Below are 57,671 nucleotides of genomic sequence, written 5' to 3'. Positions count from 1 at the left end.
ATTAATGGCTTGCGCGATATTGCCATTTTCCATGTCATCGCATGCTATGAAAGACTCGGCGGTCGGGTCTCGCATGGATGAGCGTGACTTTACTGACGTCTGGTCGCAGCCCGTCATACCGAAATTTAAGCGGCCGATGATCGGACCGTGGCGAATGCCCTCGTTTCCCGAGGTGCACCATTACATCCGCGACACTCCCGCCCGCGCCGAGGACCTCAAGCGCGAGCAGGTCATCCGCGAAGCCTTTGTAAAGGCCGGCGCATTCTTTAGACCAGCCAAGCATGTCTGCATCAGCTGTCGGGCCAAAGCTTGCGAATACGTTCTGCTCTATCCGGACACGCTATCGGACGCGGACCGCATACGCGCTTCGCAGGCCGTCGATCGCATCACCCTTTCCCTATGCCCTAAGCCACTGTGCGAAAGCGGTATTGTGATGTCGGGTGGCCGGACAAGAGGCACCGGATTGGCTGAGTTGGGCTATTTCATTCAAACCGACAGCGGCTTCCTGTGAGGAGAATTTCCATGAAAGGCGTTGCGACAACGGCTCTTCTTTGTCTGCTATCGACGCAAGCGTTCGCCGAATCCGCATCCGACTGTAAATATTGCGTCAAACAGCGCAACCGAGAGGGGAATTATTATTCCTGAGAGCAGGCCAGTAATGACGGATACCATTCCGAAACGCCGTACCATTATTGCAGTGATGGCGAGGAATACCGTGACCAGGAGGGCAATTTGTCGCGCGAATGTGCGACATTTTCAGCATGCGCGACGCCGTTAACACTGCGCAGCGGCCGAAAGATGTTTTATGTGTCGGCACGCTGGTCATGCCCTCAGGGTATGACTTATGCGGATCACCAACTGTTTGCTTGATAGAGCGCTACAAGGAGGTGACGGCAGATGAACGTCGGACGCGCCACCGCCACCGTATGCGTCATCATGTTGGCTGCCGCACTGTTCGTTTCGACGCGGCTTGGATGGGTGGGCACGTCTGCCAGCGAGGCGACGATCGATCGATCGACCGTGCCCGTGGTGTCATCAGGCGGGGCATCGCCACGCGGCGCCCCTTTGGTCTCCATCCGCCGACGCGACGTACCGACTCCACAGGATCGGCGCGACCTCGCGGCGGATCTCCGCGCTGCCGAACTCGCCCGTATCTCGGACGAGGTAGCGCCGTTCTTCGGCTATAATCCCGCGCTCAAGTCGCTGCACGATCACCTCCGCGCGGAAGGGCGCGATGAGGCCTGGGCGAGCCGGTCCAAAACGATGCTGGCACGCGAATATGCCGGAATGCCCGGGATCAAGGACACCGACCATGCGCCACAGATTCATTGCGGTGTGACATTGTGCGAGGTCAGCGGCAGCCTGGACTTTCCCGAACGCGGCACCGTCATGAGGAGCGTGCAGGCGCCGGATGTCTCAGAACGAATGTGGGCGAGAGGCTATCATCCGATGAACCAGATGTTCGGCCCGGGCAGAGACGGACGGCAGGTCTTCATTGGCTATTACCGCCGTGAGGCTCCGATTACAGTACCCGCAGGCGGGCGGCGATAGCTATTCCACAGTCCATCGGCGTGATGAAGGCGGTGCTCGCGCTTAGTCGCCGGCTCAATAGGCGGCTTGCTTGCCCCGTCACGCTCGACCACCTTGCCGTCATGCCCCCTCGCCGTCCCACCGCTGAACGCCGCGCCGCGGAAGCCGCCGGCCGGCGTGGCGAGCGGCTGGCAGCGTGGTGGCTGCGGCTGAAGGGCTGGCGCATCCTCGACCGGCGCGTCCGGACGCCGGCGGGCGAGGTCGACCTCGTCGCCCGTCGCGGCGCGCTGATCGCCTTCGTCGAGGTGAAGATGCGTCGCACCCCGACGGAACTGGATATGGCGATCGACGAGCGCCGGCTTGCCCGTGTCGCCGCGGCGGCGGAGCTGCTGATACCGCGCTACGCCACCGCGGGTGAGGACATTCGCATCGACGTCATCCTGCTCGCCCCCGGCACCCGCCCGCGCCACATCGAGAACGCCTGGATCGGCTATTGAGCGCATAGGGCGCGATTGGCCGGGCGGGATCTTGAGGCTGCGCGCCGAGCCGTGCCGTCGGGAAGATGAAACGCCAGCCTGATCAAGATCTTGTCAATATTCGCGCCGCTAATTTGCAGATCATGCGAATGGGTAGGACCGGCGCCGCAACGGCGCTTTTGATGGCACTCGCCGGATGCGGCGGCAGCGGCAGCAGCGGCGACAGCAGCGCCACCGGTGCAGGCAGCGCCGTGCCGATCGTCACCACGCCGACCCCAAGCCCGACACCTGCGCCCACCGCGTCGCCGACGCCATCGCCCACCCCCGCACCGACACCGACGCCGACCGCGACGCCGACGACCTGGGCGGCGGCGGCCGCCGCGCTCTATGACGTGCAGCCTGATGCCACGACCTGCCGCGCCGGTACGCTCAAGGCCACGGTCAAGGCCGACTTCCTCGCCCGGCTCAACGCGATCCGCGCGCTGCATCAACTGCCCGCGGTGACCTATTCCGAGGCCGAGGATGCAGCGGAAGCCGACTCCTCGCTGATGATGGCGGTCAACAAACAGCTCAGCCATACCCCGCCGACCAGCTGGACCTGCTATTCGGCAAGCGGCGCCACCGCGGCGGGGTCGAGCAATCTGATCGGCGGCTGGGGCACCGGCCTCGGCTTCGACAGCGAGGACAGCTATCTCGGCCTATGGCTCACCGAAGGCGGCAGCGCGTCGATCGGCCACCGCCGCTGGATCCTCGACCCGTTCCTGGGCAAGACCTCCTACGGCCGCGTGGCTTTGGTCCTACCCGATGGCAGCCGGGCGAGCGCGGCGTCGATGCGCGTCTTCAACTTCACCACTGGCGTCGCCGTGCCGACCGGTCTGCCCGCCTATGTCGCTTACCCGTCGGGTGACTATCCGGCACGCTATTTCAGCCTGTCGAGCTATCTGTCGTTCAGCGTCGTCGCCGGTACGTCGAGCGCGTTCGGCGCCAACGCCAACGTCCGCTTCACCAATGCGACGATCACCGTCACCGGCCCGTCGGGCGCGCTGCCGGTCACCGACGTGACCAGCGACAATGACGGCTATGGCGTCGCCAACAACGTCCAATGGCGGGTCACCGGTTTGCAGACCGGCGTCAGCTATACCGTGCGGATCACCGGCGTCACCGGCGCGCCGCAGAGTGAATACAGCTATTCCTTCCGCGTGGTGAGTTGATCGGCGCGACGCGGCGGCGGCGAAGTCCCATCGCCTGCTGACAAGCGGCGGCCGCGCCCCTACCTGACGGGTCGCGCAGCCACCGGAGGAACCATGCCGCTTTCCGTCGCCGTCCAGATGGACCCGCTCGAGACGATCAACGTCGCGGGGGATTCGACCTTCGCGCTGATGCTGTCCGCCCAGGCGCGCGGCCACCGATTGTTCCATTACACCGCCGATGCGTTGAACTATCGAGACGGCCGCGTCTGGGCGAAGGCGCATCCGGTCACCGTGCAGCGGCCTGAGGCCGGCCGCGCGGGCGACCACTTCCGCTTCGACGCGCCGGTCAACCTCGACCTTGGCGACCAGGCGGACGTGGTGCTGATGCGGCAGGATCCGCCCTTCGACCTCGGCTATATCACCGCGACGCATCTGCTCGAGCGGATCGCCGACCGCACCCTCGTCGTCAACGATCCGGCCAGCGTCCGCAACGCGCCGGAAAAGGTGTTCGTGCTCGACTATGCGCGCTTCATGCCGCCGACTTTGGTCACCCGCAGCCTGGAGGAGGCGCGTGCCTTTCTCGCCGAACATGGCGAGATCGTCGTCAAGCCGCTGCACGGCAACGGCGGCAAGGCGATCTTCCGTGTCGGATCGGATGGCGCCAACCTGTCCGCGCTGATCGAGGTGTTCAACCAGACCTGGCGCGAGCCGCATATGATCCAGGCCTTTCTGCCGGCGGTGGCGAAGGGCGACAAGCGCATCGTCCTGGTCGACGGCGAGGTGGTCGGCGCAATCAACCGCCTGCCCGGCGAGGGCGAGATCCGCTCCAATCTGGCGGTCGGCGGTTCGGCGGAGAAGACCGAACTGACCGCGCGCGAGCGGGAGATCTGCGCGGCGCTGGCGCCGGAGCTGAAGCGGCGCGGTTTGCTGTTCGTCGGCATCGACGTGATCGGCGGCGAATGGCTGACCGAGATCAACGTCACCTCGCCGACCGGGATCGTCGCGATCGAGCGGTTCGACGGCACCGACGTCGCCGGCCTGATCTGGGACGCGATCGAGCGACAGGTCGCGGCGCGCGGCTGACCGGCCGGCGGCAGGATTTCCGCGGATGACCGCCTTGATCCTCGATGCCATCGCCTGGGGCGGCTACCTCGGCATCTTCCTGCTGATGGCGCTGGAGAACATCGTGCCGCCGATCCCGTCGGAGGTGATCATGGGCCTCGGCGGCATGGCGGCGGCACGCGGCGACATGGCGTTGGTGCCGCTGATTGCCTGGGGCACGGCGGGCACGACGGCGGGTAATTACGTCTGGTATTTCGTCGGCCGCCACATCGGCTACCGGCGCTTCCGCCCGCTGGTCGACCGCTACGGCCGCTGGCTGACGGCGGAATGGGAGGATGTCGAGCGGCTGCACCGCTTCTTCCTCCATCACGGCGGCTGGGTGGTATTCGTGTTCCGCTTCATGCCGACCTTCCGCACGCTCGTCTCGCTGCCCGCGGGGATGACGGGCATGCCGCTGTGGCGGTTCCTGCTGGGGACCTTCGCCGGCAGCGCGATCTGGAACACGATCCTCGCCGCCGCCGGCTATTATCTCGGCAGCAACTATGCCGAGCTGGACCGCTATGTCGGCCCCGCCGCGATCGTGCTGACGGTGGTGATCGTGCTCGGCTATCTATGGCGGGTCATGACCTGGAAGCCGCGCGCCGGGCGCGACTGAGTCTCACCCGCCCGTCACGCCCGCGGATGGGCGTGGCGGTAGACGTCGAGCAGATGGGCCGCATCGACCGCGGTATAGACCTGGGTCGAGCTCAGGCTGGCATGGCCGAGCAATTCCTGCAGCTGGCGCAGGTCCGCGCCCCGGCCCAGCAGATGCGTCGCGAAACTGTGGCGCAGCGCGTGCGGCGTCGTTCGCTCCGACAGGCCGAGCCGGCCACGCGCGCCCTGCACCGCCCGCCGCACGACGCCGGGCGCCAGCGGCCCACCCTTGGCGCCGCGGAACAGCGGCGCGGTGCGCTCCAGTTCGTAGGGGACGGCCGCGACATAGGCCTCGATCGCCGCGCGGACCTGCGGCAGAAGCGGCACGATCCGCGTCTTCGCGCGCTTGCCGGTGACCACCAAAGTCTCGCTCAACGGCAGCGCCGCGCCGGTCAGCGCCATCGCCTCCCCGATGCGCAGCCCGGCGCCGTAGAGCAGCAGCAGCACCGCCCAGTCGCGCCGCCCGATCCAGTCCTCGCGGGCATCGTCCGCCACCTCGCCGGCGAGTGCCAGCACTTCGTGCGGCGCGACCGGCCGCGGCACGCCCTTCTTGACGCGCGGTCCCGTCAGCTTCGGCATCGTGCCCCCGACGAAGGTCAGAAAGCCGCGCACCGCCGACAGTTCGCGCGCCGCCGACGCCTGCCCGAGCCCCTCGCCGCGCCGATGCGCCAGAAAGGCGCGCACCTCAGCGGCCTCGACGCGCATCAGCGCCGCGTCGTCGACCCGTTCGCCGCGATGTGCCTGCAGGAAGGCGACCAGCCGCTCGGCCGTGGCTTGATAGGCACGGACGGTATGCGCCGAGCGGCGGCGACCATGGGCCAGATGCTCGGCCCAGCGCATGGAGGCGGGGCGATCGTCGTTCATTCCGTCGCATCTTGGGCGGCGCGACGGCCATCGCAAAGACTTTTTAAACCACTTTTCCCGCAAATCTGATGGGTGACCGAACAGCCGCTCATTGCCCGCCCGTTCGACGAAAACGCGCGTCTCGCCGCCCTTCATGACCTGGCGCTGATCGACAGCGCGCCGATGCGTGAATTCGACGCCCTGGTGGCGCTGGCCGCCGAGATGCTGGGCTGTCCGACCGCATTGCTCAACCTGGTCGACCGCGATCAGGTCTGGATCAAGGCATCCAACGCTCCTGCCCCGCGCCAGGTCGATCGCGACGTCGCCTTCTGCGACCATACGATCCGCTATGACGTGCCGCTGGTCGTGCCCGATCTCGCCGCCGATGCGCGCTTTGCCCACTTCCCGCTCGTCACCGATGCGGGCAGCCGCTTCTATGCCGGCGCCGCCATCCACACGATCGACGGCAAGGGCGCGCGCCTGCCGATCGGCACGCTCTGCGTCATCGATACGCATCCGCGCTCGCTGAACAGCGCCGGCCATGCCGCGCTGCGCCACCTTGCAACTTTGGCCGAGGCGCTGATCGCCGCCCGCCGCACCGCGCTGGAGGCGATCCGCATCGCCACGGTCGGCGAGGAACTGGTCGCGCAGCTTGCCGCCAAGGACCGCATCTTCCGCCAGGCGGAACGGATCGCCGCGATCGGATCGTGGCGGCTGTCGCTGGCGGACCAGGCGCTGGAATGGTCTGACAACGTCTATCGCATCCACGGCCTGCCTTTCGAGACCAAGCCCGATCTGGACAGTGCGCTGGCCTTCTATCCGCCGCATGCCCGCGGCGGTGTCGCCGAGACGGTCCAGAACACCATTTCCACCGGCCAGCCCTTCGACATCGAAACCGATCTCGTCACCGCCGACGGTCGCGCGATCCGGGTCCGCGCGATGGGCGAGCCCGAACAGATCGACGGCACCGTCACCGCCATCGTCGGTGTCTTCCAGGACATCACCTCCCGACATCGGCTCGAGGTGCAGCTCCGCCGTTCCGCCGATACCGACGCGCTGACCGGCATCGCCAACCGCGCCGCCTTCGATCGCGAGCTGGAGGCGGCGATGGCGCGGGCCCGCCGCGACGGAACACCGCTGCTGCTCGCGCTCATCGACCTCGATGGGTTCAAGGCGATCAACGATTCGCTCGGCCACCAGGCGGGCGACGACGTCCTGCGCCTGACCGGCCAAGCCCTGTCGCAGCCGTGGCTGCGCGGCTGCAAGGCGGCGCGGATCGGCGGCGACGAGTTCGCCTTGATCGTCGAGGACCCCCGTTTCGTCGCCGAGCCCGACGAATTGCGGCTGCGGATCGAGGCCGCATTGCGTATCCCGGTCGAGGCGAACGGCGTCACGATGACCAGCGCCGGTTCGGTCGGCATCGCCACCTTCGACGATCAATGCCACTCGCTGCGCGATTTCGCGCGGCGCGCCGACATCGTACTGTACGCCGCCAAGCGCGCGCGCGTCGGCCAACGGCGGCTCGCGGCGGTCCATCGCGCGGCCTGAGGTCCGCCACCCGACCGGGCTGAGCCCGAGCCCGGCGGCGCCGGTCCCGCGCCGGACGGCATTGCGCCTGTCATTGGCTGCTTCCCCCCGAGTCGCCGGCGCCCCATATGGGGCACAGCCATGTCGACCCGTGCCCGCGTCCTCGTTCTCAACTCCGCCCTCGGTCCGCTCGACTATCGCGTGCCGGCCGGCATGCATGTCGAGCCCGGCTCGATCGTCGTCGCGCCGCTCGGCCCCCGCCAGCTGATCGGCGTCGTCTGGGAACCGGAGCGGCTGCCCTCGGAGGCAGAGGTCGGCGACAACCGCCTGCGCAACCTGCTTGCCGTCGCCGACGCGCCGCCGCTGGGGGCGCCGCTGCGCCGGCTGGTCGAATGGACCGCGGACTATTATCTCGCCCCGCCCGCCGCGGTGGTGCGCATGGCCCTGTCGTCGACCTCGGCGCTGGAGGGCGCGCGCACCGCGACCGAATATCGCGCCACCGGCACCGTCCCGCCGCGCCTGACGCCGCAGCGTGAACAGGCGCTGGAGCGGATCGGCGATCGCCAGGGCCTGATCCGCGAACTCGCCGCCATCGCCGACGTCTCCGACGCGGTGGTCCGCGGCCTCGTCAAGGCGGGTGCGATCGAGGCGGTCGAGGTCGACATCGACAGCCCCTATCCCCTGCCTGACCCGGCGTACGGGGCCCCGATACTGTCGGACGATCAGCATGCCGCCGCCGACACGCTGAGCGGCGCGGTCGACGCGCACGACTTCCGCCCGATCCTGCTCGACGGTGTCACCGGTTCGGGCAAGACCGAGGTCTATTTCGAGGCGGTGGCAGAGGCGATCCGCCAGGGCCGCCAGACCCTCGTGCTGCTGCCCGAGATCGCGCTCACCGAACCCTTCCTCAAGCGCTTCCACGACCGTTTCGGCTGCGAGCCGGTCGCCTGGCATTCGGGCCTGCGTTCGACCCAGCGCCGTCGTGCCTGGCGCGCGATCGCCAGCGGCCAGGCGCTGGTCACCGTCGGCGCGCGCTCCGCGCTGTTCCTGCCCTATCGCAACCTCGGCCTGATCGTCGTCGACGAGGCGCACGAAACTAGCTTCAAGCAGGAAGAGGGCGTCCATTACCACGCCCGCGACGTCGCGGTGATGCGCGGCAAGTTCGAAGGCTGCCCGGTGATCCTCGCCAGCGCGACGCCGGCGATCGAGACGCGCCAGCAGGTGACGCTCGGCCGCTATGAGGAGCTGAAGCTGCCCGGCCGCTATGGCCCGGCCGAAATGCCGAGCATCGAGGCGATCGACCTGATCGCCGAGCCGCCGGAGCGCGGTCGCTGGCTGGCGCCGCGCCTCGTCAAGGCGATGGGCGAGACGCTGGCCAAGGGCGAACAGTCGCTGCTCTTCCTCAACCGCCGCGGCTATGCCCCGCTGACCCTGTGCCGCAATTGCGGCCACCGCTTCCAATGCCCCAATTGCACCGCCTGGATGGTCGAGCACCGGCTGACCCGCCGCCTCGCCTGCCACCATTGCGGCCACGTCATGCCGACCCCGCGCGCCTGCCCCGAATGCAGTGCGGAGGACAGTCTGGTCGCCTGCGGCCCCGGCGTCGAACGCATCGCCGATGAGGTCGCCGCGCTGTTCCCGGACGCGAAGGTCGCCGTCGTCACCTCGGACACGATCTGGTCCCCGGCCAAGGCGGCGGAGTTCGTCGGCCGGATGGAAGCCGGCGACATCGACATCGTCGTCGGCACGCAATTGGTGACCAAGGGCTATCACTTCCCCAATCTGACGCTGGTTGGCGTCGTCGATGCCGATCTCGGCCTGGAGGGCGGCGACCTGCGCGCCGCGGAGCGCACCTTCCAGCAGATCCGCCAGGTGTCGGGGCGTGCCGGCCGCGGGAGCAAGCCGGGCCATGTCTTCATCCAGACGCACAGTCCCTCGGCACAGGTGATGCAGGCGCTGGTCACCGGCGATTCCGATGCCTTCTACGCCGCGGAGACGGAGGCACGCGCCGACGCCGGTGCGCCGCCGTTCGGCCGCTACGCCGCGATCATCGTCAGTTCCGAGGATCAGGGCTGCGCGCACGACATCGCGCGCACCGTTGCTGCCGCCGCCCCCCGCGTCGACGGCATGGCGGTCTATGGCCCCGCCCCCGCGCCATTGGCGATGCTGCGCGGCCGTCACCGCTACCGCCTGCTCGTCCACGCCCGCCGCGCCCTCGATGTGCAGGACGTCATCCGCGGCTGGCTCGGTGCGCTCGACTGGCCGGCGAAGGTACGCGTGACGGTCGACGTCGATCCCTATAATTTTTTGTGAGCCACTGGCCAAGATCAACCGACTCGTCACCCCGGACTTGTTCCGGGGTTCACCGTGCCGCAACATCGACGCCAGTGACGCTTGCGGCACGGTGGATGCCGGAACGAGTCCGGCATGACGGTTGAAGGGTGAAGAGATGACGACACGGCGCACGTTCCTTGGCGGCATGGCCGTGACCGGCATAGCCGCGGGAACAGCGGCTCAAGCCGCCGCGCCGCGCGCGACGATCGTCTCCACCTGGGATTTCGGGGCCGCCGCCAACGCCGCCGGTTATGCGAAGATGCGTGCCGGCGGTTCGCTGCTCGACGTGGTCGAGGCCGCGGCGATGGTGCCGGAGGCGGATCCGGAGAACCATTCGGTCGGCTACGGCGGCTACCCGGACCGCGACGGCCACGTCACCCTGGACGCGGTGATCATGGACGATGCCGGCGGCGTCGGCGCGGTTGCCGCGCTCGAAGATACGGTCCACGCCATCTCCGTCGCCCGTCGCGTGATGGACAAGACGCCGCACACGCTGCTGGTCGGCGAAGGCGCGACCCGCTTCGCGCGCGATCAGGGCTTTCCGAAAGTCGATCTGCTCACCCCGCCCGCCGAACAGGCGTGGCGCGAATGGCTGAAGACCTCGCAGTACAAGCCTGAGGCCAATGTCGAGAACAAGCGTGGGCCACATGCCGGCCCACGCGGCGGCGCGCTCGACCACGATACCATCGGCCTGCTCGCCTGCGACGTCTTGGGCCGGATGGCGGGTGCCTGCACCACCTCGGGCATGGCGTTCAAGATGCGCGGGCGCGTCGGCGACTCGCCGCAGGTCGGTGCTGGCCTCTACGTCGAGCGCGGCGTCGGCGGCGCCACCTCGACCGGCCTCGGCGAAGAAGTGACGCGCGTCTCGGGCAGCGCCCGCGTCGTCGCATCGCTGCGGGCCGGCCTGTCGCCGCAACGCGCATGCGAAGAGGTCGTCCGCCACATCGCGCAACTGCGCGGCGACGCGATCAAGGGCGTGCAGGTCGGCTTCCTAGCGCTGTCGCCGCGGGGCGAGGTGGGCGCCTTCTGCCTGCTGCCCGGCTTCACCTATGCGGTGACCGACGCCTCGGGTGCGACGGTGGTATTGAAGGCTCCGTCGCTGTTCGCGGCATAGGCGTTACGGGAGCGGATCGCGCCGGTCCGGCGCTGGCGCGTCCTCCCGGTGCCTCGGCATCATCGCGCGATGGCAGAGACGCCTGCAACTGTCTCGTCGTCATTCCCGCGAAGGCGGGACTCCAGAGACGCTGACGCTGGCGCTCGACACGTTGACCTGCGCGTCTGGATCCCCCGACTTTGCGGGGATGGCAGTGGGGGTGGAAGCCACGCTCGCCCCCGACGTCTTGGCCTGACGTGGGCCGCCCCGCCTAACGCAGCCTGAAGTCGATACCGAAAAGCCCCGGCCTGCGCCGGAGGCCCCCGCCGCTTAGCCCGCCTGTTCGGCGAGGACGGTCAACCCCTTGGCGTTGACCTCGGCGAAGCCGCCTTGGATCGGCACCAGCTCCGGCTGGCCGCCGGCGGTGCGGTAGATCGACAGCGCGCCGTCGCGGATCGTCGACATGAAGGGCGCATGCCCCTCCAGCACGCCGAAATCGCCCTCGGTGCCGGGGACCACCACCATGTGGACCTCCTCGGAGCGGATCAGCTTTTCGGGCGTGACGAGTTCGAAGTGCAGCATTGTCTCGGTCCTGACACCCCTCTCCCCTTGTGGGAGAGGGAGGGGCCCATCGCGACAGCGATGGGAGGGTGAGGGGGCGAGCCCAACGCTAGCGCTTCGCATCGCGCCGCTTCCCCCTCATCCAACCTCCGCTAGGCGGCACGGCCGCCAAGCTTCGGTATCCTTCTCCCACAAGGGGAGAAGGTGATATGGCTTACGCCTCCTTGGCCAGCTTCTCGGCCTTGGCGACGGCTTCGTCGATGCCGCCGACCATGTAGAAGGCCGCTTCCGGCAGATGGTCGTATTCGCCCTCGACCACCGCCTTGAAGCTGCGGATCGTGTCTTCGATCTGCACGAACTTGCCGGGGATGCCGGTGAACACCTCGGCGACGTGGAACGGCTGCGACAGGAAGCGCTGGATCTTGCGCGCACGGGTCACGGTCAGCTTATCCTCCTCGGACAGCTCGTCCATGCCCAGGATCGCGATGATGTCCTGCAGCGACTTATAGCGCTGGAGCAGCGACTGGACGGCGCGCGCCGTCTCGTAATGCTCCTGGCCGACGACGCGCGGCTCGAGCACGCGGCTGGTCGAATCGAGCGGATCGACCGCCGGATAGATGCCGAGTTCCGAGATCGCGCGGTTGAGCACGGTCGTCGCGTCCAAGTGGGCGAACGAGGTCGCCGGCGCCGGGTCGGTGAGATCGTCCGCGGGCACATAGACGGCCTGCACCGAGGTGATCGACCCCTTGTTTGTCGAGGTGATCCGCTCCTGCAGCGCGCCCATGTCGGTCGACAGCGTCGGCTGATAGCCCACCGCCGACGGGATGCGGCCGAGCAGCGCCGACACTTCTGCGCCCGCCTGGGTGAAGCGGAAGATGTTGTCGACGAAGAACAGCACGTCCTGGCCTTCCTGGTCGCGGAAATATTCCGCGATGGTCAGGCCCGACAGCGCGACGCGGGCGCGGGCGCCCGGCGGCTCGTTCATCTGGCCATAGACCAAAGCGACCTTGGAGCCTTCGCTGATCGCATTGCCCTCGGCATCCTTGGCGATGACGCCGGCGTCGAGGAATTCGTGATACAGGTCGTTGCCCTCGCGGGTCCGCTCGCCGACGCCCGCGAACACGCTGGTGCCGCCATGGCCCTTGGCGATGTTGTTGATCAGCTCCTGGATCAGCACGGTCTTGCCGACGCCGGCGCCGCCGAACAGGCCGATCTTGCCGCCCTTGGCGTAGGGCGCGAGCAGGTCGATGACCTTGATGCCGGTGACCAGGATCGCGCTCTCGGTCGACTGTTCGATGAACTCGGGCGCCTTGGCGTGGATCGGCGCGCGCAGGTCGGTGGTCACCGGGCCGCGCTCGTCGATCGGCTCGCCGACGACGTTCATGATGCGGCCCAGCGTCGCCGGGCCGACCGGCACGGAGATCTGCGCGCCGGTGTCGGTGACGTTCTGGCCGCGGGTCAGGCCCTCGGTCGAATCCATCGCGATCGTGCGGACGGTGTTCTCGCCCAGATGCTGCGCGACCTCGAGCACCAGCTTGGTGCCGTTGTTGTTCGTCTCCAGTGCGGACAGGATCGCCGGCAGCTGGTCGGGGAAGTGCACGTCGACGACCGCGCCGATGACCTGGGCGATCGTGCCGGTGTTGTTGGTGCTGCCCGTGCTCTGCGTCGGGCGGATGTCGTCTGCGGCGGTTGCCATCGGATGCTTCCTTGCCTTCATCGTCATTCCCGCGAAGGCGGGAATCCATAAACTCTGCCGTCTCGATCCATAACGCAACCTGCGTCTCTGGATCCCCGCCTTCGCGGGGATGACGGTTATGCGAAACTAGAGCGCTTCGGCGCCCGAGATGATTTCGACCAGTTCCGTCGTGATCGCGGCCTGGCGGGTGCGGTTGTACTGGATCGACAGGCGATTGATCATGTCGCCCGCGTTGCGCGTGGCATTGTCCATCGCGTTCATGCGGCTGCCTTGTTCCGACGCGGCATTTTCCTGCAGCGCGCGGAAGATCTGCACCGCGACGTTGCGCGGCAGCAGGTCGGCGAGGATGTCCTCCTCGCTCGGCTCATACTCGACCACGGCGTCGGCACCCGCCTTGGGCGCGGCGTTGACGGGCAACGGCACCGGGATCAGCTGGCGGCCGGTCGGTTCCTGCACCAGCGCCGAGACGAACTTGGCGAAGAACAGGTGCGCGACATCATATTCGCCCTTCAGGAAGCGCGCGATCAGATCGTCGGCGACGATCCGCGCATCCTCGAACGACACCGTCTTGACGTGCGACATGTCGTGATCGGCGAGGATCGCATCGGCGTAGAAGCGGCGCAGCACCCGGCCCTTCTTGCCGAGGATGTAGAATTTGACCGTCTTGCCCTGGGCGATCAGCTCCTCCGCCTTGCGCCGGGCGGCGCGGACGATGTTGCTGTTGAACGCGCCGGCGAGGCCGCGTTCGCTGGTCGCGACGACCAGGACGTGGACCTGGTCCTTGCCAGTGCCGGCGAGCAGCGGCGACGCGCCGACGCCGCCGACACGGGCAGCGAGGCTCGCCATCACCGCTTCCAGCCGCTCGGCATAGGGGCGGCCGTTCTGCGCCGCCTCCTGCGCCCGGCGCAGCTTCGCGGCGGCGACCATCTTCATCGCCTTGGTGATCTTCTGCGTCGACTTCACCGAGCCGATGCGAAGCTTGAGGGCCTTGAGGCTTGCCATTCTAGTTCGTCACCATTCCCTCAACCGTCATGCCGGACTTGTTCCGGCATCCACCCGACCACTGGCGCCATCAGCGATTGTGGATCGGTGGACCCCGGAACCAGTCCGGGGTGACGGCGTGTGTGTGTGTGTCACCCGCTATGCGCAGACCTTACGCGAACGTCTTCGCGAACTGGTCGAGCGCGGCCTTCAGCCCCGCCTTCGCCTCGTCGCCCAGATCGCGAGTCTCGCGGATCTTGGTCAGCACGTCGGCATGGTTGGCGCGCAGGTCGGCAAGCATCGCCGCCTCGTAGCGCACCACGTCCTGCACCGCGACGCCGTCCAGATAGCCGTTGGTGCCGGCGAAGATCGACGCGGTCTGTTCCTCGAACGGCATCGGGTTGAACTGCGCCTGCTTGAGCAGCTCGGTCAGACGCGCGCCGCGGTTGAGCAAACGCTGCGTCGACGCATCGAGGTCCGAACCGAACTGCGCGAACGCCGCCATCTCGCGATACTGGGCGAGTTCGAGCTTGATCGAGCCCGACACCTTCTTCATCGCCTTGGTCTGCGCGGCCGAACCGACGCGGCTGACCGACAGGCCGACGTTGATCGCCGGGCGGATGCCGGCGAAGAACAGATCGGTCTCCAGGAAGATCTGGCCGTCTGTGATCGAGATGACGTTGGTCGGGATGTAGGCCGACACGTCGCCCGCCTGCGTCTCGATGATCGGCAGCGCGGTCAGCGAGCCGCCGCCGTTCGCGTCCGACATCTTCGCCGCACGCTCGAGCAGGCGGCTGTGCAGGTAGAAGACGTCGCCCGGATAGGCCTCGCGGCCCGGCGGGCGGCGCAGCAGCAGCGACATCTGGCGATAGGCGACCGCCTGCTTCGACAGATCGTCGAACACGATCAGCGCATGCATGCCGTTGTCGCGGAAATACTCACCCATCGCGGTGCCGGTGTACGGCGCGAGGAACTGCAGCGGCGCGGGGTCCGACGCGGTCGCGGCGACGACGATCGAATAGTCCATCGCGCCATTCTCTTCCAGCGTGCGGACCAGCTGGGCGACGGTCGAGCGCTTCTGGCCGACCGCGACATAGACGCAGTAGAGCTTCTTCGACTCGTCCGTGCCGGCGTTGACCGTCTTCTGGTTGATGAAGGTGTCGATCGCGACCGCCGACTTGCCGGTCTGGCGGTCGCCGATGATCAGCTCGCGCTGGCCGCGGCCGACGGGCACCAGCGCGTCGATCGCCTTCAGGCCGGTCTGCATCGGCTCGGACACGCCCTGGCGCGGGATGATGCCGGGCGCCTTGACCTCGACGCGGCTGCGCTGGTCGCTGTCGATCGGGCCCTTGCCGTCGATCGGGTTGCCGAGGCCATCGACGACGCGGCCGAGCAGGCCCTTGCCGACGGGGACGTCGACGATCGTGCCGGTGCGCTTGACGGTGTCGCCCTCGCGGATCTCGGCGTCCGAGCCGAAGATCACGACGCCGACGTTGTCGGCTTCGAGGTTGAGCGCCATGCCCTGCACGCCATTGGCGAATTCGACCATCTCGCCGGCCTGGACGTTGTCGAGGCCGTAGATGCGTGCGATGCCGTCACCGACGCTGAGCACCTGGCCGGTCTCGCTGACCTGGGCCTCGGTGCCGAAATTGGCGATCTGGTCCTTGATGACCTTCGAGATTTCTGCGGCGCGGATATCCATGACGTCAGCCTTTCATCGCGCTGGCGAGCGCATTCAAACGGGTACGGATCGACGAATCGATCATCTGGGAACCGATGCGGACGACGAGCCCGCCGAGCAGCGCGGGATCGACCGACAGGTCGACCGCGACCTCACGGCCGACGCGGGTGCGCAGCTGCTGCTTCAGCTCGCCGACCTGATCCTCGGTCAGCGGATGCGCGCTGGTCACCTCCGCCGCCACTTCGCCGCGGTGGCGCGCGGCCAGCTGGCGGAAGGCGCGGATGATCTGGGGCAGCGCGCCCAGACGGCGGTTCTCGGCGAGCACGCCGAGGAAATTCTTGGTCACGCCATCGACGCCCAACTGGTCGCCCGCGGCGAGCACCGCCTTCACCGCGGCGCCACGCGCGACCACCGGGCTGGCGATCAGCGCCTTGAACTCGGCCGACTGGTCGATCGCGTCGCGGACCCGCGACAGGCTGTTCTCCACCGCATCGATGGACTTCGCGTCGCGCGCCAGCTCGAACAGCGCGAGCGCATAGCGTCCGCCTAAGCTTGCTTGAATACCGCCGGATGTCTCCACGCGATCGAGGCCCCTCGTAACTGGTGGTCGAAACTGCTGTTGGCCCATGGGGAAGTGGGCGCGAAAGCTCGCACCTGCTATGGGTTGCGGGCGGCTAGCATGGGGGTCGCGATGATGCAAGCGATGCAGGATAACGCCGGCTGAACAGGGCCGCCACGGACCGTTCAGCTAGTTCGCGCCAGCATCATCGCAAAGGGAGACACCGGATGCGCGAGCCAGACCGCCAATCGTCATGCCAGACCCTCGAGCGCGAGGCGGTGGCGCAGCCGGCGGGCACGCCTTTGCCCCGGCACGATCCCACCGGCACGACGAAGTCCGGCGCCCTCCCCGTTGCCGCCGCGGTGCTGGCCGCCCTCTTCCCCGTCTCCGCCTCGGCGGAGGTGCTGCGCGTCGAGGGCGTGTTCGCCGCCACCGCGCGCGAGGCGAGCCTGCTGCCCACGCTCGGCGTCGGTGCCATCGGCGGTACGGAGGGGGCGGCGCTCGGCGACGCGATCGAGCGGCGGCTGGCGACCCTCGGCCGCGACGGCGTCCGCCATGCGCGCATCGTCCCCGCCGCGTTGCGCCCCGATGGCCTGCTCGTCGGCGACGTCGGCACGCGCGTCGACCATGAGGATTACAGCGAGACGCGCGAACGCTGCACCGAGAAGAAGGACGGCAAGTGCGTCGCCCGCCAGCGTTATCGCGTCGCCTGCGTCCGCCGCACCATCGCGTTGCGCGCCGACCTGCGGGTGCTGCGCTGGAACGACCGCCGCGTGCTGTTCGCCGCCCCCAAGACGCGCGACGACACCAGCAGCTGGTGCGAGGATTCCGGGGTGGAGACCAGCGTCGATGCGGCGATCGGCTCGATGATCGAATCGATCGCGCAGGACGTGCGCCTCGACCTCGCGCCGCATCGCGAAAGCTACAAGATCCGCGTCAACGAAAGCCGCGACGGCCTGCCGCGCGCGGCCGCCGACCGTTTCAAACAGGCGGTGCGGCTGACCAAGCACGATCCGCAGGCGGCCTGCCGCGCCTTCGCCGAGGTCGACACCATGGTCCCCGACCACGGTCCGACGATGTTCAACCTGGCGCTCTGCGCCGAGGCGGCAGGCCTCTATCCCGAAGCGCTCGACCGCTACACCCGCGCCCGCCTGTTCGCGCCCAAAGCCGGCGGCGACGTCAGCCGCGGCCTCGCCCGAGTCGGCGCGCTCGCCGCCGGCGACGAGGACGTGCGCCACATGGCGGCGCTGTAAACCCGCATTCCGCCCCGCCTGCGGGGAGGGGGACCGGCGCAGCCGGTGGAGGGGGCTCTCCACGACCGTCAGGCTGCGTGGAGCCCCCTTCCCCGTCAGCGCTAATGCTGCCCCCTTCCTTGCGGGCGAGCGGGCAGAAAAAGTTCGAGCGCAACTGCCGGGATGAGGGTCGGGCAGCGCCGCGCTATACATGCCGCATGACCGAGCCCATCGATCCCGACGCCGCCTGGGCCGCCTTCCTGGCCCGCGATCGCCGTGCCGACGGCCGCTTCGTCGTCGCGGTGCACAGCACCGGCATCTATTGCCGCGCCAGCTGCCCGGCGCGGCGGCCGGCGCGTGACCGGGTCAGCATCTTCGCCGATCCGGCCGGGGCGCGCGCCGCCGGCTATCGCGCCTGCCGCCGCTGCACGCCAGACAGCGTCGCACGCGACACCGCGGCGGTGGCCGAGGCCGCGCGCCGCATCGAGGAAAGCGCCGACGCCATCCCGCTCGCCGACCTGGCCGCCGGGGTCGGTTATTCCCCGCATCATTTCCAGCGCCTCTTCACCCGCGCCACCGGCGTCAGCCCGGCCGCTTACGCCCGTGCCCTGCGCGCCGCGCGCGCCGCCGACCATCTCCAGCAGGAGCCCAGCGTGACCCATGCCCTGTACGAGGCCGGCTATGCCGCGCCGAGCCGCTTCTATGCCGATGCCGCACCGCGGCTGGGCATGACGCCGTCCGCCTGGGCGCGCGGCGGCGCCAGGGTGACGATCCGCTGGACGGTCGCCGCCACCAGCCTCGGCCCGCTGTTGATCGCCGCGACCGACACTGGCCTGTGCCGCATCGCCTTCGACGAGGATGCCGCGACCTTGGCGACGCGTTTCCCGCAGGCGACGATCGCCCCTGCCGACGCGCGCCTCGCCGCGCTCGCGGCGGCGGTGGTGGCTGAGGTCGAGGGCGCCGCGCCCGATCCCGCCCTGCCGCTCGACGTGCGCGGCACCGCCTTCCAGGAGGCGGTGTGGCAGGCGCTGCGCACGATACCGGCTGGCGAGACGCGCTCCTATGCGCAGCTCGCCGCCGCCGCGGGCCGGCCGGAGGCGAGCCGCGCCGCCGGCTCCGCCTGCGGCGCCAATCCGCTCGCCGTGATCGTTCCCTGCCACCGCGTCACCCGCGCCGACGGTTCACCCGGCGGCTATGCCTGGGGCACCGACCGCAAGCGCGCGCTGCTCGACCGCGAGCGGGGCTGAGCGGCAGCCTGCACCCCGCACCGGCACCCGTGCCCTCAACCACCCTTGCGGCAGCTGTACACCAGTTTCTCGTTGGGCAGCGGCGGCAGCGCCGCGCGGATCGCCGCATCCGCCTGCGACAGGGCCTCGATCTTGGCCGGATCGGTGGTGCAGCTTTTCAGCGCGCTGTCGCCGCGCAGCGACCGTACCGATTGCATCGCCCCCGCCCCCAGCAGGTAGCGGGTGTTGCTGTAGGTCCGCGTCGCGGGATCGAAATGCGCCACCGACACCGTCTGCTCGCCCTCCGGCACCAGCACCCGCTGCCATTGGTCGCCGGCGCTGAGATATTGCGTCCTGCCGTTGACGCAGCCGCTGCGTCCCCAGTTCAGCGTCACGTCCTCGGTCGACGACACGGTGACGCGGCTGCGCTCCGGCACGAAGCGACAGGTCAGCTTGCCGAGCGCCGCATTCGCGCCGGATGCCACCACCGGCACCGCCGCCGCGGTCGCGGGCAGCGTCACCTCGGCGGATGGGCGCAGCAGGAACACCGCGACCGCCGCGGCCATGACGACACCGCCGGCGATCGCGCTGCGCTGCGCCCCGCGCCGCTGCTCGCGCAGTAGCAGGAAGCCGCCGCCGCCGATTCCCATCGCGCCCAGCACCAGCATCAATCCGGCCAGCGCCATCACATTCTCGCGCCGGGTCAGCGCCGCGGTGCGCGCCTCGGCCAGCGCCTCCTCGCGGGACATCGCCGCCTGCGCCGCCGTGTCGCGGGCGCTGGTCACCGCATCGGCGCGTGCGCGCGCCTCCGCCTCGCTGTCCTGGCGCAGCCGCTCCTCGATCGAGGTGCAGGGCGTACCGACCTGCTGGAACGGCTGCTTCGCCTCGCGCAGGAAGGCGGCGAGTTCGGTGTCGGCGATGGCGAAGCCGAACGAGCTGTCGCCCTCCTCGCCGCGCGTGATCGCCGAATTGATGCCGATCACCCGGCCGCAGCGGTCGAGCAGCGGCCCGCCCGAATTGCCGCGCGCGATATTGGCGGTGTGGAGCAGCACCTCGACCCCGGTCAGGCTGCGCAGGCCCGAGGCGACGCCCTCCGACCGGACCGGCGAGGTCGGCCGGATATAGTCCGCCGCCGATCGCGCGGTGGCGAGATCGACGTTGCCGGGATAACCCAGCGCGATCACCGGATCGCCCTCGTTGACCGGTCCCGTGTACAGCGACGCCGGGGGCAGCTTGGTCCCGGCGAATTCGATCATCGCCAGGTCGCGCTGCGCGTCATAGGCGACCACCCGCCCCTGGAAGCTCTTGTCGCCCTCGCTCGGCACCACGCCGACGACGACATTGTCGGGATAGCGTTCGGCGAGTTCGGTGACGTGCGCGTTGGTGACGATGCGGTTGGGCGCGATCGCGACGCCGCTACCGTGGCCGAAGCCGACGACCTGGCCGTCGACCACCGCGATCGTCACGACCCGCACCACGCCGCGGGCGGTGGCGCCGATATCGTCGGCCGCCGCCGGCGCTGCACCCAGCGCGGCAACGATCACGACGGCGAGCAGGCGGAGGAAGCGCATGACGGCCGCCGTGTCGGCGAACCTGCGACCCGAATCAAGGGGCGTGCGCGATCTTCCGGCCAGGACTGTCCGGTCGGATCGCCCCCGCAGCGATCCCCGGACATGCGGGGATCGGCATCCGATCGGGCAGACCGGCGGCGCCGGTGGAGCAGGCGACGAACACGAGCGTCGGAAGCCGTGGAGAACTCACGGAAAACGAAACGTCCCGCTCCTGGCCGGCAGGCGCGCGACAGTATCCCGACTTCGCCGGATGGTTAACTCTTCGCCAACCATCCCCCGCCATGGTCATCGCGCATGGATCGCTCCGTTTCCCGCCTGCCCGTCGTGGCCGTGCTGCTGCTCATTGTGGCGGTGACGATGCGCCTGCCGTTGCTCGGCGATCCGATCGCGGGGGTGGACGAGCAATTCTACCTGCTGGTCGGCGGTCGCATCTGGTCGGGCGCCTGGCCCTATGTCGACATCTGGGACCGCAAGCCGCCCGGCCTGTTCCTGCTCTATGCCGCGATCCGCGCGCTGCCCGGCGACGGCATCCTCGCCTATCAGCTCGTCGCGACGCTGGCGCTCGCGCTGACCGGCCTCGTCGTCACGCGGATCGCGCGGCGTGGGGCGAACGACGCCGCGGCGCTCGCCGCCGGCCTCGCCACCATCGTCTTCTCGACGCTGCTCGGCGTCGGCCTCGGCGAAGCGCCCGTCTTCTATGACCTGCTGACCGCGCTCGCCGCCTGGCTGGTTCTGCGCATGCCCGTGCCGCACGCGTTGCCCGCGGCTGTCGCGATGCTGCTCTGCGGCCTGGCGATCAGCATCAAGACCACGGCCGTCTTCGAAGGCGCCGCCTTCGGCTTGATCCTCGCCGTCCGCCAGTATCGCGCCAGCGGCATCGGCGCCCGGCTGATCCGACGCGTCATCCTGTGGATGGCGCTCGGCCTGCTGCCGATGGCGGCGGCGGCGACGCTCTATGCCGCGACCGGCCGCTTCGGCGCCTTCCGCTTCGCGATCGTCGATTCGGTGCTGCGCCGCACCGGCGGGCTGACCGCCGATACCGGCGTGCAGTTGATCGCGACGCTGCTGCTACTGCTGCCGGTGGCGATCCCCGCCGTCATCGGCCTGCGCCGCCACGACAAGACGCGCGCCAACCAAGCCGACGATCGCGCGCTGCTCGCCGCCTGGGTGGCGGCGACCGCGATCGGCTTCGTCGCGATCGGCTATTTCGCCTTTCACTATGCGATGCCGCTGATCCCCCCGCTCGCCATCCTGGCGGCGCGCGCCCTGCGCCAGCGGGTCGCCACGGCCGGCGCCGCCCTGCTCGCACTCGCCGCCGCGGCCGGCCTGTTGCTGCCGTCGCCCCGCACGGGCGATCGCCGCGCGCTGGCTGCGCTCGCCGCGGCGCTGCCGCCGCAGGTGCGTGACCAATGCCTGCTGGTGCTCGAGGGGCCGGCGATCCTCTATCACGTCAGCCACGCCTGCCTTGCCTCGCCCTTCGCCTTTCCCGGCCATTTCGCCGCGGCGGACGAGGCCGACGCGCTGCCCCAGCCGCGCCCCGCGATCCTTGCCGCTGCGCTCGCCCGCCGCCCCGCCGCGGTCGTCGACCTGGCGCTCGGCCGCGATCTCGCCGGCGCCGGCTATGTCGCCACCGCCGCCCGTCCGATCCGCCTCTACGGCGGCCGGCGGGTGGTGCTGACCGTCTGGTGGCGGCGTGATTTGGTTAGGAAAATGTCAAGCCTTGCCGGCTACCCCGGCCGGTGAACATGGGGATTTGGTAAATGAGCGCGTTCGGGCGTCGCAACGGAATGGGCAGCGGACAGCCGGTACGGCCGGCCTTCGGTGTCGCCAAGCCGATGCAGGGCGGCGGTACTGCCCGCCCCGACGGCGAGGCGCCGCTGCCCGGCAGCCAATTCCCCCCGCTGGAGGCGATGGCACCGCTCGGCGGGCCCGATCCGCTCGGCGGTGACGGCCACGGTCCGGGCACGATGCCGGGCACCGCGATGGATGCGATGGCGCGGCTGACCGAGCGCCAGAATGCCAGCGGTGACGCCGGCAACAGCCGCTCCGAAGGCTTCGAGGCCTCGGTCCACAAGATCAAGGAACAGGTGCTGCCGCGCCTGCTCGAACGCGTCGATCCGGAAGCCGCGGCGACGCTCGGCAAGGACGAACTGGCCGAGGAATTCCGCCCGATCATCGGCGAGGTGCTCGCCGAGCTCAAGCTGACGCTCAACCGGCGCGAACAGTTCGCGCTGGAAAAGGTGCTGGTCGACGAGCTGCTCGGCCTCGGCCCGCTCGAGGAACTGCTCGCCGATCCGGCGATCAGCGACATCATGGTCAACGGTCCCGAACAGACCTATGTCGAGCGCAAGGGCCGGCTCGAACTCGCGCAGATCCAGTTCCGCGACGAGGAGCATCTGTTCCAGATCGCGCAGCGCATCTGCAACTCGGTCGGCCGCCGCGTCGACCAGACCACCCCGCTCGCCGACGCCCGCCTGAAGGACGGCAGCCGCGTCAACGTGATCGTGCCGCCGCTCAGCTTGCGCGGCACCGCCATCTCGATCCGTAAATTCTCCGCCAAGCCGATCACGCTCGACATGATGGCCGGCGGCGGCTCGATGAGCCCGAAGATGGCGACCGCGCTCAAGATCGCTGGCGCCAGCCGCTTCAACGTCGTCATCTCGGGCGGTACCGGTTCGGGCAAGACGACGATGCTCAACGCCCTGTCGAAGATGATCGACCCGGGCGAGCGCGTGCTGACCATCGAGGACGCGGCCGAACTCCGCCTGCAGCAGCCGCACTGGCTGCCGCTCGAGACGCGGCCTGCGAACCTCGAGGGCCAGGGCGAGATCAGCATCCGCGACCTCGTCAAGAACGCGCTGCGTATGCGCCCGGATCGCATCATCCTCGGCGAAATCCGCGGCGCCGAATGTTTCGACATGCTCGCCGCGATGAACACCGGCCACGACGGCTCGATGTGTACGCTCCACTCCAACAGCCCGCGCGAGGCGCTGGCGCGTATGGAGAACATGGTGATGATGTCGGACATCAAGGTGCCCAAGGAGGCGATCAGCCGCCAGATCGCCGATTCCGTCGACCTGATCATCCAGGTCAAGCGCCTGCGCGACGGCAGCCGCCGCGTCACCAACGTCACCGAGGTGATCGGCATGGAAGGCCCGGTGATCGTGACGCAGGAATTGTTCAAGTTCGAATATCTGGACGAGAGCGCCGACGGCAAGATCATCGGCGAATATCGCTCGATGGGCCTGCGCCCCTATACGCTCGACAAGGCGAAGCAGTTCGGCTTCGACAGCGCCTTCCTCGAAGCCTGCCTGTAAGCGCGGCCGTGTCCGTGACGTCTGTCTCCCCCGCCCCGCGCGGGGGCCCGGTGGCGGATGACCTCCACGCGGCGGCGATCCGTTCCGCCTGGCGCGCGCGCCCCGCCGTCGTCCTCGCCGCCATCCTCGGCTTCGCCCTCCTCCTGCGGCTGGTCGCGATGGCGACGCCGTCGATCATCCATCCCGACGAGATCTTCCAATATCTCGAACCGGCGCACCGCTGGCTGTTCGGCTACGGCATCGTGCCGTGGGAGGCGCATTACGGCATCCGCAACTGGCTGCTGCCGATCCTCATCACCGGACCGATGGCGCTCGGCCATGCGCTGGCGCCGGCGACCAACCTCTACATCGTCCTGCCGCGACTGTTCGCGGTGCTCGTTTCGCTCACCCTTCCTGCCACGGCCTGGATCCTCGGGCGGCGGCTGTCGCCGGCACATGGCGCCATCGCCGGGCTGGTCACCGCGAGCTGGGCGGAGTTCGTGATCTTCGCCCCGCACACGCTGTCCGAACAATTCGCGCTCGCCGCGATGCTGCCCGCTGCGGCCGTGCTGCTCGCCGCGCCCGCGCAGAACCGCCGCGCGCTCGCGGCGGCCGGGGCGCTGCTGATGCTCGCCGGGCTGTTCCGCTTCCAATATGCGCCGGCGCTGGCGACGCTGGCATTGGCGACGATCGGGCGTCGGCCGGATCGCTGGCCGCCGCTGATCGCCGGCGCGCTGGCGATGGCCGTGCTCGGCGTGCTGGTCGACCTCGCCACCGGCCTTTTGCCGTTCGGCTGGTTCGTCGAGAACATCCGGCAGAATCTGCTGCAGAACCGCGCCAGCTATTACGGCACGCTCGGCCCGCTCGGTTATGTGACCTGGTTCGAGCACATGTGGCGCTGGTGGCTGATCCCGATCGCGCCGCTCGTCTGGATCGGCGGCAAACGCTATCCCGCGCTCCTCGCCACCGCGATCGTCCACCTCGTCTTCCACAGCCTGATCGCGCACAAGGAATATCGCTTCGTCGAACTGTCGGCGGTGCTGTTCATCCTGCTTGCCGCGATCGGCAGCGTCGACGTCGCCGACCGGCTCGCGCGGCGTCGGCCGGACTGGCCGCCCCGCCTGATCCTCGGCACGATCGCCGCGCTCTGGCTGGTCGCCTCGGCCAGCACCCTGTCCGGGCGCGAACTCAACGGCATGCGGGTCGAAGGCAGCGACACGCTGGCACTGACCAGCCGGTTGCGCGCCGACCCCGACCTGTGCGGCGTCGCGCTGTTCGCCAACGATCTGGTCGAATGGGGCGGCTATGTCGAACTGCACCGTCCGGTACCCGTGACCTCCTATCTGCCCGGCGACCCGATGCTGCACGGCCGCACGCCCAGCCAAGCGCTCGCCGCCGACGCCGGCCGCATCAACCGGATCATCGGCAATCCCGACGGTATCGGTATCCCCGCCGGTTTCACCCGCACCGCCTGTGCCGCCCCGGCCGGGGGACAGAAGCCGACGATGTGCCTCTACGCCCGTACCGGCCAGTGCCGCGGCGGCAGCGCCACGCCGTTCGCGCTGCAATCCGTCTTCGATCGCACCGACCAGCTGATCCGCGATGCCGCCCGCGCCGATGCGCTGCGCGCATCCCGCCTATCGAAGGGGGCGCTGGCACGATAAGGGCGGTGGCGCATGCCCCGCCCCCCGTCGTCCGCCCTGCTACCGCTCATCCTCCTCCTGCTGCCCGCCGCCACGGTGCCGCAGGGCAATGGCGCGCAGGGCGACGGCATCGCCACGCTCGCGCCCGACAGCGACACGCGCTGGGTGCCGTTCGACCTGACGCCCGGCAATCAGATCCGCTTCACCCTGACGCTCGACGCGCGACCGGTCACCGCCATCCTCGACACCGGCGTCAGCCATTCGGTCCTCGCGCGCAACTCGCCTGCCGCCGATCCGAAGCGGATCACCGACGGCGGCCAGGCGACGGCGATCGGCGGCATGGTCGCGATCGGCTGGCTGCCGACCGACCGGCTGACGCTCGGCGGCCTCACCCGACGCGGCGGCGGCGTCACCGTCGCCGACCTGCCCGCGCTCGCCACCGGCAGCGCGCGCGCCGTCGACATGCTCGTCGGCCGCGACATCACCGCCGGCCAGGCGCTCGACATCGACTATGCCAACCACCGCTTCCGCCTGATCCCCTCTGGCCAATTGCCCTATCCGGGCGCGCTCGCGCCGCTCGGCATATCGCCGGGCCGCCGCGTCTACGAAAGCGCCGCGACGGTCGCCGGCCGCCGCGTCGCGCCGCTCGTCGTCGACACCGGCGACGGCGCCGCGCTGACCCTGTCGACCCCGGCGTGGCGGGCGACGCGCAGCCGCGACCTGCCGTCCACCACCACCATCTCCTTCGGCCTTGCCGGCCCGGTCACCAGCACGCTCGCCATCCTGCCCGTGCTGCGCATCGGCGAGCGTACCGCGCATAATGTCGAGGTCCGCGTCGAGCCGCCCGGCGGCTTTTCCGAAACGATCGGTGTCGCCGGTCGCCTCGGCTCCGGCTTCCTGCAGAATTATCGCGTGCTGCTCGACCCGTCCGCCGGGCGGATGGTGCTCAGCCCCGGCCCGCAGGCGGACGTGCCGCCGCTGCGTTCGACCAGCGGCCTGCTTGTCGGGCTGGAGCCGGGCAAGCTCAAGGTCCTGCACGTCATGCGCGGCAGCCCGGCCGCCACCGACGGCTGGCAGGGCGGCGAGACGATCTGCCGGATCAACGACGCGCCGGTCCCGGCCGATTATGCGGGCAGCACGGTCGCCGACTGGTCGATCGCCGCGCCCGGCACGGTGACCCGCCTCGGCCTGTGCGACGGCAGCACGCGCACGCTGACCGCGCGCCGTTTCTACTGAAGGCTCACCGGCGCAGCCCCTCGTCCCGGTAGAAGCGCGCCAGCGCCACCGCCCCGGTCAACCGCAGCACCGGCACCGGCAGCGTCACCGCCATGGCCGCATAGCGCCGCCGGTTGGCGCGGGTGGTCACCGCGATATGGTGGAGCATGTCCCATTTGACGCTGTCGCGGCCGCCTTCCAGCGCGCCGGCCCGCGCCGTCTCGAACCAGCAGCGTCGCAGATAGCGCCACAGGCTGGTCGTCGTCGGCACGTCGAGCAGGATCAATCCCGTCGCCCGCGCCAGCCGCTGCGGCAGCAGGCGCGTGTAATTGCCGTCCATCACCCAATGCTCGGCCAGGATCGCGGCATCGTGCAGCGCCGCGAACTCCTCCGCCGGTCGCGGCACCCAGTCGCTGCCGGGCCGATGATGCAGTTGGTCCAGATGGACCGCCGGCCAGCCCCGCGCCCGGCCGATCGCCTGCGCCAGGGTCGACTTGCCGCTGTTCGACGGCCCCATCACGATCAGCCGCGGCCCCAGGCGGTCGAGGATCATAGGTCCAGCCGGTAGCGGCATGTCCGCCGCTCGCCGCGCGCATACATGTCGGAGGATGGCGGCAGATCGACCGTTTCGACGAACACCGCCCCCGCCTTCTCCAGCGTGCGACGCGACGCGCGATGGTCCGGCGCGCAGGCGATCCACAATTCCGTGAATCCTGCCGCCAACGCGATCGGCCGCAACGTCATCAGCGCCGCCGCGGCATGGCCATGGCCGCGATGCGCGGGATCCACTGCATAGCCGACCTGTCTCGCATACAGGCGCAGGGTGTCGTCATGGCCGTGGCGCAGCACGATCCGCCCGACCGCCAGCCCGTCGGCGACGATCGCGTACAGCGACACCGGTACCCGGCCGCGTGCCGGATGGGCGGCTTGCGTCTCGATCAGCTGCAGCGCGACATCGGTCATGGCGGAAGCTGATAGCGCGCATCCGTTTCGGTCGAAAGTGGTCCTGCCCGCCGATCGGCGCTGTCCTACAAGCCGCCAGCTCGTTACTGTGGACCTGCAGCCCAGCTGCTTGCTCTTTCTCAGCGTGAGAATCGCATCACCGCATGGCCCGACATGCGCGTGCATGAGACCTTTGCGACGTTCCGGCATCTGGATACCCGAAACGCGCATTGGCCATACCGCACGAGTGAGACTTTTGGGACTTTCCGCGCCGCCCCGCCCGCAGCTACCGCGCGTTCAAGCCGATGCTGATCAGCAGCAGCGCCAGCACGATCGCCGCCAGCTGCACCGTCCGCCAATCCACCCAGCCGACCCGGTCGAGGTCCCGTCGCCGCCGCCGGCGGCCTTCGCCCAGTGCGGCGGCGAGCGCGACGATCAGGCTTGCCGCCGCGCCCCAGAACGCCACCGGCATGGCGGTCAGCCGAGCTTCTCGACCTTGTCCTGCAGGCGCGACAGTTCGGCGCGCAGCGCGGCGATCTCGTCGTCCTTGCTGACCGGCGCGGATGGCGCCGCAGCGGCCGCGGGCGCCGGGGCGACGCTCGCGGGCTTGAACGCCGCCGCGGCCGCCTCGAACATCGCCAGGTTGCGCTTCGCGATCTCGGCGAAGGGCGACCCGGCGAAGGCGCCCTCGACCGCGCTCTTGAACTGCTCCTGATTGCGGCGGAAGCTGTCCATCGACGCTTCCAGATAGCCCGGCACCATCGACTGCATAGAATCGCCGTACATCGCGATCAGCTGGCGCAGGAAGTTGACCGGCAGCATCGTCTGCCCGCGGCTTTCCTCTTCCATGATGATCTGGGTGAGGACGTTGTGCGTGATGTCCTCTTCGGTCTTCGCATCGACGACCTTGAAGTCGCGACCCTCGCGAGTCATCGTCGCCAGATGGTCCAGCGTGATGTAGGATGACGTCTCGGTATTGTAGAGGCGCCGATTGGCGTATTTCTTGATGATGACCGTGCCGCCGGCCTTGTTCTGTTTCTTCATACGGCTCCCCTGTCCGTGATTGCCGGGGATGATAGACCGACGCTTGCCGCGCCGCAACACGGGCCGCGCCCGCTGCCGCTGTTCCTTGCCATGCTGCGCAGCGAGACCGCGGAACAGCCCGAACGCCGCGCCGCCGCCCTCGCCGGCCTCGCCGCTTTCCAGCGGGCGCCCCGCCCGGCGCCGCCGCCGCCCGCCCCCGTCGTCGCCCGCGCCGGCCGCGCGATGCTGCGCGATTGCGGCGGCGTCGGTCGGCCGGTGGTGCTGGTGCCGTCGCTGATCAATCCGCCGGCGGTGCTCGATCTCCGCGACGCGTCGCTGGCCAAATGGCTCGCGGCGCGGGGCCTATCCGTCCATCTGCTCGATTGGGGCGAACCCGGCGAGGCGGATCGCGCGCTCGGCGTCACCGCGCATGTCGAACAGCTGCTGGTGCCCCTGCTGCGGACGTGCGCACAGCCGCCGGTTCTGGTCGGCTATTGCCTCGGCGGTACGCTCGCCGTTGCCGCTGCGGCGGCGGCGCCGGTGGCGGGGATCGCGACGATCGCCTCCCCCTGGCACTATCGCGGCTATGGCGAGCAGCAGCGCGCCGCGATGCTCGAGCTGTGGGACGCGGCGGCACCGGCGGCGGATGCGCTCGGCGTCCTGCCGATGGAGGCGTTACAGGCCGGCTTCTGGCGGCTCGACCCCGCCCGCACCGTCGACAAATTCGCCCGTTTCGCGCAGCTCGATCCGGCCAGCGACGCCGCCCGCGCCTTTGTCCGGCTGGAGGATTGGGCGAATGGCGGCGCGCCGCTGCCGCTCGCCTTCGCCCGCGACCTGTTCGAGGATTTCGTCGCGCAGGACACGCCGGGTCGCGGCCTGTGGCCGATCGCCGGCGCCCCCGCCGGGCCGGATCGCCTCGATTGTCCGGCGGTGGAATTCGTGTCGCTGACCGACCGCATCGTCCCCGCCGCGACCGCGATCGGGCTGGCCGACCGGCGCGACATCGCGCTCGGCCATGTCGGCATGATCGTCGGTGGCCGTGCCCGCGCCGACCTGTGGCAGCCACTCGCCGACTGGATTGCGGCGCTTCCGCCGACTAGATAGGCCCGTAAAGGAGTTCATCATGACCGAGATCGTCATCGCCGCCGCCAAGCGTACCCCCGTCGGCAGCTTCCTCGGCGCCTTCGCCGCGACGCCGGCGCACGAGCTCGGCCGCGTCGCGATCGAGGCGGCGCTGGCCCAGGCGGGCGTCGCCGGCGACGAGGTGTCGGAGGTGATCCTGGGCCAGGTGCTGACCGCGGCGCAGGGCCAGAATCCGGCGCGTCAGGCGTCGATGGCCGCCGGTGTACCCAAGGAGGTGCCGGCCTGGGGCGTCAATCAGGTCTGCGGTTCGGGCCTGCGCGCGGTGGCGCTGGCGGCACAGGCGATCCAGACCGGCGACGCGACGATCGTCGTCGCCGGCGGCCAGGAGTCGATGTCCTTGAGCCCGCATGCCCAGACGATGCGCGGCGGCACCAAGATGGGCAACGTCAGCCTCGTCGACACGATGGTCCACGACGGCCTGACCGACGTGTTCAACGGCTACCACATGGGCATCACCGCCGAGAATCTGGCGGAGGAATATCAGGTCACGCGCGGCGACCAGGACGCCTTCGCGGTCCGCTCGCAGAATCTGGCCGAGGCGGCGCGCGCCGCGGGCCGTTTCGCCGACGAGATCGCGCCGGTCACGGTCAAGGGCCGCAAGGGCGACACGATCGTTGACCAGGATGAATATATTCGCGCCGGCGCGACGCTCGACGCCGTTGCGGCCGTCCGTCCCGCCTTCAAGAAGGACGGCACCGTCACCGCCGCCAATGCCAGCGGCCTCAACGACGGCGCCGCGGCGCTGGTGCTGATGAGCCGCGAAGAGGCGGAGAAGCGCGGGGCGCCGGTGCTCGCGACGATCAAGAGCTGGGCGTCGGCCGGCGTCGACCCGTCGGTGATGGGCATCGGCCCGGTCCCCGCCACCCGCCGCGCGCTCGACAAGGCGGGCTGGACGATCGCCGACCTCGACCTGATCGAGGCGAACGAGGCGTTCGCCGCGCAGGCGCTGTCAGTCGGCAAGGAACTCGGCTGGGACGCGGACAAGGTCAACGTCAACGGCGGCGCGATCGCCATCGGCCACCCGATCGGCGCCAGCGGCGCCCGCGTGCTGACCACCCTGCTCTACGAGATGCAGAAGCGGGACGCGAAAAAGGGCCTGGCGACGCTATGCATCGGCGGCGGCATGGGCATCGCCATGTGCGTCGAGCGGTGAATGGTTTCAGATCAGCAACATATACGAAATATGACTGTTACCTGAACGTCACACTTTACTCCAAAATGACGGGATTGTCATATTCGGTAAGCGATGCTGACTTGAGTCGTTCATAGCTTCCCGACAGCATGCCCCTGCTAGACAAAAATGTCGCTAACAGGGGTACTTAGATGACGAGACTTACCCGTCTCGCGGGCGCCACGGCGCTTGCGAGCACGCTGTTCCTTGGCACCATGGCATCGGCGCAGACCGCTGGTCAGACCTCCAATCCACCGGTCCCGGCCGACTCGACCACTTCGGCCAATGCCGCCATCGACGAATCGCAGGCCACCACGCCGGCGACGAGCGGCACGGACACGCAGGACGAGAATCAGGAAATCCTGATCACCGGCAGCCGTATCCGGGTTCGCAGCACGATTGATGCCGCCGTGCCGATCGCGACGATCACCGGTGCCGAACTGCTCGGCACGCGCGGCGATCTGAACGTTGGCGATGCCTTGAACACCCTGCCGCAATTCCGTCCGACGTTCAGCCAGGCAAACTCGACCGGCAGCATCGGCACCGCCGGTCTCAGCCTGCTCGACGTGCGCGGTCTCGGCACCTCGCGCACGCTCGTGCTGGTCAACGGCCGCCGCGTCGTCACCGCAGTCCCCGGCAGCTACACGCCCGACATCAGCACGATCCCGTCCGACCTGATCGAGAACGTGGAATCGGTCACCGGCGGCAATTCGGCGATCTACGGCTCCGACGCCGTCGCCGGCGTCGTCAACTTCAAGCTGCGCCGCAATTATCAAGGCCTCCGCCTCCGCGCGCAGAGCGGTGTCAGCGAATATGGGGACCGCGGCAGCTATCTGGTCAGCGGTATCGCCGGCCACAATTTCGCCGACGGCAAGCTGAACGTCACGGTGTCGGGCGAATATTCCCGCCAGCGGCCGGTGTTCTATTCGGATCGCTCGTATCTCGGCGCTACCACCGGCGTGCCTGGGTTCATTACCTCGCAGATCACGACGGCGCCGAACCGCAACTTCGACGGTATTCCGAACACGGCGTTCGTCGGCACGCCGCCTGGCATCACCTACAGCAACCTGTCGCTGGGCGGCGTCGTGCAGACGAGCTGCCCGGCCGCAACCGCGACCAATGCCACCCGCCGCAATCTCGTCTGCACCGGCCAGACCACCCCGACCGGTGGTCTGCTCAACTATTTCTATAATTTCCTCCCGAACGGCACGCTGATCCGCAACGACCCCAGCCAGGGTCTGGTCGACAATCGCTCAATCGGTGGCGGTGTGCTCGGTGGCTTGGGTGCCACCGGCGTCGAAGACGCCATGCTGCTGCCTGGTCAGGAGCGTGTGCTTGGCAACCTGTTCATCAACGCCGAGCTGTCGCGCGCGTTCCAGCCGTTCCTGGAAGCGACCTATGCCCATGTGAACGCGCAACAACAGTCCACCCAGCCGACCTTCATCAACGCCACGCTCAGCCCGACGTTCAGCCTGAACAACGCATTCCTGACGACCCAGGCCCGTAACACCCTGACCCAAATTCTGGCACCGGGTGCGACCAGCTTCACCCTCTACCGCTTCAACAACGACTTCGGCACGCGTGCCGAGCAGCACAGCCGCGACACCTATCGCGCGGTACTGGGTGTCCGTGGTGATCTGAACAGTTCGGGTAGCCTGAACTATGAGATCGCCGGCAATTACGGGCGCACGGAGAATTTCTACGCCACCGGCGGCAACGTGCGCATCGCCAACTACAATAACGCGGTCAACGCCGTACTAGCCCCCGCCAATTATGCCGGCAGCAATTATGTGCTGAACTCGGCCGGCCAGCGGGTGGTGTGCGGCATCAATGCCGACGCCAGCACCACCAACGACGATGCAGGCTGCTTCCCGCTCAACGTCTTCGGTTATGGAGCGCCGAGCCAGCAGGCGCTGAACTACATCCTCTATCGTTCGACGCGTCGGCAATGGGCGGAAGAGATCGACGCAACCGCCTACATCTCGGGCGACACCAGCGGCTTCCTCCGTCTTCCGGGCGGCCCCATCGGCTTCTCGCTGGGTGGCGAATATCGGCGTGAGGATGCCTATTCCGCCTATGACGCGTTGACCTCCTCCTGCCCGGCGCAGACCTTCCTGAATTGCTCCGCGCCGTTCAATCCACCCGCGGTGAACATCAAGGAAGCATTCGGCGAATTGCGCGTGCCGCTGCTCGCCAACCTGCCGCTAATCAAGGAATTCACGCTGGAAGGCGCCGGCCGCGTTTCCGACTATGGTGGGACGACCGGTTCGGTTTGGGCATGGAATGCGGGTGCGATCTGGGCGCCGGTCCGTGGTCTGCGGTTCCGCGCGACGCTGTCGCGCTCGGTTCGCGCGCCCAATCTCAGCAACCTGTATGCGACGCAGGCGGTCACGTTCGCCAACGGCCTTACCGATCCTTGCGATCAGCCCGGCGGTACCAATAGCTCGAACAACATTACCGCCAATCCCAACCGTGCTCGCAATTGCGCCGCGGCCGGGATCCCGACGACGATCACGTTCGCCAACCCGGCCAATCCCGCGGAAATCATCACCCGTCCCTGGACCAACCAGGCCAGCTCAGGCGTCGCGGGCTACAATCAGGGCAATCCGAACCTGACCCCCGAAGTCGGCAACAGCTTCACGCTGGGCGGTATTCTCGCCCCCGAGGCACTGCCGGGCTTCACGCTCAAGGTCGATTATTACAACATCCGGGTGAAGAACGTCATCTCCGGGCTGACCGGCCAGGCGATCCTCAACCGTTGCTATGACGATCCGGGCGGGATCAACAATCAGTTCTGCGCCGCGATCTTCCGCCGCACCACCAACGATCCGACCACCAATCTGACCTTCAACGGCCAGACGTCGCGGACGATCGACACGTACATCATCCCGCCATTCCCGCTGGTGGGCAACGGCATCGGGTTCATCAACCAACCCTACAATTTCGCGCAGCTCAAGACGCGGGGCATCGATTTCGATGCAGCCTACAGTCACCGCTTCAGCGAGAACTTCGGCATCAACGTGCACGGCATCGTCAGCTATCTGATGGATCGCCTGTCCTACAGCTATATCACCGAGCCCAACCGGTACGATCGCATCGACAGCACCCTCGGTGACCCGCGCTGGCGCGGCAATCTGTCGGTCCTGCTCAGCCTCAAGAACGTCGACCTGAACTATGTCGCCAATTACGTCGGCAAGCAGATCGTGTCTGGCCTGTCGTACGAGACGTTCTTCGCGTCGCAGGGGCGTCCGGCACTCAACCCGGATGCACGTCCCTTCGTCTATTACGATCCGATTGTGTACCAAAACGTGCGCATCGGCGTGAACGCCAATGATCGCTACCGTTTCTACTTCGGCGTCGACAACGTCACCAATGAACTGCCGCCCTATGACGCGACGGGTACCGGCAACGACGCGATCTACCCGAACACGGGCCGGTTCTTCTATGCGGGCGTCGAAGTGAAGTTCTGATCGACATCGACCATATGGTTTCCCTCATGGGCCGCTCCTGTGGAGCGGCCCTTTTTTTCAGGGACGTTGGAACCGCCGCCCCAGCCCGGTCAGCAATTCATATTGCGACACGCCGCTCGCCTCGGCCGCCGCCGGCAGGGCATAGTCCATCGTCACCCAATCGCCCTCGACGAGGTCCGACGCCATCGACACGTCGATCGCGAGCAGGTCCATCGAGACGCGGCCGATCACCGGCAGCTTGCCCGACCCTGCGCTGCCGCAATTCGAAAAGGCCCGGCGATAGCCGTCGGCATAACCGAGGTTGAGGATCGCGACCTCCGTATCCCGCGGAGCGGACCAGGTCGCATTATAGCCGACCGTGTCGCCGGCGCGCACGGTCCGGCGCTGGAGGATCTGCGCCTCCGGGAAAACGACCTGGCGGATCACGCCGGCAAACTCGTGCCGCGGTTCGCCGCCGTACAAGGCCAAGCCGGGTCGGGTCAGATCGAAATGGTAGGCGCTGCCGAGCGCGATCCCGGCCGAATTCGCCAGGCTCATCCGGGCGGCACCGGTGCCACCCCGCAGCGCCGTGAAGGCCGCACATTGTTCGGCGTTCAGCGGATGATCCTCGTCGGCACAGGCAAGATGGCTCATCAGCGTTTCGATCCGCAAACCGTCGATGAGCGCGACCACGACGTCGGGGGCGATGCCGAGGCGGTTGATGCCGGTGTCGACCATCACGTCGCAGGCGCCGCCCCCGCACTCGCGCCAGCGCGCAATCTGCGCCGGCGTGTTCAACACCGGCCGTGCGACACCGGCACGGGCCAGCGCCATGTCCTCGTCCCGTATGCCGTGCAGCACCGACACATTGGGCAGCTCAAGCGGCGCCAGGCGCTCCGCCTCGGCCCAGGTGGCAACGAAGAAGTCGCGGCACCCCGCCTCCGCCAAACGCCGCGCGACGGTCTCCGCGCCAAGGCCATAGCCGTTTGCCTTGATCGCGGCACCGCACGCGGCGCGGCCGCTCATCCGGGCGAGGCTGCGCCAATTGTCGGCGAGGGCGGCGAGGTCGAGACGGAGGCGAAGCGGTGCGGTCACCCCAGCGCGCATAGGCCGCCGGACGGCCTTCGTCGATTCCCTGCCGCCCCCACGGCCGCCGCTCAGCGCGCGATGCGCCCGACCGGCACCATGATGCGGCTGCCGGGTAATCGTGCCACCGCCACGTCGAACACGTCGGCGACCACATCGGGCGTCAGCACCTCCGCCGCACTCCCTGTCGCGGCGACGCGCCCGTCGCGAAGCAACAGCGCATCGTCGGCGATCCGTGCCGCCTGGGCGAGATCGTGCAGCACCAGCCCCACGCCGCAGCCAGCCACCGTCAGTCCGCGCAGCCGGTCGAGCAGGTCGATCTGATGCGCGGGATCGAGGCTGGCGAGCGGTTCGTCGGCGAGTAGCCAGCGCGGTTCGCCCGCCAGCACCCGCGCGAGCAGCACGCGCGCACGCTCCCCGCCCGACAGAGCGGCAACCGTACGGTCAGCAAGATGCACCGTCTCCGTGGCGGCAAGGGCCGCATCGATCGCGACCAAATCGGCGGTCCCGGCAGCGGTGAACGGCGCCCGATGCGGCAGGCGCCCCAAAGCGACGAGGTCGCGGGCGTGCAGGTTCCAATGCACTGCACCGTCCTGCGGCAAATAGCCGATCAGTCGTCCCCGCTCGCGCCGCCCGATCGCGCCCACCGCGCGGCCGTCGAGTGTCACCGCACCGGATTGCGGCGGCAGCAGGCCGACCAGTGCCTTGAGCAGGCTGCTCTTGCCGGCGCCGTTGGGGCCGAGGATCGCCGTCACCCGTCCGGGCCGCAGCCGTGCATCGACGTCGCGGAGCACGGTGCGACCGTCGAGCGCGACGGTGAGGCCCTGCGCGATCAGATCCATGCCTGCCCCCGGCGGCGCAACAGCAGGATCAGGAAGAAGGGGGCGCCGATCAGCGCCATCGCTACGCCCAGCCGCACTTCGCTGGCGCCCGGTGCCAGGCGACAGAGGCAGTCGGCGACGAGTAGCAGCACCGCACCGCCGAGTGCGCTCGGCAACAGGTCGGACGGGCGGTGGCCGAACAGCGGGCGCAGGAGATGCGGCACGACGAGGCCGACGAAGCCAACCACGCCGGTCGCCGCCACTCCCGCACCGACGCCGAGGCCGGTGCCGAGCACCACCAGCGCCTGCACCCGCACCAGGTCGACACCGAGCGAGCGCGCCGCCCCCTCCCCTAGCGCCAGTGCATCGAGCGCGCGGCCGGTCGTGGCGAGCAACAGCAGGCCGACGAGGATCGGCGGTGCCGCGCGCGCCACGTCGGCAAGGCCGCGATCCGTCAGCGCGCCCATCAGCCAGTCGAGCACGCTCGCCACGGCATAGGGGTTAGGCGCGATCGCGATGAGAAAGGCGGTAAGCGCGCCGGCGAGGCTGGCGAGGACCGTACCCGCCAGCACGAAGGCGACCGGGTCGGCGCCCCGCCAGGTCAGTGCGACGAGCAGCGCCATCGCCGCCAGCGCGCCCGCCATCGCCCCGGCGAAGACGCCAAGGCTACCTGCCCCGACATAGAGGATGACGGCGACCGCTCCGAGCGCGGCCGAGGACGACACGCCGACGACGCCGGGATCGGCGAGCGGATTGCGCAGGAAGCCCTGCATCACCGCACCCGACATACCGAGCATCGCGCCGATCAGCAGGCCGAGCAACGCCCGCGGCAGCCGCAGCTCGATGATGATCGCGGTGGCGGCGTCGTGTCCCCAAGGCAGGCCCTGCTTGCCCGCGCCCAGCGACGCAGCAAAGGCGAGGACGACCAACGCTGCCAATATCGTCAGGCGGCCGGCGCGGTTCACGACAACACCTGCGCACGCACGGCGGCGAGGCGGCGCAGCGCCGGAATCAGGGTCGGCCCGCCGCAATTCATCAGCTGGCGGGGAAAGCCCGCTTCGATCGTGCCGGCGCCGGTGCGGACGAGGACCCGGCGACGCAAGGCGGCGGTACGGCCGTCGCCGTCGCTGAGGATGATGCGGGGCGGGCGGGCGGCGATCGTCTCGATCGGCAGCGTGCCGGTGAAGGCGAGACCGTAATCGGCGGCGGCGTTGCGCAGCCCGGCGCGCGTCATCATCGCGTCGAGCAGAGTATTGCCGCCGTTCGCCAGATCGCCGGCGATGTACAACAGGGCCGCGGGGCGCGGACCGGTCTGCGGCGGGATCGCGTGGTCGATCGCGCGGATTAGCGCCTCGCCGCGTGCCGGATGACCGGCGGCGGCGGCCAGTTGACGGACCTGCGCCTCGCTGGCGGGGATGGTCGAAGCGATGTCGAGCGTCAGCACCTTTAGCCCGGCCCGCGCATAGCCCTCGCGGCTGGCGGCGGGCGCGAAGCTGTCGGTGACGACGAGGTCGGGGCGGCGCGCGATGACGTCTTCGGCGGCCCCGGTCGTCGCCGGCCAGCGGCGGGCGAGCGCCAGCGGCATCGAGGTGGCACCCGGATCATGCGAGTAATGGCTGACGGCGGCGAGCCGCTCCGGGGCGACGACCGCGAGGATCGCGTCGGCGCAGGGATTGGTCGAGACGATGCCGCCGGTGCGCTGCGGTGTCGGCGCGCAGCCGGCGAGGAGAGCCGCGACGAGGAGCAGGACGCTGCCCTCACCCTTCCGGCGCTGCGCGCCTCCTTCCCTCTCCCACTGGGAGAGGGAAAAGCCGGCGAAGGGTGAGCGCGACGCCAGCCTCACAGCTTCACGCGTATCCCACCGTAAGCGGCGCGGCCGTAGGTGCCGTATTCGGCGACGGTGAAATAGCGCTCGTCCGTCAGATTATCGATCCGGCCGTAGACCGAGAAGCGGTCGCCGAGCGGCAGTTCGGCGCGGATCGAGGCGAGCGCATAGCCGTCGACCTGCACGCGGTTGCCGTAGCTGTCGCTGTCGACGCTGTCGCCGACGATCTGCACCGTGCCGCCGATGCCGAGCCCGAACGGCAGGCGATAGTCGACCACGAAGGCCGCGGTCTCCTTCGGCCGGCGGAGCAGGTCGGTACCGAAGCTCGTCCCGGGCGTCCGGTTCTGACTGTCGATGTACGAGAAGTTCGCCGACACGGTCAGCGCGTCGACGGGGCGCAGGCCGATCGCGACCTCGACGCCCTCCGCGCGGGTGCGCTGGATGTTGTCGTAGACGCCGAACGGGCGGTTGGCGCAAATCGAGCCGGCGGCGCCCTGTTCGGCGCGCGAGCAGCCGCGGAAGCCGATCTGGTTGCGCGTGTCGCGGTGGAAGTAGGTCGCACCGATCGTCGCGCGGCCGCCGAGCAGGCCCTGTTCGACGCCGAGATCGTAGTTCTTGGCGGTTTCGGGATCGAGGCGGGTGTTCCCGTAATCGCTGTACAGCTGGTACAGGGTCGGCGCCTTGAACCCTTCGCCGTAGCTGGCGCGCAGCGTCGTGGCGGAGGCGAGCGCCAAAGCGGCGTCGGCGCCGAAGGTGGTGTGGTTGCCGAACGTGTCGTGATCGTCGTTGCGCACGCCGCCGGTGATGGTCAGCGGCCGGATCGGCTTGACGATCAGCTCGCCATAGACGCTGGTGACGCCGACCGAGCGGCGCAGGCTCGCATCGCGATAGCGGCTGTCCTCATGCTCGACGCCGCCGACGACCCGCACCTGTTCGATCGGCTGGAAATCGCCCTGATATTCGTAGCGTTCCGACCGGCCGCGGAACGGCGACGGGGTCGCGCCTGCTCCCGCATAGGTATCGCGGTTGATGTCGGCGATGGTGAAGGCGACGCGGTTGCGGAAGTTGACGAAGTTCGCGTGTAGACCGGCATAGCCGTACAATTCCTGCGCGGTCGAATAGCTGGGATCGTCGGCCAGCACGTAGTTCGGCGCGGGATAGCCATCGGTCTCGGTCTTGCTGTCCGCCCAATAGCCGCGCAGGTCGAGGCCGATGCCGTCGGTGAAGTCGATGCCAAGCCGTGCCGTCGCGCCATATTGGCGGTAGCCGTCGCGTTCGCTGCCGTCGGCGGCGGCGGAGATGCCGTCGCTGCGCAGATAGCCCCCGGTCAGCGCGCCGGAGAAGGCGCCGCTGCGCCCCGACACGCCGCCTTGCGCGAAGACGCTGTCGGCATAGCCATATTCGACGCCCGCGCGCGCCTTCAGCCGCTCGGTGGGCGCTTCGGTGATGACGTTGACGACGCCGCCGATCGCCTGGCTGCCCCAGGGCACCGAGTTCGGGCCGCGCAGCACCTCGACCCGCTCCACGCTGGCGGACAACAGGTTGGCGAAATCGAAGCCGCCGCCCGGCGACGAGGGATCGTTGACCCGCACGCCGTCGATCACCACGAGCGTCTGCTCTGCCTCCGCGCCGCGCAGACGCACGCCGGTGAAGCCCCCCAGGCTGCCGTTGCGGGTGACGGTGACGCCGGGCGTGGTCGACAAGAGGTCGGCGACCGACACGGCCTGGCGGCGGTCAATCTCGTCGCGCGTGACGACCGTCACCGCCTGGCCGACCTCGCTCGCCGCCTGTTCGACACGGGCGGCGGTGACGATGATTTCGTCGCTGTTGTCGGCGGCGGGCGCGATCTGCGCAGCGGCAGGCGCAGCGGCGCCGGCCAGCGCAAGGGCGCTGGCGGCGAACAGGTAACGGGTCACGGTCATTCTCTCGTCCATCCTTCGTGACCGCGGGCGACCATTCGCCCACGGCGGATGTCGTTCGCTCACGAAGGTCCCCCCTTCGGCTGTCCGGCACACCCCGTCCGCACAGTGGATCGACGGTGAAAGGCAGGTCTCCTGGCTCCCGGGTCGTCGCTGGTTCCTCCACCTTCCCGGGCCGGAGCCCAGTGGCCTGTCGGAGGACCGCTATCCGGTCACAGTTGCGGGGGCAGCGCCGGGCTCGCGACAAGGCTCACCGGACTTCCCTTTTGACCCCGTTGCCGGGGACCCTTCACGAGTCGCGCCTTTAGGCGGGGGTGTAGAAGGCGTCAATGCGGGTGGGGCGGCCGCGAATCTTGACAGATTTGACGCCTGGATGATGCGTCGCCGGCTTTCCCGACGTACGATTGTTGCTTGCATCTTAGCGATGAGAAAGAGCGCGGTGAACGCTAGGCGGGTCGCGACCGTGTAGGACAGCACTTTCTCAACCCCACCGCTGAAGGGGAGGGAAGTTATCGGAGTTTGGCGCGAAGCCCGATCCACAAGGTCCGCGGCGTGGCGCGTTCGACGATGGTGCCGCTGCTGATTCCCGCCTCGACGCGCTCGTCGAACAGGTTCTCGCCTCGCGCCTCCAGCGTCAGCGCCGCGGTGAGCGGCAGCGCGGCAAAGGCGTCGAGCGTCGTCGCGGGCGCGAGGCTGCGGCTGTTCTGGTCGTCGTCGAACTGGCGGGCGACGTGACGCAGCGTCGTCGACAGCGCCCAGGCGCGGCGTTGCCAGCCGAGCGTCGCCGACACGGTGTCGCGCGGCGTCTGTGCCGGGCGCAGGCCATCGAGCGCGACCGCGGCGCCGCTCGCCTCGACGCGGGCATCGACATGGCTCCATGAGGCGCGGATGCCGACCGGGCCGGGCGCATAGGCGGCATCGACCTCCACGCCGGTGGAGCGGATCGCATCCAAGTTGCGGCGGACGCGCGAGGCGCTCGTCGCGGTGGAGGACAGGGTGACGTTGGCGATCGCATCCGCCAGCCGGTTGTGGAAGACGGTGGCGGCGAGGCTGGCGCCGCGCAACGGGGTCAGCGTCACCCCCGCCTCGATCCCGGTCAGCCGTTCCGGATCAAGCGCGGCATTGGCGGCGGTGACGTCATTGCCGACGCGGAACGGGCGATAGAGTTCGTTGAGCGTCGGCAAGCGCCAGCCGCGATAGGCGGCGGTGCGCAGCGTCACGCCGGTGACCGGCCGCCAGGCCGCGCCCGCGCGGCCGGTAAATTCCGTCCCCGATCGGTCGGCAAAGCGGTTGTCGGTCAGGGCCGCACCGCCGGCGAGCGGCGCTTCGGTCAGATACCCGCCGCGGATCGTCCAGCGGTCGACGCGCGCCGCCCCGGTCAGCGTCAGCGCGCCCAGATCGGCGCTGCCGTCAGCGAACAGCCCGCCGGTCAGCGTCTCACCGCCCGCCTGGCGGCGGCGGGTCGGCGCGCCGGCGGCATAGCTGAACAGCTCCTGCGTCCGGCCGGACACGTCGCGCAGGTCGGCGCCGAGGCGCAGGTCGACGTTGGCGGCCACCGGCGGCTGCACCTCCAGCCGCGCGCCAAGACCGGTGGCGGGCGTGTTGTACTGGTTCAGCGTCTGAGTCGCACTGGTCCGCGCGGCATTGATGCTGGCGAAGCTGGAGGCGAAGGCGCGCGTCTGCAGATAGGCGAGCGCCGACCAGCCCCAACGGCCGCGGCCGACGAGGCGCAGACTGGCGTCCGCCCCCTGCGAGCGGTTGGCGGTGAAGTCGGTGCCGCGGTCGCGGCTGTCGGTGAAGGCGGCGACATTGGCCTGGAGCTCGGTGGCAGGCGCCAGGCGGACGACCGTACGCAACGCGCCCGAGGCCTGTTCATAGGGGGCGGGCCGGTCGACCGGGCCGCGGCTTTCCGGCACGGTAGGCGTGAAGCCGTCGCCGCGTGCATAGGCACCGGACAGGGTGGCGAAACCGGCGTCGCGGACCAGCGCCGCCGACCCTTGCGCCTCAATCGAATCCCGGCTGCCGTAGAACAGGCTGGCTTCCAGCGGGGCGAGCTGGTCGGGCGTGGCGCTATCGAGCTCGACCGTGCCGGCGAGCGCGCCGGGGCCGAAATAGCCGCTGCCGCCGCCACGGGTGACGCGGATGCGGCCGAGCCGGCCGGTGGCGTAAGCGGGGAAGGCGACCCAGCCGCCGAACGGATCGGCCTGCGGGACGCCGTCGAGCACCAGCAAGGCGCGGCTCGACGCATTGCCGCCGATGCCGCGCAGCGACAGGCCCTGGCTGGTCGGATTGGCGCTGCGCGAGTCGGAGCGGCGGAACTGCTGCAGCCCGGCGACGTCGGCGAGCACGCTTTCCAGTCGTTGGCTGGCGTTGGCCTGCAGCCGGTCGCGGTCGATCGTGACGATGTCGAGTGCCCGGTCTCCGGGGGATTCGGTCAGGCCACGCCCGGTGACGACGATGTCGGGGCCGGTCTGGGCGGACGCCAGGGCGGGCGTGGCGGCCACGGCAAGCAAGAGAAAACGCATCGCGGGCGTGCAGAGGGGAAAACCCGTGCGATTGCAACCGCCTGCGTTGGGATCACCTGATCTCCTTCCGGCTCGCGGGGAGAATAAGGGAAAATGGCTCACCTTGATCAATCCGGTCGGAACGGCAGCGGCGGCCATGCGGTTCGGCCCCATTCACGGGAGCCCCAGCGATGACCGACTACCCCATTCCGCCCTATCCCGAGCAGCAGCAGCCGATCCCCGGCCGCACCGATGCGATGGACCCGCGCCCCGATCATGGCGAGGACAGCTATGTCGGCAGCGGCCTGCTCGACGGACGCGCGGCGATCGTCACGGGCGGCGACAGCGGCATCGGCCGCGCCGTCGCCCTCGCCTTCGCGCGCGAGGGTGCCGACGTGCTGATCGCCTATCTCGACGAACAGGACGATGCCGAGGAGACCCGCCGCTTGGTCGAGGACGCCGGCCGGCGCGCGGTGCTGGTGCCGGGCGACCTGTCCGATCCCGACCATGCCCGTGCCGTCGTGGCCAAGGCGGCGGAAGCGTTCGGGCGGATCGACGTGCTCGTCAACAATGCCGCGCACCAGCAGACGTTCGAGGCGCTGGAGGACATCAGCGACGGCGAGTGGCAGCGCACCTTCGCGACCAACATCCATGCGATGTTCTACCTCGCCAAGGCGGCGGTGGCGCACATGCGCGAGGGCTCGTCGATCATCAACACGACCTCGATCAATGCCGACAAGCCCAAGCAGACGCTGCTCGCCTATGCGACCACCAAGGGGGCGATCCACAATTTCACCGCCGGGCTCGCCCAGATGCTCGCCGAGCGGAAGATCCGCGTGAACGCGGTCGCGCCGGGCCCGGTGTGGACGCCGCTGATCCCATCGACCATGCCCGCAGACCAGGTGAAGAGCTTCGGCCAGGAGACGCCGCTGGGCCGCGCCGCGCAGCCGGCGGAACTGGCCCCCGCCTATGTCTATCTCGCCAGCGACCGGGCCAGCTATGTGACCGGTGCGACGATCCCGGTAACGGGGGGCACGCCGTTCCTGTAGACGGAACGAACGGGCCGTGCGGTGCGCTTGACGAGGGATCGACCGCTACGGGAGCCGACGCATGGCCCGCGCCACCCTGACCGCCGAAGCCTTGCGCGACGAGCTGAACCAGGCGGCGCTGCGCCTGTCGCTGGACAGCGAGGGCGCCAAGATCGACTTCATGCTGCCGACGCTCGCCGATGGCGTGGCGGACCATAATTGGGACGTCCAGGCCTATTGCCCTGAAGGGCTGGACGACATCGCCCGCCGCGCGGTCGAACAGGTTGCCGCGGCCTGGGACCTCGACCCCCGCGGCGGCGGCGACGAAAGCTAGAGCGCCACCCCGGCGCGGCCCGCGATCTCGACGACATATTGCCAGGCGACGCGGCCGGAACGGCTGCCGCGGCGGGTCGCCCATTGCACCGCCTCGGCAGGGTCGAACGGCAGGCCGTAATGGCCGGCATAGCCGCGTACGATCGCCAGATAGCCGTCCTGGTCGACGACGTGGAAGCCGAGGCTGAGCCCGAAGCGGTCGGCGAGCGCCAGCTGGTCGTCGACCGAATCGCGCGGATTTATCGCGCTCGCCTGTTCGGACATGTCGCGGGTGACGAGGTGGCGCCGGTTGGAGGTGACGACCAGCCGCGCATTGGCGGGCCGTGCCTCCGCCCCGCCCTCGAGCAGCGAGCGCAGCGCGCGCGCCTCCGCCGCGGCGTCGAAGCCGATGTCGTCGAGGAAGATCGCAAACGCGCGCGGGACGGCCGCGATCGCGTCGAACAGCGCCGGCAGGCTGGCGAGCCGGTCGGCGGCGACCTCGACCAGGGCGAGCGCGCCACCCGCCGCCTGCACGTCGCCGACTGCGGCCTTGACCAAAGCCGACTTGCCGGTGCCGCGCGCGCCCCACAGCAACGTGTCCTGTGCCGCCGCGCCGGCGGCGAGCCGGGCGAGATTGTCGCGCAGTGCGGTCTTCTGCGCCTCCACCCCGTACAGCATCGTCAGCGGCAGCGGTGCGAAGGCACGCGCCGCGACCAGCGCACCGTCCCGCCAGACATAGGCGGGATGCGCGCGCGGATCGGCGTCGGCCGGCGGCGACGGCGCGAGCCGTTCGAGCGCGGCGGCGATGCGGTCGAGGGGGTCGGTCATCGGCGCGGCTGTAGGCGCTGGCAGCCGGCGCCTCAACGCAGGATCGCGGCGGCGTGACCGGCGATCGCGGGATCGCGCGGGGCGAGCGCCCGTGCCTTGACCGCAAGCTGGCGGGCGGCGCCGAGATCGCCGGCGGCGGCGAGCGCGACGGCATAGGCATCGGCGGCGACCGGGCTCATCGGCGCCAGCGCATAGGCCGCCCGGCCGTAGACGCGGGCGATGTCGCCGTCGTCGGCGCCGGCATAGGCCTGGGCGAGTTCGGCGAGCAGGGCGGCGTCGCGGTTGCCGGCGAGGCGGCGGACCGCCTCCAGCGTCTCGATCGCGGCGTCGCCGTGGCCGGCGAGCCGCTGCCAATGGCCGAGCAGCATCAGCGCGGCGATATTCTGGGGGTTCTGCTGGAGAAAAAGCGACAGCGCCGCAGCGGCGTCGCGCGGGCGGCCGGCCCGCCCCCAGGCGTCGACCAGGCGCAGCATCGTCGGCTCGTCATAGGCGAGATCGGCGGCGCGGGCGTAGACCGCGGCCGCTTCGGCGAAGCGGCCGGACGCGACCAGCGCATCGCCGAGCGCGAGCAGCGGCGCTGGTGCGCCGGGAGCGCGGACGACGAGGGTGCGGGCCTGCTGTACCGCCCCGGCGGCATCGCCGGCGGTCAGCTGCGCGCGGATGACGCCGAGCCAGTAATTGGGATCGTCGGGTGCGTCCGCGGCATCGGCGAGCCGCGCGGCGACGCCGTCGTCGCTGGCGAACACCGTCGCGGCGGTGCGGCCGCCGGATGCGGCGCGGTCGAGCGATTGCGCGGCGGTGGCGCGATCGCCCGTCCGTTCATAGGCGCGGGCGGCGACGGTCAGCGCATAGGTGTCGGCATCGCCGCGCGCGATCAGCGGCGCCAGCATGGCGATGGCGGCGGGCGCATCGCCCGAGCGGAGCAGGGCCGCGGCGAGCAGGCGGCGGGCGGGCAGGTTCATCGGCTGGTCGGCGACGAGCTGGCGCCAGCTGTCGATCGCCCGTTCCCAGCCGCCACCGGCATAATCGAGCGCGCCGCCCACCAGGGTCGCGCCCGGCAGTCCGGCGATCGCCGGGCCGGCCCGCTGGAGCAGATCGCGCGCCACTTCGCCGCGGCCGGCGCGGGCGGCGAGCACCGCCTGAAGGTACAGCGCCTGCGGACTGTTCGGCCGGGCGGCGAGCGCGCGGCGGGTCGCCGCCAGCATGTCGCGGTTGCGGCCGACCTCGCCCAAGGTCGCGGCATATTCGATCAGCGCGGGATGGAAATAGGCGTCGCGGCGCAGCGCCGCCTCGAACCAGGGCAAAGCAGCGACCAAGCCGTAACGGCTGCGCGTCAGTTCGCCCGACAGGGTCAGCACGACCGGGTCGCCGGGGCGCAGCCGCAGGGCGCGGGCGATCGCGTCGCTCGCCGCGGCGATCTCGCCGGCGTCGAGGCGGATCCGGCCAAGATCGGCCCAGGCCTCGCCATCCGTGTCGTCGCGGGCGAGCTGCGCGGCGAGCAGGCGGACGCCCTGTCCCGCGTCACCCTGCACCGCCAGCGCGCGGGCGCGGCTGCGTACCGCGAGCCGGTCGTCGGGCGCGGCGCCGGCGGCGTCGATCGCCCCCTGCGCATCGCCCTGCAGCAGCCGCGCCGCGGCGAGCCGGCCGGCGAGCGTCGCGACGGGCAGGCCGGCGGTCCGGGCGCGGCTGATCACCCCCTCCGCCGCCGGACCGTCGCCGAGGTGGAGGTAGCTGTCGGCGAGCAGCACTTGTGCCGCCGCCTGGCGCGGCCTGATGGCGATCACGGTCAGCGCATGGTTGCGCGCCGCGCTGTAATTGCCGAGCGCATAGGCGCGGCGCGCATCGGCCAGCGCCGCAGCCGGATCGACCCGGCGATGCGGCCGCAGCACCAAGGCGGCGATGGCGACGGCCAAGGCGACCAGAATGGCGATGGCTATCAGCCGCACGCCCGCCAGCCGCGGCAGCGCGATGCGCCGCCGCGTCCGTCGCGGCCGCAGCATCGGATAAACGGCGTCAGGCATGCAGATCGTAGCTCTTGAGCAGGTCGTAGAGCGTCGGGCGGCTGATTCCGAGCAGGCGCGACGCACCCGAAATATTCCCCTCCGCCTGGGTCAGGGCGATGCGGATCGCGCGCCGATCCGCCGCCTCGCGCGCATGGCGCAGGTTGAGCGGCAAGGCATCGCCGTCATCCTCGCCAGCACGATCATCGAGGTCGAGGTCTGCGGCGGTCACCTGCTTGCCGTCGGCCATGATGACGGCGCGCTTGATCCGGTTCTCCAGCTCGCGGACGTTGCCGGGCCAGGGCCAGGCCGCGATCGCCGCGACCGCATCGGGCGCGAGGCCGGTCACCGCCAGCTTCATCGCCGCGGCATGATGGCGGACGAAGTGGCGCGCCAGCAGCACCGCGTCGCCCGGCCGCTCGCCGAGCGCGGGGATGCGCACGATGATCTCCGCCAGACGATAATAGAGATCCTCGCGGAAGCTGCCGTCGGCGACCATCGCATCAAGGTCGCGGTGCGTCGCGCAGACGATGCGCGTGTCGACCGCAATGGCCTTGCGCCCGCCGATCCGCTCGATCGTCCGTTCCTGCAGGAAGCGCAGCAGCTTGACCTGCAACGCCAGCGGCACGTCGCCGATCTCGTCGAGGAACAGGGTGCCGCCCGCCGCCGTCTCGATCTTGCCCGGCGTCATCTTCACCGCGCCGGTGAACGCGCCCTTCTCATGGCCGAACAGCTCGCTTTCCAGCAACGTTTCGGGAATGGCGGCGCAATTGATCGCGACGAAGGCGCCGCGCGCACGCGGCGAGGCGTCGTGCAGCCCGCGTGCGAGCAATTCCTTGCCGGTGCCGCTGGCGCCGAGCAGCATCACCGAGACGTCGGTCGCCGCGACGCGCTCGACCGTCCGGACCACGCGCGCCATCTCGTCCGAGGCATAGATCAACCCGCCGAAGCCGCGCCCCGCCGCCTCGTTGCGGCGCGCCAGCCGGCGGTTCTCCGCCTCCAAAGCCTGGACGTGGAAAGCGCGCGTGACGATCAGGCCGAGCGCGTCAATGTCGATCGGCTTGGCATAGAAATCCCACGCTCCCCGCGCGATCGCCTCCAGCGCGCTGTCGCGCGCGCCATGGCCGGACGCGACGATCACCTTGGTATCGGGCTTGAGCGCGAGAATGTTGGCGAGCGTCGCGAAACCTTCGGTCGTGCCGTCGGGATCGGGCGGCAGGCCGAGGTCGAGCGTCACCACCGCGGGTTCGTGCGCACGCACCGCCTCGATCGCCTCGGCGCGAGTGGCCGCGGTGACGATCGTGTAACCGTCATAGGCCCAGCGCAGCTGGCGCTGCAGCGCGAGGTCGTCCTCGACGACGAGCAGCACGGGTTTGTCGGTCATGCGGCCTGATCCAGCGACTGAGCGGGTGCCGCGGGCAGGCGGACGCGGAAGCGGCTGCCCGCGCCCTCGCGGCTGGCGACGTCGATCGTGCCGCCCATCGCCTGCGCCAGCTGCCGTGCCTCATAGGCGCCGATGCCGAAGCCTGCCGGCTTGGACGAGGCAAAGGGACGGAACAGCCGTTCGCGAATAAAGGCGGCGCTCATGCCGCACCCCTCATCCTCGACATCGATGCTGACGGCAGCGCGATCGCCAGAAACGGTAAGGCGCACCGCACGGTCCGGCGGGCTCGCCTCCACCGCATTCTGCACCAGATGATCGAGCAGTTGCTCGAGCCGATGCGGTTGCGCCAGCGCGATTCCCTGCCCCGCCACCTCGATCGGATGCTGCGCGCGGCGACGCTCGGCGAGACGGGCCGCAAGCGTGCCGACATCGACCGGCTGCACCGGCTCGGTGCCCCCCTGATGATGCTGCGACAGGCGGGCGAGCAGTGCGTTCATCCGTGCCGCCGAATCCTGCAAGGTCGCGATCATATCGGCGCGAAAGGCCGGGTTGTCGGCGTGACGCTCGGCATTGCGTGCGACGAGACTGACCCCGCTGACCAGATTCTTGATGTCGTGCATGATGAAGGCGAAGCGGCGGTTGAACTCGTCGAACCGGGCCGCTTCGGCAAGCGCGGCATGGGCGCGCTCCTCGGCCAGATAACTGGCCGCCTGGCGCCCGGCGATGCGCAGCAGGTCGAGGTCTTCCCAGTCGAGCGGCGGGCTGGCGGCGGGGCGGGCGAGCAGGATCGCTCCGGCCAGTTCGCTGCCATGGAGCAGCGGTACCAGCGCCCAGGCGGCCTCGTCCTCGACCATCCACGCCGGTACCGCCGCGGCCTCGGCGGCGGGCGCCTGGGCACGACGAAGCTCGTCGAGGCTGACGATCCGCTCGCTGGCGGCGAGATAGGCAACCAGCGCGGCGCCGCCACCGAACGGCATCGGCCAGTTCCACGCCTCGTCGGGTTCGAGCTCGCCGTCGCGGCAGACGAGCAGCAAGGCGGCAGGCGAGCTGGTCAGATCGGCGATGGCGCGGACGATGCGGCGGCCGAGCGGTTCGGCGCCGGGACGGCCGAGTCGCGTGGCGAAACGCTGCCACTCGACGCGATAATCGTAGCGGTGGCGGAAGAAATGCTGCGCCAGCTTCACCTTGGCCCAGCCGCGCAGCCAGGGCGCGGTCAGCAACGTGCCGAGCGCCGCGGCAGCGCCGCAGACGATCGCGGTCTGCGCGATACGGCCGTGGCTGCCGGCGAAGCGATCGACGATCTGAATCAACCCGACCGTGAGGGCAACATACAGGATGACGGCGAAGCCGGTCAGCAGTCGCAGCGCACCCGCATGCGACATGGCGAGCGGCCGTTCGGCACGCATCACCGCCGGCGCCATCAGCATCGCCATCGCGATCATCGCAAAGCCGCGCACCGCGACCATCGCATCGGGCCAGCCGGCGCTGTAGGCGAGCACGGCAAGCGCCAGATCGGTGGTCCACATACCGGCGATCGCTGCGGTGAACAGCAGCAGCACGCCACGCCGTTCGCCGGCCGCGAGGCTGACGGCATATTGATGAGCAAGGACGAGGCCGAGCAGCGCCCCGACCATGCGCGCGACCAGCGCCAGGCCGGCCGCCGCTTCTGCGCCGTCGCCGGAGAGCGGCAGCGTCTGGATCAGTGCCAGCAGCACCGCGCCGATGTTGATCGCCCCGGTGACCAGATAGACGAGGAGCAGCGCGGCGCTGCCGCCGCGATCGCGGCGGCCGAGCTGCCACAGCAAGCCGAGCCACGCGAGGTTGCGCGCCGTCTCCGCCAGTGCGGTCGCGGGATCGCGGGCGTTGATCCCGGCGACCGCCAGCGCCCAGCAGGCGGTGAGCGCGCAGGCGCCGGCGAGCGACAGCCGCCCCCACAGCCCGCCATCGCCGCGCGCCGCAGCGACCGCAAGCAGGCCGAAGCCCAGCGCGGCGAGCGCATGGCTCCACAGGGTCAGTGCCAGCGTCACCGCGCCCCCGCCGGCCACAGCACGACGCGCAGCGTCTGCAGAAGGATCAACAGGTCGAGAAACGGCGAATAGTTCTTGGCATAGTACAGATCGTATTCGAGCTTGTGCCGCGCGTCCTCGATCGACGCGCCGTAGGGATAATTGATCTGCGCCCAGCCGGTGATGCCCGGCTTCACCATGTGCCGCTCGGCATAGAAAGGCAGATGCTGTTCGAGCTGTTCGACGAACTGCGGGCGTTCGGGGCGCGGCCCGACGAAGCTCATGTCGCCCTTCAACACCGTCCAGGTCTGCGGCAGTTCGTCGATCCGCACCTTGCGGATGAACCGACCGATGCGGGTGATGCGGGGATCGTCCTTTTCCGCCCACACGGCCGTGCCGGCAACCTCCGCATCCTGACGCATGGAGCGCAGCTTCAGGATGTCGAACGGCTGGTTGTACAGGCCGACGCGCCGCTGGCGGTAGAAGGCGGGACCGCGCGATTCGAGCTTGATCGCGATGGCGGTGACCAGAATGATCGGCAGCGTGACGGCGAGCAGCAGCAGGCTGGCGAAGACGTCGAAGGCGCGCTTCACTATGCCCGAGACCATCCGCCCGGAAGCGAAACCGTCGGAGAAGATCAGCCAGGAGGGATTGACCGAGGTGAGGTCGATCCGCCCCGTCTCGCGCTCCAGGAAGGTCGAGATCTCGCTGACCGCGACGCCGGTCGTCCGCACCCGCAGCAAATCCTTGAGCGGCAGCGCGTTGCGGCGCTCCTCCAGCGCAAGCACCACCTCGACGGCATTATGGTCGACGACATGGCCGGCGAGATTGGGGATGGCGTCGCGCGGCACTGCACCGACGACGGCCGGGGACGGCTCGCCCATCGCGACATAGCCGGCGATGATGACATTGGCCCCCGGCCGCGCAGCCAGTTCCCCGATCCGCGCCGCGCGCGGCCCGGCGCCGAGCACGACGATCCGGCGCTTGAGCGTATCGCTGCCGAGCGCACGGCCGAGCAGGGCGCGGATGGCGACCAGCAGCACGATTGCGATCAGCATCGCGTAGAACAGGTTCGACCGCCAGAAGGTCAATGCCGGCACCAGGAAGAAGATCAGCGCCAGGAAGGTCACGCCCAGCGCCACGGCCACCGCCAGCCGCGCCGCGGCGAAACGCAGCGACAGGAAGGAGGCGACGCCATAGGCCCCGACCGCGACCAGCGCCGTCTGCAAGGCGACGACGAAGCTGACCAGCTGCGGCAGGCGTGTGGTCAGCGGCTCCACCGTCATGCCGATCTGATGGGCGCGGATCACCCAGCCGGCCTCCGCCGCCGCGAACAGCAGCAGCGCATCGACCAGGCCGAGCAGCAGCACCGCCTGCGGGATATAATGCTTGAACAGTCGGATCATCGACCGAGACTATCCTTCAGCGTGTGTAAGCCGTTCCGACACCTCGCTTTGCCTGTCTCAGAAAATGTAAAAGAAAACTTGAACAAGACCCCGGCCTGGATCGTTACGGCATCGCACCCAATCGCCTAGAGGTGCGCCTCCGAAGGAGATTCACAGCATCATGACCATCGTTCCCGTGATCCTTTCCGGAGGATCGGGCACCCGGCTCTGGCCGATGTCGCGGCCTGAGATGCCCAAGCAGCTTTTGTCGCTGACGGCCGAGGAGACGATGCTGCAGCTGACCGCGAAACGCGCGCATGGCGAGGGGTTCGCCGCGCCGATCGTGGTCGCCAATGCGGCGCATGCCCGCGAGATCGAGGATCAGCTGCAGGCCGCCGGCGTGACGCCGCAGGCCGTGATCCTGGAGCCGGCGGCGCGCAACACGGCACCCGCGATCGCGCTGGGGGCGCTCGCCGCCAAGGGCGAGGATGCGCTGCTGATCATGCCGTCCGACCATGTCATCCACGACGTCGCGGCATTCCATGCCGCGATCGAGGCGGCGATGCCGCTGGTCGCCGAGGGATGGCTGGTGACGTTCGGCATCACCCCCGATGCGCCCGAGACGGGCTATGGCTGGATCCAGATCGGCGAGGAGATCGGCCACGGCGTCCACCGCGTGGCTCGGTTCGTCGAAAAGCCGCAGAAGGAGCGGGCCGAAGCGATGCTGGCGGCGGGCAACCATGCCTGGAACGGCGGCATCTTCCTGTTCCGCGCCGACATCTTCCTTGGCGAGCTGGGCCAACATGCGCCGCAGATGCTGACCGCGGCCAAGGATGCGATGAGCCGGGCCCGGCGCGAACGGAGCTGTGTGTGGCCGGATGCCGAGGCCTTCGCCGCCTCGCCCTCCGATTCGATCGACTATGCGGTGATGGAAAAGGCTGGTCGCGTCGCGGTGGTGCCGGTGGCGATGGGCTGGAGCGACGTCGGCAGCTGGGACGCGCTGCATGCCATTAGCGACGCCGACGACAACGGCAACGTCCACCGCGGCGAGGTGCTGGCGGTGGATACGAAGAACTGCCTGCTCCGCTCCGACGGGATCCGCATCGCCGCCGTCGGGATCGAGGATCTGATCGTCGTGGCCAGCGGCAACGACGTGCTGGTGCTGCCACGCGGCCGCAGCCAGGAGGTCAAGAAGCTGATCGAGGCGATGAAGAAATAGGCATCCGCCCCGGTCGCGCGTGGACGGTCAGTGCAGCACCGTCCACGCCCACAGGCCGGCGAGTCCGGCAAGCCCGAGCAGCATCTGCCGCGGCCGCAGCCGGGCGAAATAGGCCGGCGCGTTGCCCGACAGCGCTGCACGACGGTCGAGCAAAGCGGCGAGCGCATAGCCGATCATCAGCGGGATCAGCGCGATGGACGGCGGCCCGATCACCAGCGCCAGCCCGCCCAGCACGAAATAGGTGATGCTCGAGGCAATGGCGATCGCCGTCGATGCCGGTGGGAAGCCGAAGCCGAAGCCGCGGCGCACCCCCGCAATGAACACCAGGATCAGTGCCGCCCAGATGACGCCGAGATGCACCGCCCAGAAGGGCCAGGGCGGCGGCATCAGCCACGCCCCGATCGCCGCGGCAATGGTCGGCAGCATCGGGCCATAGCCCAGGATCACGCCGTCGGCGGGCGGTTCGGTACGGGTGGCGTCGTGGCTCATCGCCGGCGGTAACGAGCGGCGACGACGCGGGTTGCCGCCGCGGGATGACGAGATGGCGCGCGTCGGGACCCTGCACGACGCTCGATCGAGCCCGCAGACGCAAAAAAGAGCCGGCGGATCGCTCCGCCGACTCCTTTTCGTTTCGCCTTGGCAGGGCAGCGGCGAAGCCGCTGCCGGGACGTCGGACGTGTCTGGCGGCCTCGCCGCCAGCACGCCGGCCGATCTGATGTCGTGTCCGGGGCAGCTCTCGCTGCCCCGGTCCGAAATCAGAAGTCCATGCCGCCCATGCCGCCGCCGGGCATCGCCGGCATCGCGGGCTTGTCTTCCGGCAGCTCGGCCACGGTGGCTTCCGTGGTGATGAGCAGGCCGGCGACCGAGGCCGCATTCTGCAGCGCGGTGCGGACGACCTTGGTCGGGTCGATCACGCCGGCCGAGACGAGGTTCTCATACTGGTCGGTCGCGGCGTTGAAGCCGAACGACGTATCCGACTGGTCGAGCAGCTTGCCCGACACGACGGCGCCGTCGTGACCGGCGTTCTGCGCGATCTGGCGGACCAGCGAGGTCAGCGACTTGCGGACGATGTCGATACCGCGGGTCTGGTCGTCGTTGGCCCCGGTCAGGCCCTCGAGCGCCTTCGTGCCGTACAGCAGCGCGGTGCCGCCGCCCGGAACGATGCCCTCTTCGACCGCGGCGCGGGTCGCGTGCAGCGCGTCGTCGACGCGGTCCTTGCGCTCCTTCACCTCGACCTCGGTCGCACCACCGACCTTGATCACCGCGACACCGCCGGCGAGCTTGGCGAGGCGCTCCTGGAGCTTCTCGCGGTCGTAATCGCTGGTGGTGTTCTCGATCTGCGCACGGATCGCCTCGGTGCGGCCCTTGATCGCATCGGCGTTACCCGCACCATCGACGATGGTGGTGTTGTCCTTGTCGATCGTGACGCGCTTGGCGGTGCCGAGCATGCCGACGGTGACGCTCTCGAGCTTGATGCCGAGATCCTCGCTGATCAGCTCACCGGCGGTGAGGATCGCGATGTCCTCGAGCATCGCCTTGCGGCGATCGCCGAAGCCCGGCGCCTTGACGGCCGCGACCTTGAGGCCGCCGCGCAGCTTGTTCACCACGAGCGTGGCCAGCGCCTCGCCCTCGATGTCCTCGGCGATGATCAGCAGCGGACGGCCCGACTGGACGACGGCTTCCAGGATCGGGAGCATCGCCTGCAGGTTCGACAGCTTCTTCTCGTGGATCAGGATGTACGGATCGTTGAGTTCGACCGTCATCTTCTCCGGGTTGGTGATGAAATAGGGCGACAGATAGCCGCGGTCGAACTGCATGCCCTCGACGACGTCCAGCTCGAACTCGAGACCCTTGGCCTCCTCGACGGTGATGACGCCTTCCTTGCCGACCTTCTCCATCGCTTCCGCGATCTTCTCGCCGACCTCACGGTCGCCGTTGGCGGAGATGATGCCGACCTGCGCGACTTCCGCCGAGCCCGAGACGGGCTTGGAACGGCCCTTCACGTCCTCGACCACCTTGGCGACGGCGATGTCGATGCCGCGCTTCAGGTCCATCGGGTTCATGCCGGCCGCGACCGACTTCATGCCCTCGCGCACGATCGCCTGAGCGAGCACGGTCGCGGTGGTGGTACCGTCGCCGGCGACGTCGTTGGTCTTCGAGGCCACTTCGCGCACCATCTGCGCGCCCATGTTCTCGAACTTGTCCTTCAGCTCGATCTCCTTGGCGACCGACACACCGTCCTTGGTGATGCGGGGCGCGCCGAAGCTCTTGTCGATCACGACGTTGCGGCCCTTCGGCCCCAGCGTGACCTTGACCGCGTCGGCGAGGATGTCGACGCCGCGCAGGATGCGCTCGCGTGCGTCGCGCGAAAACTTAACGTCCTTGGCTGCCATGTGACTGCCCTTTCAAAATGTGGAAAGTCTCAAAAGTCTCACTCCCGCACGGGCGGCGCGCGGGGGTGTGCGGAGGTTCGAAGTTAGCCGACGATCCCGAGGATGTCGGATTCCTTCATGATCAGCAGGTCTTCGCCGTCGACCTTGACTTCGGTGCCCGACCACTTGCCGAACAGGATGCGATCGCCCGCCTTGACGTCGAGCGGCGTGACCTTGCCGTCTTCGGCCTTGATGCCGGTACCGGCGGCGACGACCTCGCCCTCCTGCGGCTTTTCCTTGGCGGTATCGGGGATGATGATCCCACCGGCGGTCTTCTCCTCGGCCTCGACGCGGCGGACGAGAACGCGATCGTGCAACGGACGGAAGTTCATTGCGAAGTCCCTCTTCGGTTCTAAAGTGTTACAGATTTCTGGCACTCCCGCGGGGAGAGTGCCAACGCGGCGGATATGTGCCGCGAGGCCGGACCCGTCAAGAGAGTCGCGGCCGGCTTTTTTCGCCACGCCACGACCGGGCGCCGATCAAGGGCGTCCCGCCGCATGATGCGCCGCAGCAAACATATGTCACGTCCGGTGCATGGAGCGTTCGGACGGGTCGCCTATCTGATGGTCTCCTTTCCAACGATCCGGGAACGACCGATGCATCGCGACGACAAAAAGCGTTATCAGCCGAACTGGACGTCGGCCCTGGTCCTCGCCTTCGGGCTGCTCGCCCTGGCGTTTCTGGTGGCGATCGATCGCCCGGGCTGGTGGCAGATCAAGCCGGCAACCGGTACCGCCGCGGCCATGTCCTATGCGGCGGAGAAGCCGAGCAAGGGGTAAGGCCCTTCCACCGGCGAGGAAGCATCGTTCTGTATTGCGCCGATAATACGGGCGATTGCCTCCGGCCCGGCTCTGCTCTAGCTCTGGTCGTCACGAGAGCGAGGAGCAAGGTGTGAAGCTGGTTCGGGGTGCCTGGAAGCTGCTGGTGGCGATCAAGGACGGGTTGGTCCTGGTCGCGATGCTGCTGTTCTTCGGCCTGGTGTTCGCGGCGCTCAACGCCCGCCCGGGGTCGAAGCCGATCCGTGCCGGCGCACTGGTGCTCGATCTCGACGGGCCGATCGTCGAGCAGCCCGAGACGCCGAGCGTCACCGCCCTGCTGTCGGGCGGCGGCGAGAACGTGCCGCACCAATATCGGCTGCGCGACGTGGTGCGCAGCATCGATGCGGCGCGCGACGACGATCGCGTCAAGGCGCTGGTGCTCGATCTCGACCGGTTCGGCGGCGGCTATCCCGCCTCGCTCAACGAGGTGGCCGACGCGATCCGTCGCTTCCGCAGCGGCGGCAAGCCGGTCCTCGCTTATGCCACCGCCTATACCGATGCCGGCTACCGGCTGGCCGCCAATGCCAGCGAGGTCTGGGTCAATCCGCTCGGCGGCACGATCTTCACCGGGCCCGGCGGCAACGCGCTCTACTATAAGGGTCTGATCGACAAGCTCGGCGTCAACGTCCACGTTTACCGGGTCGGCAAGTTCAAGAGCTTCGTCGAACCCTATACCCGCACCGACCAGAGCCCGGAGGCCAAGGCGGCGAGCCAGGCGCTGTACGGATCGCTGTTCGGCCAGTGGCAGGAGGCGATCGCCAAGGCACGGCCGAAGGCGAACATCCACGCCTTCCTGAGCCAGCCCGATCAGCTGATCGTCGCGGCCGGCGGCGACATCGCCAAGGCGAACCTGAACGCCGGCATCGTCGACAAACTGGGCGACCGCGTCGCCTTCGGCCAGCGCATCGCGCAGATCGCCGGGGTCGATGCCAAGCGGCCGCTCGGCGCGTTCAACACGATCCGCTACGACAGCTGGGTCGACGCGCATCCGCTGGCGAAGACCGGCGACGCGATCGGCGTCGTCACCATCGCCGGCGACATCGTCGATGGCGAGGGCGGCCCGGGCAGCGCCCATGGCGACACGATCGCCAAGGCGATCCTCAACGGCCTCGCCAAGAAGGATCTGAAGGCGCTGGTGGTGCGCGTCGATTCGCCGGGCGGATCGGTGCTCGCCTCCGAGCGGATCCGGCTCGCGATCCTCGAGGCGAAGAAGAAGGGGCTGCCGGTCGTCGTGTCGATGGGCGGGCTGGCCGCCTCTGGCGGCTATTGGGTGTCGACGCCGGGCGACGTGATCTTCGCCGAACCGTCGACGATCACCGGCTCGATCGGCATCTTCGGCATCATCCCCAGTTTCGAGGCGAGCCTCGCCAAGATCGGCATCACCACCGACGGGGTGAAGACCACCGCCCTCTCCGGCCAGCCGGACGTGACCGGCGGCTTCAACCCGGTGCTCGACACGATCCTGCAGTCGGGGATCGAGAACGGCTATCGCAACTTCCTCGCCCGCGTCGCCCAGTCGCGCCACATGACGCCCGAGCGCGTCGACACGATCGCGCAGGGCCGGGTGTGGGACGGCGGCACGGCGCGGCAGATCAACCTGGTCGACCGGTTCGGCACGCTGAACGACGCGGTGGCGGAGGCGGCGCGCCGCGCCAAGCTCGACCCGACCAAGGTCCATGCCGAATATCTGGAAAAGCAGCCGGGCTTCGCCGCGACGCTCGCCGCGTCGCTCAACACCGGCGACGATGAGGACAGCCAGGCGGGCGGCGACGTGTTCGCCCGCGTCGCGAGCGAACGCCGCGCCACCTTCGCCCGCGCGCTCGGCGATGCGCGCCGGCTGGCGACCGGCGGTTCGGTACAGGCGCGCTGCCTGGAATGCGGCGGGCTGGCGCCGGTCGCCCCCGGCCGCGACGATGCGACGCTGGCCGGCCTCGTCATGGCGAAGTTCGGGATCGCCGGCTGGTGAT

49 protein-coding genes and 1 riboswitch (1 of these 50 running past the window's edge) are annotated in these 57,671 nt (G+C 69.3%); of the genes, 24 read left to right on the top strand and 25 right to left on the bottom strand.

The genetic code is table 11. The features are described from left to right. Positions 1-73: 73 nt before the first annotated feature. The 6 genes from D9601_RS16020 to D9601_RS15995 all read left to right on the top strand — a co-directional run bounded on the left by D9601_RS16020 (position 74) and on the right by D9601_RS15995 (position 4,913). Complete coding sequence (locus D9601_RS16020; protein WP_198355089.1) at positions 74-511, top strand: hypothetical protein; 438 nt, start codon at positions 74-76, stop codon at positions 509-511. Positions 512-897: 386 nt separating this feature from the next. Further along, a complete protein-coding gene (locus tag D9601_RS16015) occupies positions 898-1,551 on the top strand; it encodes a hypothetical protein (RefSeq protein ID WP_198355088.1) in 654 nt (217 codons plus the stop codon). A gap of 101 nt (positions 1,552-1,652) precedes the next feature. Then, positions 1,653-2,027, top strand: a complete 375-nt coding sequence (locus D9601_RS16010) for a YraN family protein (protein ID WP_198355087.1) — start codon at positions 1,653-1,655, stop codon at positions 2,025-2,027. Between the two features lie 161 nt (positions 2,028-2,188). Continuing rightward, positions 2,189-3,217, top strand: a complete 1,029-nt coding sequence (locus D9601_RS16005; protein WP_198355086.1) for a CAP domain-containing protein — start codon at positions 2,189-2,191, stop codon at positions 3,215-3,217. Positions 3,218-3,310: 93 nt separating this feature from the next. Beyond that, positions 3,311-4,279 (top strand): glutathione synthase, encoded by a 969-nt coding sequence (gene gshB, locus D9601_RS16000; protein ID WP_198355085.1) that lies wholly within the window; start codon positions 3,311-3,313, stop codon positions 4,277-4,279. 25 nt (positions 4,280-4,304) lie between these two features. Next, the gene (locus tag D9601_RS15995) at positions 4,305-4,913 is read left to right on the top strand and encodes a DedA family protein (protein ID WP_198355084.1); all 609 of its coding nucleotides are present in this window, start codon (positions 4,305-4,307) and stop codon (positions 4,911-4,913) included. A gap of 14 nt (positions 4,914-4,927) precedes the next feature. On the opposite strand, the gene D9601_RS15990 is transcribed toward D9601_RS15995, so the two are convergent. Next, positions 4,928-5,815 carry a tyrosine recombinase XerC gene (locus tag D9601_RS15990; protein WP_232474294.1) on the bottom strand — a complete coding sequence of 296 codons (888 nt, stop codon included), beginning with the start codon at positions 5,813-5,815 and terminating at the stop codon, positions 4,928-4,930. A gap of 72 nt (positions 5,816-5,887) precedes the next feature. On the opposite strand from D9601_RS15990, the gene D9601_RS15985 reads away from it, so the two are divergent. From D9601_RS15985 to D9601_RS15975, 3 genes are all read left to right on the top strand, one after another. Beyond that, positions 5,888-7,342 (top strand): diguanylate cyclase domain-containing protein, encoded by a 1,455-nt coding sequence (locus tag D9601_RS15985; protein WP_332838030.1) that lies wholly within the window; start codon positions 5,888-5,890, stop codon positions 7,340-7,342. Between the two features lie 120 nt (positions 7,343-7,462). Continuing rightward, positions 7,463-9,634 (top strand): primosomal protein N', encoded by a 2,172-nt coding sequence (locus D9601_RS15980; RefSeq protein WP_198355083.1) that lies wholly within the window; start codon positions 7,463-7,465, stop codon positions 9,632-9,634. Between the two features lie 136 nt (positions 9,635-9,770). Further along, entirely contained in the window at positions 9,771-10,769 is a 999-nt protein-coding gene (locus tag D9601_RS15975; RefSeq protein WP_198355082.1) for a N(4)-(beta-N-acetylglucosaminyl)-L-asparaginase, read from the top strand. A gap of 309 nt (positions 10,770-11,078) precedes the next feature. On the opposite strand, the gene D9601_RS15970 is transcribed toward D9601_RS15975, so the two are convergent. The 5 genes from D9601_RS15970 to D9601_RS15950 all read right to left on the bottom strand — a co-directional run bounded on the left by D9601_RS15970 (position 11,079) and on the right by D9601_RS15950 (position 16,247). Beyond that, the gene (locus tag D9601_RS15970; RefSeq protein ID WP_198355081.1) at positions 11,079-11,330 is read right to left on the bottom strand and encodes an ATP synthase F1 subunit epsilon; all 252 of its coding nucleotides are present in this window, start codon (positions 11,328-11,330) and stop codon (positions 11,079-11,081) included. 193 nt (positions 11,331-11,523) lie between these two features. Continuing rightward, positions 11,524-13,005: a F0F1 ATP synthase subunit beta gene (gene atpD, locus D9601_RS15965; RefSeq protein WP_198355080.1), complete on the bottom strand. Its 1,482-nt coding sequence runs from the start codon at positions 13,003-13,005 to the stop codon at positions 11,524-11,526. Positions 13,006-13,131: 126 nt separating this feature from the next. After that, on the bottom strand, positions 13,132-14,007 hold the full coding sequence (locus D9601_RS15960; protein WP_198355079.1) for a F0F1 ATP synthase subunit gamma: 876 nt from the start codon (positions 14,005-14,007) through the stop codon (positions 13,132-13,134). 151 nt (positions 14,008-14,158) lie between these two features. Next, positions 14,159-15,688: a F0F1 ATP synthase subunit alpha gene (atpA, locus tag D9601_RS15955; protein WP_198355078.1), complete on the bottom strand. Its 1,530-nt coding sequence runs from the start codon at positions 15,686-15,688 to the stop codon at positions 14,159-14,161. A 4-nt stretch (positions 15,689-15,692) separates the two neighbouring features. Continuing rightward, positions 15,693-16,247: a F0F1 ATP synthase subunit delta gene (locus D9601_RS15950; protein ID WP_332838029.1), complete on the bottom strand. Its 555-nt coding sequence runs from the start codon at positions 16,245-16,247 to the stop codon at positions 15,693-15,695. A 206-nt stretch (positions 16,248-16,453) separates the two neighbouring features. Between D9601_RS15950 and D9601_RS15945 the strand changes: the two genes are divergently transcribed. Next, positions 16,454-17,479, top strand: coding sequence for a hypothetical protein (locus D9601_RS15945; RefSeq protein WP_232474293.1), 1,026 nt, complete (start codon positions 16,454-16,456; stop codon positions 17,477-17,479). Between the two features lie 197 nt (positions 17,480-17,676). Continuing rightward, complete coding sequence (gene ada / locus D9601_RS15940; protein ID WP_198355076.1) at positions 17,677-18,705, top strand: bifunctional DNA-binding transcriptional regulator/O6-methylguanine-DNA methyltransferase Ada; 1,029 nt, start codon at positions 17,677-17,679, stop codon at positions 18,703-18,705. A 35-nt stretch (positions 18,706-18,740) separates the two neighbouring features. Here the strand turns inward: ada and D9601_RS15935 are convergent, their stop codons facing one another. Beyond that, a complete protein-coding gene (locus tag D9601_RS15935) occupies positions 18,741-20,255 on the bottom strand; it encodes a S1C family serine protease (protein ID WP_198355075.1) in 1,515 nt (504 codons plus the stop codon). A 294-nt stretch (positions 20,256-20,549) separates the two neighbouring features. Between D9601_RS15935 and D9601_RS15930 the strand changes: the two genes are divergently transcribed. Genes D9601_RS15930 through D9601_RS15915 form a run of 4 tightly spaced genes read left to right on the top strand, consistent with a single transcriptional unit; the run spans position 20,550 to position 26,430 of the window. After that, positions 20,550-21,998: a glycosyltransferase family 39 protein gene (locus D9601_RS15930; protein WP_198355074.1), complete on the top strand. Its 1,449-nt coding sequence runs from the start codon at positions 20,550-20,552 to the stop codon at positions 21,996-21,998. 17 nt (positions 21,999-22,015) lie between these two features. Then, positions 22,016-23,572, top strand: coding sequence for a CpaF family protein (locus D9601_RS15925; RefSeq protein WP_198355073.1), 1,557 nt, complete (start codon positions 22,016-22,018; stop codon positions 23,570-23,572). 50 nt (positions 23,573-23,622) lie between these two features. Next, positions 23,623-25,215 carry a hypothetical protein gene (locus D9601_RS15920; protein ID WP_198355072.1) on the top strand — a complete coding sequence of 531 codons (1,593 nt, stop codon included), beginning with the start codon at positions 23,623-23,625 and terminating at the stop codon, positions 25,213-25,215. Between the two features lie 12 nt (positions 25,216-25,227). Continuing rightward, positions 25,228-26,430: a hypothetical protein gene (locus tag D9601_RS15915; RefSeq protein WP_198355071.1), complete on the top strand. Its 1,203-nt coding sequence runs from the start codon at positions 25,228-25,230 to the stop codon at positions 26,428-26,430. A gap of 4 nt (positions 26,431-26,434) precedes the next feature. On the opposite strand, the gene D9601_RS15910 is transcribed toward D9601_RS15915, so the two are convergent. The 4 genes from D9601_RS15910 to phaR form a co-directional block, all read right to left on the bottom strand. Beyond that, entirely contained in the window at positions 26,435-26,962 is a 528-nt protein-coding gene (locus tag D9601_RS15910; RefSeq protein WP_198355070.1) for an AAA family ATPase, read from the bottom strand. After that, a complete protein-coding gene (locus D9601_RS15905) occupies positions 26,959-27,372 on the bottom strand; it encodes a GNAT family N-acetyltransferase (protein ID WP_198355069.1) in 414 nt (137 codons plus the stop codon). Before D9601_RS15905 ends, D9601_RS15910 begins: the two co-directional genes overlap by 4 nt. Before the next feature lie 265 nt (positions 27,373-27,637). Then, the gene (locus tag D9601_RS15900) at positions 27,638-27,823 is read right to left on the bottom strand and encodes a hypothetical protein (RefSeq protein WP_198355068.1); all 186 of its coding nucleotides are present in this window, start codon (positions 27,821-27,823) and stop codon (positions 27,638-27,640) included. A gap of 5 nt (positions 27,824-27,828) precedes the next feature. Then, positions 27,829-28,395 (bottom strand): polyhydroxyalkanoate synthesis repressor PhaR, encoded by a 567-nt coding sequence (gene phaR, locus D9601_RS15895; protein WP_198355067.1) that lies wholly within the window; start codon positions 28,393-28,395, stop codon positions 27,829-27,831. A 90-nt stretch (positions 28,396-28,485) separates the two neighbouring features. On the opposite strand from phaR, the gene D9601_RS15890 reads away from it, so the two are divergent. The 3 genes from D9601_RS15890 to D9601_RS15880 all read left to right on the top strand — a co-directional run bounded on the left by D9601_RS15890 (position 28,486) and on the right by D9601_RS15880 (position 34,158). After that, positions 28,486-29,478, top strand: a complete 993-nt coding sequence (locus D9601_RS15890) for an alpha/beta hydrolase (protein WP_198355066.1) — start codon at positions 28,486-28,488, stop codon at positions 29,476-29,478. Positions 29,479-29,497: 19 nt separating this feature from the next. Next, positions 29,498-30,670, top strand: coding sequence for an acetyl-CoA C-acetyltransferase (locus tag D9601_RS15885; RefSeq protein WP_198355065.1), 1,173 nt, complete (start codon positions 29,498-29,500; stop codon positions 30,668-30,670). Positions 30,671-30,840: 170 nt separating this feature from the next. Continuing rightward, positions 30,841-34,158, top strand: coding sequence for a TonB-dependent receptor domain-containing protein (locus D9601_RS15880; protein WP_198355064.1), 3,318 nt, complete (start codon positions 30,841-30,843; stop codon positions 34,156-34,158). 57 nt (positions 34,159-34,215) lie between these two features. On the opposite strand, the gene D9601_RS15875 is transcribed toward D9601_RS15880, so the two are convergent. The 6 genes from D9601_RS15875 to D9601_RS15850 all read right to left on the bottom strand — a co-directional run bounded on the left by D9601_RS15875 (position 34,216) and on the right by D9601_RS15850 (position 42,313). Then, positions 34,216-35,232: an alanine racemase gene (locus D9601_RS15875; RefSeq protein WP_332838028.1), complete on the bottom strand. Its 1,017-nt coding sequence runs from the start codon at positions 35,230-35,232 to the stop codon at positions 34,216-34,218. A gap of 62 nt (positions 35,233-35,294) precedes the next feature. Beyond that, positions 35,295-36,065, bottom strand: coding sequence for an ABC transporter ATP-binding protein (locus D9601_RS15870; protein ID WP_198355062.1), 771 nt, complete (start codon positions 36,063-36,065; stop codon positions 35,295-35,297). Next, positions 36,056-37,009: a FecCD family ABC transporter permease gene (locus tag D9601_RS15865; RefSeq protein WP_198355061.1), complete on the bottom strand. Its 954-nt coding sequence runs from the start codon at positions 37,007-37,009 to the stop codon at positions 36,056-36,058. Before D9601_RS15865 ends, D9601_RS15870 begins: the two co-directional genes overlap by 10 nt. Next, a complete protein-coding gene (locus tag D9601_RS15860) occupies positions 37,006-37,887 on the bottom strand; it encodes an ABC transporter substrate-binding protein (RefSeq protein ID WP_332838027.1) in 882 nt (293 codons plus the stop codon). Before D9601_RS15860 ends, D9601_RS15865 begins: the two co-directional genes overlap by 4 nt. Next, on the bottom strand, positions 37,884-39,791 hold the full coding sequence (locus D9601_RS15855; RefSeq protein ID WP_198355060.1) for a TonB-dependent receptor plug domain-containing protein: 1,908 nt from the start codon (positions 39,789-39,791) through the stop codon (positions 37,884-37,886). The genes D9601_RS15860 and D9601_RS15855 overlap by 4 nt, the downstream gene beginning before the upstream one ends. A gap of 105 nt (positions 39,792-39,896) precedes the next feature. Continuing rightward, positions 39,897-40,093, bottom strand: a riboswitch (cobalamin riboswitch). Between the two features lie 204 nt (positions 40,094-40,297). Continuing rightward, entirely contained in the window at positions 40,298-42,313 is a 2,016-nt protein-coding gene (locus D9601_RS15850) for a TonB-dependent receptor (RefSeq protein WP_198355059.1), read from the bottom strand. Between the two features lie 170 nt (positions 42,314-42,483). Here D9601_RS15850 and D9601_RS15845 point away from each other — a divergent pair, with 170 nt between their 5' ends. Next, complete coding sequence (locus D9601_RS15845) at positions 42,484-43,341, top strand: glucose 1-dehydrogenase (RefSeq protein WP_198355058.1); 858 nt, start codon at positions 42,484-42,486, stop codon at positions 43,339-43,341. A 61-nt stretch (positions 43,342-43,402) separates the two neighbouring features. Then, on the top strand, positions 43,403-43,654 hold the full coding sequence (locus tag D9601_RS15840) for a hypothetical protein (protein ID WP_198355057.1): 252 nt from the start codon (positions 43,403-43,405) through the stop codon (positions 43,652-43,654). Here the strand turns inward: D9601_RS15840 and D9601_RS15835 are convergent. From D9601_RS15835 to D9601_RS15815, 5 genes are read right to left on the bottom strand one after another with little or no spacing between them, the layout of a single operon-like run. Further along, positions 43,651-44,460 (bottom strand): ATP-binding protein, encoded by an 810-nt coding sequence (locus tag D9601_RS15835; RefSeq protein WP_198355055.1) that lies wholly within the window; start codon positions 44,458-44,460, stop codon positions 43,651-43,653. The genes D9601_RS15840 and D9601_RS15835 overlap by 4 nt on opposite strands. Before the next feature lie 32 nt (positions 44,461-44,492). Next, positions 44,493-46,481 (bottom strand): tetratricopeptide repeat protein, encoded by a 1,989-nt coding sequence (locus D9601_RS15830; RefSeq protein ID WP_198355054.1) that lies wholly within the window; start codon positions 46,479-46,481, stop codon positions 44,493-44,495. Next, positions 46,474-47,844, bottom strand: coding sequence for a PEP-CTERM-box response regulator transcription factor (gene prsR, locus D9601_RS15825; protein ID WP_198355053.1), 1,371 nt, complete (start codon positions 47,842-47,844; stop codon positions 46,474-46,476). Before prsR ends, D9601_RS15830 begins: the two co-directional genes overlap by 8 nt. Continuing rightward, entirely contained in the window at positions 47,841-49,889 is a 2,049-nt protein-coding gene (prsK, locus tag D9601_RS15820; RefSeq protein WP_198355052.1) for an XrtA/PEP-CTERM system histidine kinase PrsK, read from the bottom strand. Before prsK ends, prsR begins: the two co-directional genes overlap by 4 nt. Continuing rightward, complete coding sequence (locus D9601_RS15815) at positions 49,868-51,256, bottom strand: TIGR03013 family XrtA/PEP-CTERM system glycosyltransferase (RefSeq protein ID WP_198355051.1); 1,389 nt, start codon at positions 51,254-51,256, stop codon at positions 49,868-49,870. The genes prsK and D9601_RS15815 overlap by 22 nt, the downstream gene beginning before the upstream one ends. Before the next feature lie 160 nt (positions 51,257-51,416). Here D9601_RS15815 and D9601_RS15810 point away from each other — a divergent pair, with 160 nt between their 5' ends. Further along, positions 51,417-52,454: a mannose-1-phosphate guanylyltransferase/mannose-6-phosphate isomerase gene (locus D9601_RS15810; protein WP_198355050.1), complete on the top strand. Its 1,038-nt coding sequence runs from the start codon at positions 51,417-51,419 to the stop codon at positions 52,452-52,454. A 27-nt stretch (positions 52,455-52,481) separates the two neighbouring features. On the opposite strand, the gene D9601_RS15805 is transcribed toward D9601_RS15810, so the two are convergent. The 3 genes from D9601_RS15805 to groES form a co-directional block, all read right to left on the bottom strand. Next, positions 52,482-52,943, bottom strand: coding sequence for a DUF3429 domain-containing protein (locus D9601_RS15805; protein ID WP_198355049.1), 462 nt, complete (start codon positions 52,941-52,943; stop codon positions 52,482-52,484). A 266-nt stretch (positions 52,944-53,209) separates the two neighbouring features. Further along, entirely contained in the window at positions 53,210-54,847 is a 1,638-nt protein-coding gene (gene groL / locus D9601_RS15800; protein WP_198355048.1) for a chaperonin GroEL, read from the bottom strand. Positions 54,848-54,930: 83 nt separating this feature from the next. Further along, positions 54,931-55,218, bottom strand: a complete 288-nt coding sequence (gene groES / locus D9601_RS15795) for a co-chaperone GroES (protein ID WP_198355047.1) — start codon at positions 55,216-55,218, stop codon at positions 54,931-54,933. A gap of 165 nt (positions 55,219-55,383) precedes the next feature. Between groES and D9601_RS19880 the strand changes: the two genes are divergently transcribed. The 3 genes from D9601_RS19880 to D9601_RS15780 all read left to right on the top strand — a co-directional run. Beyond that, entirely contained in the window at positions 55,384-55,665 is a 282-nt protein-coding gene (locus D9601_RS19880; RefSeq protein WP_232474292.1) for a hypothetical protein, read from the top strand. A gap of 112 nt (positions 55,666-55,777) precedes the next feature. Then, the gene (sppA, locus tag D9601_RS15785; RefSeq protein WP_198355045.1) at positions 55,778-57,670 is read left to right on the top strand and encodes a signal peptide peptidase SppA; all 1,893 of its coding nucleotides are present in this window, start codon (positions 55,778-55,780) and stop codon (positions 57,668-57,670) included. Further along, positions 57,667-57,671: the start of a GNAT family N-acetyltransferase gene (locus D9601_RS15780; RefSeq protein ID WP_198355043.1), read on the top strand. Its footprint extends 568 nt past the window's final position; 5 of the gene's 573 nt are visible here — the first part of the coding sequence; the start codon lies at positions 57,667-57,669; its stop codon lies beyond the right edge, outside the window. The genes sppA and D9601_RS15780 overlap by 4 nt, the downstream gene beginning before the upstream one ends.

The organism is Sphingomonas sp. MA1305 (genome assembly GCF_016107325.1).
Taxonomy (GTDB): domain Bacteria; phylum Pseudomonadota; class Alphaproteobacteria; order Sphingomonadales; family Sphingomonadaceae; genus Sphingomonas.
The sequence above is the reverse complement of the archived record's forward strand: the minus strand, read 5'-3'. Positions and strand labels throughout refer to the sequence as shown.

Excerpts from the sequence above, each read along its gene's own strand:
- D9601_RS16020 (WP_198355089.1), top strand. The coding sequence starts at position 74 with ATGGATGAGCGTGACTTTACTGACGTCTGGTCGCAGCCCGTCATACCG.
- D9601_RS16015 (WP_198355088.1), top strand. The coding sequence starts at position 898 with ATGAACGTCGGACGCGCCACCGCCACCGTATGCGTCATCATGTTGGCT.
- D9601_RS15990 (WP_232474294.1), bottom strand. The coding sequence starts at position 5,815 with ATGAACGACGATCGCCCCGCCTCCATGCGCTGGGCCGAGCATCTGGCC.
- groL (WP_198355048.1), bottom strand. The coding sequence starts at position 54,847 with ATGGCAGCCAAGGACGTTAAGTTTTCGCGCGACGCACGCGAGCGCATC.
- D9601_RS15890 (WP_198355066.1), top strand. The coding sequence starts at position 28,486 with ATGCTGCGCAGCGAGACCGCGGAACAGCCCGAACGCCGCGCCGCCGCC.
- D9601_RS15925 (WP_198355073.1), top strand. The coding sequence starts at position 22,016 with ATGAGCGCGTTCGGGCGTCGCAACGGAATGGGCAGCGGACAGCCGGTA.
- D9601_RS15960 (WP_198355079.1), bottom strand. The coding sequence starts at position 14,007 with ATGGCAAGCCTCAAGGCCCTCAAGCTTCGCATCGGCTCGGTGAAGTCG.
- D9601_RS15935 (WP_198355075.1), bottom strand. The coding sequence starts at position 20,255 with ATGCGCTTCCTCCGCCTGCTCGCCGTCGTGATCGTTGCCGCGCTGGGT.
- D9601_RS15915 (WP_198355071.1), top strand. The coding sequence starts at position 25,228 with ATGCCCCGCCCCCCGTCGTCCGCCCTGCTACCGCTCATCCTCCTCCTG.
- D9601_RS15980 (WP_198355083.1), top strand. The coding sequence starts at position 7,463 with ATGTCGACCCGTGCCCGCGTCCTCGTTCTCAACTCCGCCCTCGGTCCG.
- D9601_RS15975 (WP_198355082.1), top strand. The coding sequence starts at position 9,771 with ATGACGACACGGCGCACGTTCCTTGGCGGCATGGCCGTGACCGGCATA.
- D9601_RS15855 (WP_198355060.1), bottom strand. The coding sequence starts at position 39,791 with ATGACCGTGACCCGTTACCTGTTCGCCGCCAGCGCCCTTGCGCTGGCC.
- D9601_RS15850 (WP_198355059.1), bottom strand. The coding sequence starts at position 42,313 with ATGCGTTTTCTCTTGCTTGCCGTGGCCGCCACGCCCGCCCTGGCGTCC.
- gshB (WP_198355085.1), top strand. The coding sequence starts at position 3,311 with ATGCCGCTTTCCGTCGCCGTCCAGATGGACCCGCTCGAGACGATCAAC.
- D9601_RS16010 (WP_198355087.1), top strand. The coding sequence starts at position 1,653 with ATGCCCCCTCGCCGTCCCACCGCTGAACGCCGCGCCGCGGAAGCCGCC.
- D9601_RS15845 (WP_198355058.1), top strand. The coding sequence starts at position 42,484 with ATGACCGACTACCCCATTCCGCCCTATCCCGAGCAGCAGCAGCCGATC.
- atpA (WP_198355078.1), bottom strand. The coding sequence starts at position 15,688 with ATGGATATCCGCGCCGCAGAAATCTCGAAGGTCATCAAGGACCAGATC.
- groES (WP_198355047.1), bottom strand. The coding sequence starts at position 55,218 with ATGAACTTCCGTCCGTTGCACGATCGCGTTCTCGTCCGCCGCGTCGAG.
- D9601_RS15840 (WP_198355057.1), top strand. The coding sequence starts at position 43,403 with ATGGCCCGCGCCACCCTGACCGCCGAAGCCTTGCGCGACGAGCTGAAC.
- D9601_RS15905 (WP_198355069.1), bottom strand. The coding sequence starts at position 27,372 with ATGACCGATGTCGCGCTGCAGCTGATCGAGACGCAAGCCGCCCATCCG.
- D9601_RS15870 (WP_198355062.1), bottom strand. The coding sequence starts at position 36,065 with ATGGATCTGATCGCGCAGGGCCTCACCGTCGCGCTCGACGGTCGCACC.
- D9601_RS15885 (WP_198355065.1), top strand. The coding sequence starts at position 29,498 with ATGACCGAGATCGTCATCGCCGCCGCCAAGCGTACCCCCGTCGGCAGC.
- D9601_RS16005 (WP_198355086.1), top strand. The coding sequence starts at position 2,189 with ATGGCACTCGCCGGATGCGGCGGCAGCGGCAGCAGCGGCGACAGCAGC.
- D9601_RS15835 (WP_198355055.1), bottom strand. The coding sequence starts at position 44,460 with ATGACCGACCCCCTCGACCGCATCGCCGCCGCGCTCGAACGGCTCGCG.
- prsR (WP_198355053.1), bottom strand. The coding sequence starts at position 47,844 with ATGACCGACAAACCCGTGCTGCTCGTCGTCGAGGACGACCTCGCGCTG.
- D9601_RS19880 (WP_232474292.1), top strand. The coding sequence starts at position 55,384 with ATGATGCGCCGCAGCAAACATATGTCACGTCCGGTGCATGGAGCGTTC.
- phaR (WP_198355067.1), bottom strand. The coding sequence starts at position 28,395 with ATGAAGAAACAGAACAAGGCCGGCGGCACGGTCATCATCAAGAAATAC.
- D9601_RS15900 (WP_198355068.1), bottom strand. The coding sequence starts at position 27,823 with ATGCCGGTGGCGTTCTGGGGCGCGGCGGCAAGCCTGATCGTCGCGCTC.
- D9601_RS15945 (WP_232474293.1), top strand. The coding sequence starts at position 16,454 with ATGCGCGAGCCAGACCGCCAATCGTCATGCCAGACCCTCGAGCGCGAG.
- D9601_RS15830 (WP_198355054.1), bottom strand. The coding sequence starts at position 46,481 with ATGCCTGACGCCGTTTATCCGATGCTGCGGCCGCGACGGACGCGGCGG.
- ada (WP_198355076.1), top strand. The coding sequence starts at position 17,677 with ATGACCGAGCCCATCGATCCCGACGCCGCCTGGGCCGCCTTCCTGGCC.
- D9601_RS15995 (WP_198355084.1), top strand. The coding sequence starts at position 4,305 with ATGACCGCCTTGATCCTCGATGCCATCGCCTGGGGCGGCTACCTCGGC.
- D9601_RS15910 (WP_198355070.1), bottom strand. The coding sequence starts at position 26,962 with ATGATCCTCGACCGCCTGGGGCCGCGGCTGATCGTGATGGGGCCGTCG.
- D9601_RS15880 (WP_198355064.1), top strand. The coding sequence starts at position 30,841 with ATGACGAGACTTACCCGTCTCGCGGGCGCCACGGCGCTTGCGAGCACG.
- atpD (WP_198355080.1), bottom strand. The coding sequence starts at position 13,005 with ATGGCAACCGCCGCAGACGACATCCGCCCGACGCAGAGCACGGGCAGC.
- D9601_RS15805 (WP_198355049.1), bottom strand. The coding sequence starts at position 52,943 with ATGAGCCACGACGCCACCCGTACCGAACCGCCCGCCGACGGCGTGATC.
- D9601_RS15970 (WP_198355081.1), bottom strand. The coding sequence starts at position 11,330 with ATGCTGCACTTCGAACTCGTCACGCCCGAAAAGCTGATCCGCTCCGAG.
- D9601_RS15930 (WP_198355074.1), top strand. The coding sequence starts at position 20,550 with ATGGATCGCTCCGTTTCCCGCCTGCCCGTCGTGGCCGTGCTGCTGCTC.
- D9601_RS15810 (WP_198355050.1), top strand. The coding sequence starts at position 51,417 with ATGACCATCGTTCCCGTGATCCTTTCCGGAGGATCGGGCACCCGGCTC.
- D9601_RS15815 (WP_198355051.1), bottom strand. The coding sequence starts at position 51,256 with ATGATCCGACTGTTCAAGCATTATATCCCGCAGGCGGTGCTGCTGCTC.